Raw genomic sequence first — 56561 nt, 5'->3', positions numbered from 1 at the left:
TATGTGGGCGCTGGAAGTCCGCTTTGGGCTTTAGACCGTTCCCGCTCCCTTTACCCATTCGATGCGGCAGGCTGTCCAAGCGTGTATGCGCGCGGACGGCAGATTGGACAGTTAGGCCGGCAATGGACAGCCGCGATGCAATTTGTAAAAGGTTGAAAACTGCCCTTTCGGACGGCAAGGACGGGAGATTTTCTATTAAGTCTTAGAGTGAATATGCCGTGCAAAACGGGATGGCAAAACGCGGTCGTGTGTTTCCCCCGTGCTTCCCGAAAAAACGGGAAGTGGAGAAGTTGTTTATAAGTTATTGAAATCATTGGAGCGGGTGAAGGGAATCGAACCCTCGTCTTAAGCTTGGGAAGCTTCTGCTCTACCATTGAGCTACACCCGCTTGAGCCCATCTTTAGTGCGCTCAGTCCGGCGAACTGTCAAGCGGTGGAATTGTGTTATCCCGCCCGCTGCCATCTTGCCAAGACCGGCCCGAACCTCCATGTTCCGCGCGGCGCAGCGCCTTTGGAATATTTCAGGCTCCGGAACAGACTATGCGGGAAAAAATCAAAGCCCTGGTTACCTCACGCACGTGGGAATACTGGATCATCGCGATCATCGTCGTGAATGCGATCACGCTCGGGCTGGAAACCAGCCCGTTCGTCATGGACCGGTTCGGGTCGGTTTTGATTGCAATCGACCAGACGATCCTCGGCATATTCGTGATCGAAATCGCGCTGCGTCTGTTTGCGCATGGCTTGCGCTTTTTCAAGGATCCCTGGAGCCTCTTTGATTTTTTCATCGTAGCAATCGCATTGTTGCCGTCCAGCGGCACGCTCTCAGTCTTACGCTCGCTCCGCATCCTGCGTGTTCTGCGCCTGATTTCCGTTGTTCCATCTCTGCGGCGGGTTATTGGCGGGTTGATTGCCGCCTTGCCGGGCATGGGGTCCATCGTCGTTCTGATGGCGCTGGTGTTCTATGTGTTCGGAGTGATGGCGACCAAACTCTTTGGGGCATCGTTTCCCGAATGGTTCGGTGATCTTGGGGCATCGCTCTATACGCTTTTCCAGATCATGACGCTGGAAAGCTGGTCCATGGGGATCGTCCGGCCGGTCATGGAAGTCTATCCGCTCTCTTGGATCTTCTTCGTGCCGTTCATCCTGTGCACGGCTTTCACGGTTTTGAACCTCTTCATCGGTATCATCGTCTCCGCCATGCAGGAGGAGCATGAAGCGGAAGCCGACGCCAACCGCCAAGCGATTCATGATGAAACGGGCCTCATTTTGGAAGAAGTGAAAGCCTTGCGGGCCGAACTCAAGGAGCTGCGGGAGCAGACGGCAAAATCGTAGTTGCTGCGGCGTAGGAGGGTGGTGTGTTCTTCGGTCCAGTGCCCAGTCTTGCAGACTGCGGTTCTGGCCAAACGCCCACCCGAAACCGGCTGAGGCGGTGTTTTAAGGCGGCAACCCGCGCGGCAGCCTGGTCAACCTGTGCTTCACTGATCCGGCCATCCACAACGGCGGCCACAATAGCGGCGTTGACCCGGTCACCGAGCTGAGGATCGGTCCGGTCAAAACTGGAAAAGAGCACAATATCATTCCCGGCGGCGATCGCTTGCACCGCTGCGTCTTCGATCGAAAACCGATCAGAGACTGCATCCATTTCCAGATCGTCAGTGATGATGACAGCATCTTTGCCGGCCAGGGTTCTGGCCTCCGCAATCCCCTTTTTCGAAAGAGAGGCTGGAGTTTCTGGCGTGTCGGAAAAGCGCGGGTGAACAAGATGGCCCATCATCACCATGTCCACCCGGTCCTGCTGCCTGAGCGCGCGATAAGGCTCCAGTTCATGCTCGCGCCAGGACTGGCTGATCACCGGCAAACTGGAGTGGCTGTCCGCCGTTGAAGATCCGTGTCCTGGAAAGTGCTTGAGTGCTGTTGCTATTCCAGCGGCCTGATGGGCGGCAATAAAACCCGCAGCACAATTGGTAACTGTGGCCGGGTCAGCGGAAAAACTCCGCTTCTTCTTGCCGATAATCGGATTGTCCGGGTTGATGTCCACATCAACGACGGGGCCGTAGTTGACGTTGATGTTGTAGGCGCCGAGTTGGGCGGCCCGGCGGGCATAATAAGCGCGGACCTTGCGAGGTGCACAATTGTCTGTGGCGGTTGGAAGGTTCTTCGCCGCGCTCCAGGTCATGGGATCGCCAAGAGGGGCGAGACGCTGCACCTGGCCGCCTTCCTGATCAACTGCGATAAAGATAGAAGACACGGAACCTTGATCGGCAAGGTGGCGAGTCAAGGTGGTCAGCTGGTCGGGTGTTTGAATGTTGCGGCCAAGCAGCATAACGCCACCGATGCGGCCACTTTCAAGTTGGCCGCTGACAGCCATGACACCCGGATCCAATGGGCTGGTGCCGTTAAACCCAACCATGATCAGTTGACCGACTTTCCGCTCCAAAGGGCTGGCTTCTGGCCCACCGGAAATGAGCCGATTAGGTCCGGCTTGAAAGAGGGTAATCCACAGTGCAGCAAGGAGAAAAGGGACGAACAGCAGCATGGCGGTCAAGGCCAGAGATCGTTTCGTCGCTGAAAACAAGCCTTTTACTCCACTCCAGAAAACGGATGCTGATCCTCTGTTCTTGTCAAGGTAGCGCCGCGGGCGTGAGAAAGCGATCTTATCGATCGTCTGGCGATAATGATCGTGGCAGCGGACTGCGGCTTGGGCTTCGAGTTCTAACCGTCCGCGGTGCCGTCAAGGGCATCCAGGAGATCCTCCGGCCCTTCAACGATCAGGACCACTCCGGTTTCCGTGTAGTCGCGCGAGACCACGTCCAGTCCGAGGCCAGTGATTTTCCGTTCCAGCTCGGAGCTCGATGCAAAGTCTGCGCTGACCCTCTTGCGGGAGAGCTTCTGGAAGGGCACCAATTCGGCATTCGCGATCGCGTCTTGCGCAGCGCCTGAATAGGCGCGGGCAAGGCCCCCGCCGCCCAGCTTCGTACCACCGAAGTACCGGACGATTAAAACAGCGCAATTGATCAGGTCTGCGCCCTGCAGAACGCGCAAGGTCGGCATTCCGGACGTGCCGGCAGGTTCGCCATCGTCCTTGCCGCTTTCCTCGATCCGGTCATCATCGAGAAGCCGCCGGTGCGCGGTTACAATATGATTGGCTTTGCGGTGTTCCTTGCGCAGTTCTTCCAGACGGGTGTCGAACTGCTCAATCGGCACCAAGAAGGCCAGGAACCGGGACTTCCGGTCTTCCAGGAAGCCTTCGTATTCGCGGGTGATGGTTTTCAAGGACATTCAGTGTTCAGGTTGATGCCTTGAAATGCTTGGAGAGCTTCAAGGCTTGGCCCTGATAGTTGGAGCCGATGCCCTCGCCATAAAGTGTCGCGGGCCGTTCGGCCATGTGTTCATAGACAAGGCGGCCGATGGTCTGCCCGTGTTCCACGATAAAGGGCACGTCATGGGAGCGGACTTCCAGAACCGCGCGTGAGCCTACACCGCCAGCGCCCGCATGGCCGAAGCCGGGATCGAAGAAACCGGCATAATGCACCCGGAACTCCCCGACCAGTGGATCGAAGGGCACCATCTCGGCGGCATAGTCCGGTGGGACGTGCACGGCTTCCTGGCTGACGAGTATATAGAAAGCGTCCGGATCAAGGATCAGTTCAGCATTCTGCCGGCGGTAGATCGGTTCCCAGAAATCAAGCGGGTCTTGAGCGCCGACCAGATCAACATCAATCAGCCCGGAATGATGTTTGGCGCGGTAACCGATCAGGCTGCCCGGGCCTTCGCCTTCGAGATCAATGGAAAGCTGGACACCGCCGCCGATCCGCTCATTGCCGCCGCTCATCAGGGTTTCTGATTTGTGGATGCCTTCAAGATCAGCATCCGGGATCAGCGATTGTCCCCGCCGGAAGCGTATCTGACTGAGGCGGGAGCCGGAACGCACCAGGATCGGGAAAGTAAGCGGCGAAATTTCTGCATAAAGCGGTCCGGCATAGCCGGCTGGAATGGTGTCGAATGCCTGGCCATTGTCCGTAATTACGCGGGTGAACACATCAAGACGCCCGGTGGAGCTTTTTGGATTGGCCGTTGCCGAAATGTCGGGCCGCAGCGCCAGGCTTTCCTGCAACGGAACGATGTAGACGCACCCCGTCTCTAGAACGGCCCCGTCCTGAAGATCAATGGTATGAAGCTTCAACTGCTCTAAGCGGTCCGCCACCTTGATGTCCGGACCGGGCAGAAAACTTGCGCGTACCCGGTAGGCAACGGTTCCAAGCCGTAGATCGAGGCTCGCAGGCTGAATTTGACCTTTGACAGGGGGTTGCGCTGCGCAAATCTCCTGCGCTGCGAACATCGCCTGAATGACTCGCTCGGGCAAAATTCCGCTCGCGGCGATCAATGCGCTGCCTGTGGTGCTTTGGTCCGCTGATACGTTCATCAATTCATCCTGCAATCGTCGTCTAACGTCCTTAACGGATGCGGCTGGCCCCGCCAACTCTCTTTCTGGCCAATCTCAGGAAAAGGGGGAGGTAGATTGACCGAAAGCCCATTTTCGCTTAAGTGAAAGCCACCTCGTGGTGATTTGGGCCGGCCGGCTTGCAGCCACGTTAAACAAGTCGCTAAAAAGGCCGGAGGTGCAAACCCCGGTCTTGAGGCTGGGGTTTTTTCGTTTGGAGCGAACATCGACATGACTGACACCAAGAACACCGCCGGAACCAACTGGCGCCCTGCAACCGCACTCGTTCATGGCGGCACGACCCGCTCACCTTTCGGCGAGACGTCCGAGGCGATGTTCCTGACACAGGGTTTTGTGTACGACAGTGCGGAAGCGGCCGAAGCACGGTTCAATGGTGAAGATCCGGGGTTTGTCTATTCGCGGTATGCCAACCCAACCGTCGCGATGTTCGAAGACCGCATCAAGATGCTGGAAGGCGCGGAAGCTGCGCGGGCAACCGCCAGCGGCATGGCCGCGGTCAATCTTGCCCTGATGGCGTCGGTCAAGGCGGGGGATCATGTGGTTGCGGCGAAGGCCCTTTTCGGCTCGTGCCGCTACATCTGCGAGACCCTGCTGCCGCGTTTTGGTGTTGAGAGCACGCTGGTCGATGGGACGGACATCGAGCAGTGGAAAGCGGCCGTCAAGCCGAACACCAAGGCCCTGTTCCTGGAAAGCCCGACCAACCCGACCCTGGAAGTCATTGACATCGCTGCGGTTGCGGAAATTGCAAAGTCGGTTGGTGCGCGCCTGATCGTTGACAACGTGTTCGCGACGCCGATGTACCAGTCTCCTCTGAGCCTCGGCGCGGATGTGGTCATCTATTCCGCCACCAAACACATTGACGGGCAGGGGCGGTGTCTTGGTGGTGTGGTTCTGTCGGATGAAGAGTGGATCACCGAAGAGGTGATGCCTTTTGTCAAACACACTGGCCCGCACATGAGCCCGTTCAGTGCCTGGGTGCTTTTGAAGGGGCTCGAAACATTGCCGCTGCGCGTGGCACAGCAGACGAACAGTGCCGGCCAGATTGCGGACTTTCTGGCGGGTCAGTCCAAGGTGACACGCCTGATTTACCCGGGGCGGGACGATCACCCGCAAGCCGAGATCGCCAAGCGTCAGATGCGCGGTGGTTCGACGATGGTGGCGCTTGAAATCGAGGGCGGCAAGGAGGTTGCATTCCGGTTTGTGAATGCGCTGGACCTGATCCGGATCTCTAACAACCTCGGTGATGCCAAAAGCCTGATCACCCACCCGGCAACGACCACCCACCAGTCGATCGGTGAGGAAGCCCGCGCCGAGCTTGGCATCACCGACGGCATCCTGCGCCTTTCTGTTGGTCTGGAAGACCCGCAGGATCTTCTTGAGGACGTCGAAAAGGCACTGGCGGCGATATAGTCTGCCATTTCAACGATTGATCAGGCTCCCGGATAAGGACTGGCCATTTTGAGCCAGGTGACTTGCATCTCTCCGTCAACAAGCTCCTGATGGCCTGCAAGGAATTGTTGAATGTACGGCATCTGGAGGTGTTCCTTTAGGTCTGCCAGAGACGCCCAGGCTTCGTAGAAGACAAAGAGATCCGGGTCGGCCCGGTCGCGATGCACGTGATATTGAAGCGCGCCTGTCTCTTCCCGTGTCGGGGGGACGAGCGCAACAAGTGCCTGTTCCAGTTTTTCAGCAGAACCGGGCCGTGCGCGGGCTTGACCGACCAGCGCATAAGGACCGGTTTCATCGGCGTCGGGTTCCGGGAGCGCGAAGTCAGGATTGGACATGAAGATCTCCTTAGGTATGATGTGTGTCGTACCTAGGCGAATAAAAGGTAAGATGCAAGTCTTACCTATCGAGTGGCGCAAGAGGGATGAGATGGGAGAGAAGGACGACAATCTGGAGCCGGTCGATCTGGACCTGGGAAAGGTCCTCACCGCCTTGGCAGATCCTCATCGGCGCCGCGTGATCCGGGAATTGGTCCGGGCGGACACGGGTACGGAGCGAACCTGTGCCTCCTTCCAGCTTCCGGTCAGCAAGGCCACAGTGACGCACCATTTCCGGGTGTTGCGGGAAGCGGGCTTGATCCGGCAAGTCGATCGGGGCAATTCCAGAGCCGCAGCATTGCGCAGGGAGGAGATCGATACTCGTTTTCCCGGATTGCTGCCGCTGATTGCTGAAGAGATCAGCCCCTGACATCCTGATCTAACGCGTCGATGCCAGAAGTCCGGCCGCCGTCAGCAAGGTGCCGCCCGCCGTCCGGTTCAGAAGTCTTGGATGTTGTCTCAGGAAACCGAGGCACTGTTTGGCACCGGCCGCATAAAGCATCACAAACGCAAAATCGAGTGCGGCCATGGTTGGGCACATGATCGATAACTGGGGCAGGACCGGCGCCGTCGGATCTATGAATTGCGGAAAGAAGGCGGTGAAAAAGACCAGTGCCTTCGGGTTGCCAAACGCAACCGCAAAGCCGCTCGCGTAAAGCCGCGCCGGGTGGGACGACCGATCTGGTGTTGCTGCGTCAGGTAGAGTTGGTGCTGACCGCCACATTTTGACGGCCATAAAGATCAGCACACCGACACCTGCCCATTTTATGGCCTGAAACGCGACTGCCGAGTTGGCGATGATGATGCCCAGGCCTGCTGCGACCAGCAGCATCTGGATCATATTGGCGGAGATGTCTCCGAGGGCAGTATAGAGCGTGCGTTTCGTCCCGAACTGCAAGGCATGAACCATACCCAATAGGATACTGGGACCAGGTGTCATGGTCAGGATGAGAGAGGCGGCGACGAAGGCGAGCCAGGTTTCTAGGGGCATGATGTTGTCCAGACGGCAATTGTGCTGGAAGGTCGAATAGAGATATATCTCGGTATAAGAAAATAACTTGAGGTTATATTTTTGCCGTCAGATTCTCAAGATCTTCCTCTCGCAATGGTCCGTGCTCTTTGGATCATCGAGGAAACGGGAAGTGTTTCCGAAGCCGCTCGGGCCCTTGGCATATCTCAACCGGCTGTCAGCAAGGGCATTGCACAGCTGGAAAAGCGGTTTGGACTGGATTTGCTCATTCGCGGGGCCCGGCCACTCGGGTTGACCGAAGAAGGGCAAGCCTTGGCGGCATTTGCCCGTCAGGCCGATCTTCTGCAAGACAAAGCGCTCCGTCATTTGCAGGATGTCCGGCGGGACAGGATCGGGACCGTCCGCCTCGGGTCCTTTGGATCGTCCGCCTCCTTTCATATTCTCCCAAGGCTACTTGGCGAGTTTGGCCGGAAATTTCCCGGTATTGACGTTGAGATCCTGGAATTCCCGGACGCAGACCTTGAAACGGTTTTGCGCAACGGCGGCGTTGATGCGGCGATCTTGGCGGATCCGCATAAAGAGGACCTGGACGTTCTCCCGCTCGTGTCGGACGAGCTGGTCGCCCTGGTTCGGGACGATCATCCGTTGGCGGTACGGTCAACGGTGCGGGCGGAGGACCTTTGCCAAGATCCCTTTATCCTGACCAAAGGCGGGAGCGCGCCGTTGGTTGAGAAATGGCTCGCAGCTGCCGGACAGACGCCGAATGTGGCGCACACCATATTGCAGGTGAATTCGATCCTGGCACTGGTCAAGGCTGGCCTTGGGGTGTCGATCATTGCAAAACTCGCTCTTCCGTCTGAGCCGGTTGGCGTGAAAGTCTTGCCGCTCACCCCAACTGCACCAAGGTCGATTATCTTGGCCCGGATCGACAAGGCTCCGCGGTCTCGTGCCGCGCGCACTTTTTGGCAATTCTGCGAGAGCACTTGGACCTGAATGGCCGGATCTGAATGGCCGGATCTAATTGGTACGACAGGCGATCAACGATCCTTCAAGGCGCTGAGACCGATCAGGACGCGGGCACCAGCGGACACAAGGCAAACGGCGGCAAAAGCCCAGGCAAGGACAGGGAACCAAGCTGGAACAAGTGCCATCAGCAAAAAGAGACCGATGGTTTCGGTGCCCTCCGCCAAGCCGCCAATGTAAAAAAGCGACTTTGCCCCCTGGTGGCTGGTCGTAAGGTTGCGTTTTTCCGCCATGATGGCAAAGGCGAGAAAAGCGGAGCCGTTGGCATAAAAACTTGCAAGCAGAGCCGCTGCCGGCAGGGCATTGGTCTCTGGAGCCTGAATTGCAAAGGCGAGTGGAATTACACCGTAGAAAAAGAAGTCGAGCGTGATGTCCAGATAGCCGCCAAGATCCGTTTTCTGGCTGGCGCGCGCAACCGCACCATCCAATCCGTCAAACAGCCGGTTGAGGGCGATAAGAACAAACCCTGCCAGAAAATATCCAAAAGCAATTGAGACGGCAGCCAATAGCCCCAAGCAAAAACCGGACACTGTCACCATATTGGCGCTGATGCCGGCATTCGCCAGCCGCACCCCAATTGCATTCAGGGGAGGATCGATCATTGGTCGAAGGCGGGCATCAAACATGTAGAAGCGGCTTTACGAAGGATTGTTTGGGCGTTAATGCGAAATCCGGTCCGATTTCACAAGCCACACTCTTTCACGGTTGCGTCAATCGCCCTATAAGCCACATGCAACTCGGCCACTCGGCCGGAATGATAAAAGGAACAATCGTGTCTGGCAGTTACCGCGCCATAACCGACAATATCGAAGTCTCCGTAGAGCCTTATTATCTGGACGATGAGTCGAAGCCAGAAGACCAGGAGTTTATCTGGGCCTATCTCGTTGAGATCCACAACGGTGGTGACAAGCCTGTACAGCTCAAGAGCCGGTATTGGATGATCACGGACGCTCTCGGCCGGCTGGAAGAAGTGCGCGGTGAAGGTGTGGTTGGTGAGCAGCCTGTGATCGAGCCGGGGGAGACCTACGAGTATTCCTCTTATTGCCCGCTTGCGACCGATTCCGGGATCATGGCCGGATCATACGAAATGGAGCGCCCAGACGGCACGACCTTCCAGGTTGAAGTGCCCGCCTTCTCGCTGGACCTTCCAGATACGATCCGCAGCCTCAACTAGGTTGGGCTCCGGCGCTTTCAGACACTGTAGAGGCCGCCCGCAAAACCGATCAGGACCCACAAGATCCATTTCCGTCGGTTGAACGCGGTGAGCAGGGCAACGGCCAGGATCGCCATGACAGCATAGATCGCATGTCCGGCAAAACCGGTGCCAAGGACGAGCGCAAAAAGATCCGGGTCGCGGTTTTTGGCCAGCGGATAATGATACTCGGCGAACATCACCAGCGATACGGCGGTGACGCCAACGATCCAGCCAACAAAGGCGATCAGCATCCGCACACCCCAGTGGGCCTTCTTCTGGGCTTTGTTGCGAGAAACCTGCCGATTGGGGCGATGGGCCTGAGCGGGGTGCCTAAGGGCGACTTGCTGCTGATGGCGCCTTAACGGATAGCGCACAGTCGCCTGATAGCCTTGTGAAGGCTTGTTCATCCCCATCTCCGCATGATGCCCCTTGGCCTTTTCGGCTCTGATCGGGTCTTAGCGGCCTCCCGGTTAGGGGCGGGTAAAGCTATTAATTCAATTTGGAACGATTTGGGCCGCCAGGCGGAGTTTGTTTAATACACCCTGAACCTTGACCCAAACTAGCGCACCGTCACACTGGCAGAATGCGACTGGTCATGGACCCAGTTGGCGATAAGGTCGAGTGTTCCCGGCGCAAAGGCCTCACGCCCCAAAGCCAAAAAGGCCCATTCCACCCAAAAAGGCATTTGGTCGGGGCGCTGATAATTGAACAAATCAGAGCGCAACAAGCCATGACTGGCCCTGTCGATGATCTCAAACCGGTTGGCTGGGTGCTGGTTTTCCAGAATTTGCCGGTAGGTCTGAGAATTGTAGTTAGGGTCAACGTTCAGGTCGTCGCTGCCATGAATGATGAACATCGGTTTTTCGGCAGTCTTCAGCGTTTCTGTTGAATTTGAACGCCAGTTCCTTTTGACGAAGTGAAACCGATCCTCCGGCATCGGGCTGGATGTGTCTTGAGCGGTAAGATAATCGGCGTAAGCCGCCTCTGGGCCCAGATACTGCTCGTTCCGACCGGCTTGGCGATCCAGTTCGCTTTTGATTGCCTCTGCTGAAGCGCCGTCAGCAGCCAGTCTTTGCCGTGTGTAATATTGCCCTTGGCGTTGCCAATCGACGGCACCTCCAATGAGCACAAGAAAGTCGGTTGGTTCGCTTTCTTGGGCAAGGTGAGGCAGCACCCATCCGGCCTGAGAAAACCCCAGAAAGCCGAATGAAGACAGTGACAGGCCGGGAAGTGTTTTCAACCGGAGGAGGGCCGCCTTCGCAAGGTCGGCCCTGTCACTCATGGAATGGTCCAGCCAATTGCCTGAACTGCCGCCAACGCCTGGCTTGTCCCAGGAGTAAACGGCAATGCCACTCTCAAGAAAGACCTTTATGAGCGGCAGGTATCCGCCGCCGGAATAGCGGTCCTGCGGTCCGTCGCCATGGATGAGCACCAAGACAGGGGGATTCTGTCCGCCGGGCAGGTGCAGGGTCCCGGAGATTTGTGTGTCCTGATGACTAAACGAGACGAAGCGCGTCTCGTAAGCCGAAAGGTCAAAATCATCGAGACCCGATAATACCTGCAGGCCGAGAACCAGCATCACAGCGCCAAAAACCGATCCGGTCAGCCAGTACACCCAGCGCCGCTGCATGAAACGCAATGATCAGATACCTTCGATCAAGCGGTGCGGTGGCGGGCAATGGCTGCGCGTTCGATGGCAGCGATTGTCAACTTGTCCAGGCTGAAACGATCGCGCAACAACTGCAAGATCCGCAGTTCTTCTTTTTCGACATGCAGGTCGGCCGCGGCCACCTCAACAGCCAGGGCATAGGCAGTGTCATAGAGCTTGGCCGGGAGAATGTCGCCAACCAGTTCTAGAACCAGCGACAGGCCATTTTCTTCCTGCAGGATATCACCGCAGCGCTGGGCTGCCGGGATGACATTGTTCGGGTTGTAATCCTTGAAGACGGGCAGTGTCTTGATCATGTCGCCGATCGTTGCCAGTTCATTGTCGGTCATGGAATTGTCCGAGGCGGCGACAATCACCATCACGTAGATGAGAGCTTCCTCGATGCTGATCGGGTCTTGTCCTGACACTTTTCAATTCTCCTTGGCCACCAATGGGCATTTCTGTTGCCCCGATGTAGCTGCTCAAACCCGCTGCTTCAAGCATGTTCCCTTTGACAATTGATTGACGGCGGCCCCGCCGTTTTCTAGTGTCGCGCCGCATCAAGCTGACCAACCCCGGGGAATGACCCGTTTCGCCAGCTTTTCCCTCAAGAACAACTGAAACGACCTTAAGAACATGACCGATCAATCCCTGCCTCCGCTTGACCTTTCGCAAGAGTTTGTCGAGGCGGCCACCAAGTCCAAAGCGTGGCCGTTCGAAGAAGCGCGAAAACTGGTCAAACGGATCGAGAAGCGGGATCCGCAAAAACCGGTTCTGTTCGAAACAGGTTACGGCCCGTCCGGGCTGCCGCATATCGGTACTTTCGGTGAAGTTGCCCGCACGACGATGGTGCGCACCGCGTTCCGTCTGTTGACCGAAGACAAGATCCCGACACGGTTGATCTGCTTCTCCGATGATATGGACGGCATGCGGAAAATCCCTGAAAACGTGCCGGACCGAGCCGCGCTTGAGCCGTATTTGCAGATGCCGCTCACCGTCGTGCCGAACCCGTTCGGCGGCGACTATGAGAGCTTTGGACATCATAACAATGCCATGCTGCGGCGGTTCCTAGACACCTTCGGCTTTGATTATGAGTTCGCGAGTGCGACCGACTACTACAAGTCGGGCAAGTTCGACGACATTCTTCTGCGGGCTGCAGAACGCTATCAAAAGCTGATGGATGTAATGTTGCCAACGCTTGGAGAGGAGCGCCGGGCGACCTACTCGCCGTTCCTTCCGATCTCGCCGACCTCTGGCCGGGTCCTTTATGTCCCGATGAAAGAGGTCAATGCCAACGACGGCACCATCACTTTTGAGGATGAAGACGGCCAGGACGTGACCGTGCCGGTCACTGGCGGCAACGTGAAGCTTCAGTGGAAGCCGGACTTTGGCGCGCGCTGGGCAGCGCTTGACGTCGACTTTGAAATGTTCGGCAAGGACCACGGTCCGAACATGGCGGTCTACGACAAGATCTGTAAGGTCCTCGGCGGAACGCCGCCGGAGCATTACGTCTATGAGCTGTTTTTGGACGACAAGGGCGAGAAGATCTCCAAGTCGAAAGGCAATGGTTTGTCCATCGATGAATGGCTCACCTACGCGCCTACGGAAAGCCTGGCGCTTTACATGTTCCAGAAACCGCGTACGGCGAAGCGGATGTATTTCGATGTGATCCCGAAGGCGGTCGACGAATACTATACGTTCGCGCAGAAATACGAGCAGATGCCGGTTGAGCAGAAACTGCAAAACCCGGCATGGCACATTCACTCCGGCGACATCCCGAAGATCGACATGCCGGTGTCGTTTGCCATGTTGCTCAACCTGGTATCCGCATCCAATGCAGACAGCAAGGATGTGCTTTGGGCCTTCATCTCCCGTTATGCGCCGGGCGTAACGGCTGAGACACATCCGGAGCTTGACGCACTGGTCAGCTACGCAATCCGTTACTTCGACGATTTTGTGAAACCGACCAAGTCCTTCAAGACACCAGATGAAACTGAGCGTCAGGCACTTGAGCAACTGGATGCGAAACTTGCAGCTTTGCCGGCCGATGCCGACGGCGCGACCATCCAGGACGCGGTTCTGGATGTGGCAAGGGCGATCGAGCGCTACCAGGATCACAACAAAAAGGGACCTGATGGTGGACCGGGCGTGTCCGTTGCCTGGTTCTCAGCGCTTTATCAGCTGCTGTTGGGACAGGAAAAAGGCCCGCGTTTTGGATCTTTTGTCGCGCTCTACGGGATTTCCGAAACCCGCGACATGATCTCAAGAGCGCTCGCCGGAACGATCGCGGACTAAAGCGCCAGACCTATGAAGAAAAAACCGATGACTGTGTGCCGGTCATCGGTTTTTTTGTTTTCAGGAGACGCAAGCGTTCATTTTGACGCTCGCCATTGCATTCGGTCCGAAAACAGCCTCTGACCGTTGGCCGTCCCGCAGCGCAACGACCTTTGCGCCGGTGATTTCGGCATCTGACACCGTGATCTCGCGGCTTTGCACGGTGTCGTCGACGTCGATCGTGAAGGAAATTTTCTCGGATTTTCCAAGGCTGGTGACAGTCAGCTGGATGCTGTTGTCGCCGTCTTTCACGGATGGGATGGCAGTCAGATGCTCTCGGCCATCCGTGATTTCGAACGGCTGAAATACTTGAACGCCGGCGCCGCTTGATGTCGTGTCAAAGATGAGACCGAACGGGGAGGGCTGAAGGTCGATCGTCACGGTCATCGGGCCAAGGTCGCAGCCGCCAGCCGCAGAAATTGTGAACCGGTCTTTTGGCGCCCCCTCATCGAACCGGACATCGAGGTCCGCTAGAGCCGGGCTCGACAGCGCCAACGCCATCCCACATATCGCAATCATCCGCATGCTGGTCTCCTTCATCTGGTGACCAGCTTACGTTGCCGTCGTTCGGTTGGTTTATTTGGACTCAGTCCGCATCGTCGAAGAATTGAATGCCGGTCGTCCCGGCGTCAGTCCAGACAACATGTCCAAGGCGTTCCTGATCATCGATCATTACGCTTACGGTCTTTCCTTTTTCGGCGCCGACCAGCCCCTTCAGTGCCGCGCCTGTGCGGGAGATATTTTCGATTTCGATAGTCTGTGTTTTGCCATCGACATGGGCTTGGGTAACCGCGGCCGTATCCTTGCGTGGGGATCGTCTGGCTTCGGCATCCTGGAGTTCATTGTCCATCGCTTTGGCCAGCAGAACCAACTTGTCCAAAACGGCGTTGCTGGATGTGTCCAGATCTTTGAGCGCGTCGAACGCATCCTGCCTGCGGCCTTCCTCCGCGGCCAGAAGCGCCCTGTGCCCTGCGTCGTGAACGTCCTTGTGCGGGGCCACGAGGGCCTTGAAAGCCGGGTGGTTCCGGACGCGGTCGTTCTTGATGCCGTCATACCATTTGCCAAGTCGGCAATGATGGTGATCAGGCATCACAGAAGATCCCCAATCGTCATGTCCGGTCACAGTATCGACGACCCGCTTTTTGAACAGAACATGGTCAATCCGGGCCATTTCAACCAATGACCGGTCACTGTCTGCGTCGAAGAAACGTTTGGCATTGTCACTGAAGTGAGTGTTGCAATGCTGAAGCGTGGTTTGCATTTCGCCGAGCTGCATGTCGGTGTTGCGATTGGATTCCGCGACAGACGATACGTTTCTTGCGATCTCGTGACTGGCTTCTTTTTGCTGACGCAAAATATCTGTGATCTGGATAGCCCGCTCAGAAACATTTCCAACCATCGTGTCAATCGACTGCATGATTTCATTGGCAGATGCGATCGCGCTTTCACCGTTTAGAACCGCTCCCTCTGATCCCTGAATTGCAGTTTGGATTGTTGCCATTCCTGCAGTCAGTGCATCGATGCGCTGTGCAATGTCTTCCGTTGCCTTGCCTGTTTGCGAAGCGAGTGTCTTCACCTCGGCGGCCACAACCGCGAAGCCCTTGCCAGACTCCCCTGCACGGGCGGCCTCAATTGTTGCATTGAGTGCTAACAAGTTCGTCTGATCGGCGATCGATTGGATGACCGACAGGAATTCGCTGATCTGGTTTGCCGCTGTGTTGAGGTCTGACAGGCTTTGAGATGTTTCTCGCGAGGTTCGGGAAATGTCACCGATCGCCTGGGACACCGCAGACATCTTGTTGAGGCCATCTTTGGCCGCTTCATTGGTTTGGGAAGCTTCCTGTGCTGCGCCTTCACTGTTTTCCGAGATCTGTTCGATGGAGGCAACCAGCTGATCAGCCGCTGCCGAAATGGATTCCCCGTTCACATTCGCTTCTTGTGTGTTTCGGGACAAGAGCGCCATCGCCATGACGATTTCATTCAGTTCGACGATATTGTCAGCCGTGATTTGAAGGTTGCGCAGACCTGTAGTTTCCCGCTCGTGAATTCCGTCCAACCGCTGTTTTTCGGTTTCGAAGGCACGTTGCGCGAGGATCATGTCCAGAAAAAAACGGGTCACAAGCTCCTGGATGGATGAGGTCATGGCGCTCTGCGAGAAGCGATGTTTGCGAATGAGCACCGGGATGGCTTCGTTCAACATGCGGCCAAAGGCTGACATCAGCCATTCCGCCTCCAAGCCGATCCGCACATGAGCCTGACCGATACGCGCTGCCTGACCAATGAATTCAAGATCGGGATCATTGTTGAAAATATAGTCCCAATGCTTGCTCTGGGCGTTTTTTAACGACTTGGGATTGGTAGCGTAGGAGCCCATTTTTGCTCGCAGCTCTTCGTTTGCGAGCATGTCATTGTAGAACCGGTCCAGCATGTCGGGCATGGCAGGTTGGAGATCCTTCCAGACTTTCTTCGACGCATGCGTGCTGCTGCCCTTTGGCGTCATAAAGTCGATGAACTTGCTGAGATTGGTTGTTTCGGAAGGATTTACGGGCTTCGGCATCGACATTTTTGCTAAGTCTTTCACGTTGCTGGATATTCAACGTCGTTAACCTAGCGTGAGCCTCGTAAAAGAAATTCTAATAATCGAATGTGTGAATATTAGTTGAAATACCTATCGTCCAATGTCTAAGAGTTATTTTGGTATATTCTTTCTGCTCACTCAACTTGAGGCTGAGTGTCTGTGTTGCCGGAGTTCGTTGTCGTGCCGTCTGTGAGGGTCCGCAGGCTCCAATCAACAACGTCTGGCGCGAGTTGCTCCAGATCGATTTCGTTGAGGGCGCTGGGTTCAGCCCAATCTGCTTGCGGAAGATCTGTCAGCCACTCGGTCTGCCACTGGCCGATCTCCTTGGCTTTGGCCGCTTCTGCGAGTTCCTTGAATTCATCCGGGGCAGTTTCCAAAGGCGTTGCCCAGCCAAAGCGGACCAACTGCGAACTCAGATCGATTGCGCCTCTGGTACAGACAGCCGAAATTTCCTGCGGGGCAAGGTCTTCTTGTTTGACACAGCTGACTTTTAAGCGCCGGATGAGACCTCGCAGAAAGGTTCTGGCCCGCATGCCGCAAGGCCACGAGGCACCCAGTTCTGTCTTGCACTTGGCTTCCAGATCCAGCGATTCAATATGGGCGAGGCGCACTGTCAGGCGCCCGGACTTCAAATGTCCTGCATCCGGAACTTCAACGCGGACGAGTTCCAGCGGACCATCCGGGACTGGTTCAACCGGCGGGTTCAGGAGTTCTAACAGCCGTTCCGACGGCCCGACACGGGTAAGTTTACCGGTGACCTGAGGTGCCGACACACCGTCCGGTGATACGTCCCGAAGGGCATCTGGAGGGGACGCGGCAGTTTGTTCTTCCTGCGAAGGCACGCTCGGAGCAAGCGGAGCTGCATCATTTTCAGGTTTGGCCGCCACAACCGGTTCGGTTTGAGAAGAGACGGTCTCCGGCTCAGGTATAGCTGGCGGTTCTGCGATAATGAGCCACGCCACCGCGCCGGCGAAAGCACCGACGACTGCAAGTGGGACGACCAGTGAGCGGATTTTCATATCCGGATCTCAACCCTGTTATTGGCTCGCCCAGATGATACGGGCTGTCCACTCAATTGCCGAGTGGAGAAGCGCCGCCTTCTCCGGATTGTCCCCGATTGTCTGGACCTGCAAGGTTTTCGGCGTCCGTTTCAAAAGCGTGTAGACGGCAAGACCGCCTTCTGAGGGTTTTAACACGATCCGGTCACCGCGCCGGACCGCAGCGGACGGCGCAACAACAATCAGGTCACCTTCACGATAAAGCGGCAGCAAGGCGTCGCCAGACACTTCAAGGGCAAAAATGTTCTGGGTGTGGTCAGTCGGAAAAACAATTGTTTCCCAGTGTTCTCCCGTCGGGCGGCCCGTGGTGTCGAACGCGTTTTCCTCATGCACGTTGGAAAAGCCAGCAACCGGCAGCGCAGAAAGGGTTGTGGACGGCCTTTGTTCTGGGGCTTCCACCCGACCGGCAAAGCTTTTCAGGCTTTCGCCTGTGGCCTCAAGGATCTTTGCAAGAGATTCGGTCGATGGCCATCGTGGACGCCCATCACCGGCAAAGCGTTTCGAGCGGTTAAAGGTAGTCGGATCCAGTCCGGCTCTCTTCGCCAGGCCTGACGGCGTCATCTCGTTGTAAGAGGCCAATGCATCAATGGCAGCCCATACTTTTTCGTGCGACAGCATCGGGGCCCGTCTCCCACCACCAATCAAACAGGAATAAATACCTTTTTTCCGAGTATGGTGAGTGCAGTTTTTTCTGTCAAAAAGCAAGAATGGCAGCACAGACAAGGGTGCACTGCTTGTCTGTCCCGACGAGCATGAGTAGTGTCCGCCGAAATTATCCTGGACAACGGACTTGTCTTACTCCGATGGACCCAACCCCGCATGGAGCGAAACCAGCGCATGACAGCGATCTTCAAAATTGTGCCCAAAACCATGTGGCAGGCAGCCGAACAGTCTGGCGTGTTTAAAGGAGCTCCTGTGGATCTGGCTGACGGTTTCATTCATTTCTCCAGCGCTGAGCAGGTCCGGGAAACTGCTGCAAAGCATTTCGCCGGCCAGAACGATTTGCTCATCGTCGCGTTCGACGACACAAGCTTTGGCGGCACCCTGAAATGGGAGCCGTCGCGAGGCGGGGCCTTGTTTCCGCACCTCTACTCCGACCTCGATCCAGCTTCGGCGGTTTGGGTAAGGGATCTTCCCCTCGGCGATGATGGGGCGCACGTGTTTCCGGAGCTGGCGGTATGAGCGGGAACGTGTTTGAAACGGCAATCCAAAAGGGCCTTCAGTTGCTGGACGCGGAAGCAGCCCACCGCGTGACAATTTTGGGCCTGAAATCTGGTTTGGTGCCTTCGAGGACAAGCCCGGTGGATGCCCGGCTCGCCGTCAACCTTTGGGATCTGACTTTCCCGAACCCTCTTGGCATGGCAGCCGGCTTTGACAAGAACGGCGAAGTGCCGGATGCACTGCTGAAGCTCGGGTTTGGGTACACGGAAGCAGGTTCTGTTACGCCGCGCGCTCAACCCGGCAACCCAAAACCACGCGTGTTCCGTTTGCCGACCGATCATGGGGTCATCAACCGGTATGGTTTCAACAACGACGGGCACGCTGCTCTGCGGGACCGTCTAAAAGCTCGGAACGGAGCTTCTGGCGTGGTCGGCATCAATGTCGGCGCAAACAAGGATTCTGAAGACCGGAACGCGGATTACGTTGCCGGTATCCACGAATTCGCGGAATTTGCCTCATACTTCACGGTGAACATTTCTTCGCCGAATACGCCGGGTTTGCGGGATTTGCAGGCACGATCGGCGCTTGCAGACTTGCTGACCCGCGTCATGGCTGCGCGCGATGACGCAACTGCGAAAATCGGCCGTCAGGTGCCGGTTCTTTTGAAGATTGCGCCGGATGTTGTCGTGGGCGACCTTAAGGACATCGTCGAAGAAGTGTTGGACAAAAAGGTAGATGGCCTGATTGTTTCCAACACCACGATTTCGCGCGAAGGCTTGAGCGGCGAGGGGCCTTTCCAGGAGACCGGGGGCCTTTCCGGCCGCCCGTTATTCCAAAGATCAACCATTATGCTGGCAAAGGCACGCACGATGGCGGGACCGGATCTCCCGATTATTGGTGTTGGCGGTATCGACAGCGCAGAAACTGCCTGGGAGAAGATCCGCGCCGGAGCCGATCTGCTCCAGCTCTATTCCGCTCTTGTTTTCAAGGGGCCGTCGCTGATCGACGAAATCCTCAAAGGCCTCGCTGCCAAACTTGACGAAAAGGGATTGCCGTCGTTGCGGGCCGCCCGCGATGCCAGCGTTGATGACTGGGCATCCAAAGAGCCGTAAACGCAATAACCGCTAGCCGAAGGTTTCAGCAGCGCGGCGCTGGCAAACCGCCAGTAGTGTCAGGCCGCGCAGTCCGAGAAACATCGAGATCGCCAGCCAGAGACCATGGTTTCCCATCAGCGGAAACAGCGCATAATAGGCGGCGATATAGACGGCGAGCGACACCAGCATCATGTTGCGCATGGTTCCGGACCAGGTTGCGCCGATGTAAACGCCGTCCATCTGATAAGCGAGAACCCCGAGAAGTGGTGCGAGGATCACCCAGATCAGGTAAATCCGTGACAGCGCCCGGACGTCCGCATTTGTTGTCAGAAGGTCAATGATCATGTGGCCGAACAGGGCAAAAAACACGGACAGAAGCGCTGCCATGGCAAAGCTCCACAATGCCGTCAGTTTCAGCGCCCGGTCAAAGGCCTTGCGTTTTCGAGCGCCAACGGCCCATCCAGCGAGCTGTTCTGCGGCTGTCGCCAGGCCGTCCAGGAAATAGGCCGCGATCATGGTGAATTTTTGCAGGACGGCATTGGCGGCAAGCACCGCGTCCCCTTGATCGGCAGAACGGGCCATGAAGAAGGCGAATGCATAAAGCAGCGCAAAGGACCGGATCATGATGTCCCGGTTCAGGGCCATCATCCGCAACAAGAGACGTTTGTTGAACACAATCTGCGCGCTCGGCCAAGTGCCTGGTCGCGGGCGCGCCAGGATTATGGTCAGGCCGAAAACAGTGGTCGCAACTTCACTGAGAACCGTTGCGAGCGCGGCGCCTTCGACACTCCAACCCAGCCCCATGACGAACCAGATGCTGAGTACAATGTTGAGGCAGTTCAAAAACAGCTGCACCATCAGCCCGGTGCCAGCGCGTCCAAGGCCGATGAACCAGCCCAGGATCGCATAGTTGGCAAGAAGGAACGGCGCGCTGTAAATGCGAATGTCGAAGTAGCGTGTCGTCGCCGCCTGAACGTCCTCGCTGCCGCCAAGAAACCATTGCCCCGCCATCAGCAGCGGTATCTGGCATATGATCACCAGTGCACCGCCGATCCCGGCAATCACCAAAGCCCGCAGGAGAGTCGCCCGGATTTCGGCCTCATCGCGTGCGCCAAGCGCTTGGGCCGTCAGGCCAGTGGTACCAGAGCGCAGAAAGTTGAAGGTGGTGAAAACCAGATCGAAGATGATGCCGCCGAGCGCGATGCCGCCAATCAGGGCAGCGTCTCCGAGCCGGCCGATTACAGCCATATCGACAACACCAAGAAGCGGCGTCGACAGATAGGCAAGCGTCATCGGCACCGCGATGGCCAGGACACCGCGATGGGTCACGGTCAGGTCAGCCGCTGGGGCGGCGTTTTCGGTGGAAGTTGGGGAGGACATGCAAACACTTTCGATTCAAGCTGCAGTCATCGCCTTGGAGCGGGGGCGCGTCAAGGGCACGCACCCGCATGGCGGTCATGTGGCTTTTCGGACAAGCGGTTTTGTCTATATTTGAGCAAATGACACTTCAGATCGTGCATCACCCTGGCTATTGTGCCGACCTTCCTGCAAACCATCGGTTCCCGATGGACAAGTTCCGCGCTGTCGCCGAACTCGTCCGGGCGGAAGGTTTGCTTGGAAGTGGCGACTTCTACCGCCCTCGGCCCGCGCCGTTCGAGTGGGTCGCTCTTGCACATGATCCGGTTTATGTCGACCAGGTCTTCAATGCGGAAGTACCGGAAAAGATCGCCCGTGAAATCGGCTTTCCCATGCGCGCTGACATCGCGCTGCGGGCCCGGTGTGCAACCGGAGGCTCGGTTCTAACCGGCTATCTGGCTCTGGAGCACGGTCTTGCCTGCAACACGGCGGGCGGCAGCCACCATGCCCGGCGCGCGCACGGTGCCGGCTTTTGTGTCTTCAATGACGTCGCAGTTGCCTTGAAAGTTCTGCAGGCTGATGGTGCAATCCGAAAGGCATTGGTGATCGATCTCGATGTGCATCAGGGCGACGGAACCGCCGATATCTTTTCAGGTGATCCGGATATCTTCACGTTTTCAATGCATTCGGCCAAAAACTATCCGGTTCGAAAGGTGCCGTCGCATCTTGACCTTGCCCTGCCGGATGCAATGGAAGATGCCGCCTACCTGACGGCTCTCCAAGAAGTTCTGCCTGATTTGCTGCGCCAAGAGGCTTGGGATCTTGTCTTCTATAATGCGGGTGTTGATCCATATTTTGAAGATAGGCTGGGCCGCCTTGCCCTGTCCCGAGATGGCCTGAAAGCGCGCGACCGCTATGTCATTGAAACTGTTCGCAGCCTTGGTATTCCACTGGCTGGTGTTCTTGGCGGTGGATACTCTACCGACATTGAGGAACTGGCCGATCGTCATGTGATCTTGCACAGAACGGCGCTGTCGGTTTGGGAAGCCGAAAGGCAGTCCGAAAGAACAAGCGTTTTGGGGTGATGTCAGACCACAATATCTGTTTGGACCACGGGCGTTGTGACGCCGATACTTGACCCGGTGACAGCTGTTTCTTGAAACTGACTTGCGCGCGTTCCAAATTCAGTGGCCTTGGGTCTCAACGTTTCTAATTGCTCAGGATCATTCAGGTCATCCCGGCCAGTTTTCAATTCATCCCGGATGTCGTCGAGGTCGTCTTCGGTTTCGTCATCTTTTTCAGCAAGCGCTTCCAGCCATTTGGCCAGCATTTCGATATCATCGCCCACCTTACGCAACCGATCTTGTTCATCGCGCATTCCGGCGATGCGGCTATCCTTGTGAGCAGTTTCCGATTTGGCCTGCTGTTCAGCATAGGCGAAGACGCCGGCTTTCAACGATTCGGTCTGTTCTTCCCGGGTTTTGGATCCGCGCCCAGTGGCGGTCCCGTCCTTTTTCCCAGTGTACTCAGATGGCGTGCCAGTATCCGGATTGGAGACGGCGGGTTCTGAGAGGAGCTTTGCGGTTGCAACCTGGGCAGCGCTCGAACCGACGGCAACCTGATTAGACGCAGTGGGAGGCTGTGATGCGCTGCCGAGTGTACTGGAAATCACGGAGCTGACAGCGTTGGCCGTCGCGCTCAGAGAGCTGCTTGAGCCACCTCCCAATTCTCCGGCGGCCTTTTTGAGCCCGTTGGCAGCACTGCTGAATTCCTTCGAAATCTGCTTGAGCTCTTTGAGCAGGCGTTTGGCCTGTTCCGGTGTTGCAAATCGAAGCAGCTCTTTCAGTTGCTCAATCCGCGCTTCGATGCGGGCCAGACGTTCTTCTCGGAGCGCATCCTTGTTGTCTTGCAGGGCGCGGGACATGCTGACGCTGCTCTCAACAGCGTCCTTGAAATCCTGAAGGAGACCCTGCGCTGCCTTTTGTTCTTCTTTAGTCAGTGGCGGGGCCGTGTTGCCGATTTGGTTCAAAAGCGTTTCGGCTGACCGGACAGACTTCTGCAGGCCTGAGCCATTGGTCTGAGGCCGCAACGAAAACTGCTGCTGGCTGGCGTTCGAAGCGATCGAGAAAAGAGACATAAACCAATCCAGAATGAAACACGTGAGAGTGTCTCTTCAGGATGGTTAATGATTGGTTAAATTTCCCGCATAAAGTGTGTCGCCGGGCCTATTTGTTTTTCCCGACAGCAAGCAGCCGTAACAGGAGCCAAATCGGAATGACGACAACGGCGCCCGCCGCCAGGTAGCCGCCAAGACGTCCAAGCGCATGAAAGCCCATGCTCCACAGGCGCTCGACAAACTCGATGGCCATATGAACGAGATCGATTGGGTTCAGATTAAGCGCAGCGAGAATAATCCCGACAACAAACGACAGGAAAACCAGACGCAACAGAACTTGCCCAGGGGAGCCTCCCATGAAACGGTTCAAGTTATTGTCGGACATCAGGTTCTCCAAAAATGCAGTTTTGCTCGCAATAGACGTAAGCACCAAAATCAGGTCTTTCAATGTAAACATTTGCGCTGGAATGAAACATGCGATCGAAAAACTCGAAACTGCAAACGAAAACAGATCGCTGTTAACTATATGCGGTGTCGTAAATCGCAAAAATGTGTACGTAACAAGCTAATGACAAAAGACGTGTTTTGCTCTAACAATGACCTTGGAAGACTTACTTGGGCGTGTACAACCCACCCACACTCGTACGCGGTCAGCTTCCACGCCGGTTTGTGAAAGACAATAATCGCAGCTGTGTTTTAACAGGACTGCGGAGCCCAACAGGCAATCAGGCGTAGCTGGGGATTGACGATGCACTCCGGTCGGAGACGATTGGCGTCGGTCCGCACCAGTGCCGGGAGCTCCATTAGGCGTTTCCAGGTAAGGGAAAGTTTTGGCGCGGTAAGCAGGAGCCCGATCTGCTGCCGCGCTTTATTCTCCAAAATGACGAAGTCTTTCCTGAGGCACCGCGCAACGACTGACCTGTGGGCTACTCAAGGATCCGATCACCCATTTTAACTGGCATCAATGTGGTGTAGGTGCTCCATGGCGCCAATATGGCAGGCGCATAACCAATGGATTGCGCAAGAAGTACCGATCTGCGCCCGATGCGCGCGCATTACTCAGGTCAATCAGTTCGGTTTCACAAGCGGATCCGGAGGACCAACGGATGAAAGCGCTGTCTCCAGTTCGTCGTCTTCCTCCGCACTTCGTGTCCGGCAGGCAGCGAGTTTTTCCCGAACCTTTCTTGGGGACTCGCCAAACCATAATTTAACGGCTCGCGAAAAAGTACTGAGTTCAGAAAAGCCCAAGAGAAAAGCGATCTCCTTCATTGGAAGGTCAGTGGAGCGTAAATACCGCTCTGCTGCGGATTTTCGGATCTCTTCGTTCAGTTGTCTGTATGTCGTGCCTTCCTTTGCAAGAAGGCGCTGGATTGCCCGTTGCGACATACCGATTTTTGCCGCGATCTTTGGCAACGCAGCGCCACCTTCAGACAGGCTGGCAGCGATTTCGTTTGCCAGGCGTGAGATCGGAGAGACCATCTGCCCGAATTCATCCAGTTCCTGAAGCGCCGATTTTAAAATGATCTGGTAGAGATGCGGATCCTGACGCCGCAAAGGCCTGTTGAGCAACGCCTTTGGTAAACTGATCCGGTTCGTCGGCGCATGAAACTGGATGCGGCCCTGATACTTCTTTTGAAAGGCAGATGTCTTTTCTGGCGGGTAGGTCGCGATTTCAATGAGAATGGGCGGGACGTTCATGTCGAGCGCATGTTCCAGCTGCCGAGTTGCCCAGCCTATCCGGGCAAACATGTTTTGCCGCCACTCTCCGCGTCCCTCCAGGCTGGGCCATTCGATAAAGGCGCCGGTCTCTGTCTCTTCGAACTTGATCCGGTAGGCATTCGTGCGGATCTGAATGAACCGGACCCAGGCCTGACACGCATCACGCAAAGACGGCGCGCAGGCAAAAACGTAGTCGAATATGGAAAAACTGCCGACATCCAGCTTGTTGAACATGTCGAACATGATCGCGTCGTCGTCCAGAGACTTCGCGACATATTCAAAGGTGCCATGCCAAGCCGTTATGGGAACGATACCCTGCGGATCATCCAGAGCCTGAAGGTCAAAGTTATACACCTTGGCGATATGAGCCCAGTCCAACCTGTCGTTTGGACAGACGTCCCGCAAGACACGCAGCACATCCGCGCGCGCCCACTCTCCGTCAAGCGGCATTTCCCCTCCAAGCAAACCTTAAGGTCTTTTTCTTACCTCCACTTTGCATGAGGCGGCATGTGGGATCAAGTCGCGTCGTATTTTGCAAACACGAATGTGATCGGAAAAGAAAACGCCGCTTTCCAGAGAAAGCGGCGTTGAAAGGTGCATGAGTGCTGCTTTTTATCAGGCAGCGTCTTTGACGGCGACGTCGCCTTTGGGCGGGAACCGGCCATAGAAGGTTTCGTTGTTTTTGGCCATTTCACGCAGCAGCTTGTTTGGCTTGAAGCGTGGTCCCCACTTGCGCGTGAACTTCTTGCAAAGTTCGACAAATGCGGTAGTGCCCATCATGTCGATGTAACTGAGTGTGCCGCCAGTGTAAGGGGCAAACCCAAAGCCGAGGATCGAGCCTACATCGGCCTCGCGCACGTCGGTGAGGCAGTTTTCCTCAAAGATCCGGGCCGTTTCCAGGGCCTGCATGACAAGCAGACGCTGCTTGAGTTCTTCGATGTTGAAGCTGTCGGCCGATTTCGGTTGGCCAACGACGTCCGGAATACCCGGCCACAGGCTCTTATCCTTGCCGTTGTAGTCATAGAACCCCTTGCCGTTCTTGCGGCCAAAGCGTTCCCGTTTGACGACCATCTCTTCCAGGATGTTGTCGAGCGGGCCTTCAACGTATTTGACGCCGAGATCCTTGCGGGTTGCCGAGACGATCTTCCAAGCAAGGTCCAGTGCCACTTCGTCGCCGAGAGACAGCGGACCGACCGGCATGCCTGCCATCTTGCCCGCGTTTTCGATCATTGGCGCCGGAATGCCATCCGCCAGCATCATCAGGCCTTCGCGGATATAGGTCATGACAACGCGCGACGTGTAGAAACCGCGGCTGTCGTTGACGACGATCGGGGTCTTCTTGATGGCCTTGATATAGTCGAGCGCCATGGCAAGAGCCCGGTCGGACGTCCGTTTGCCCATGATCACCTCGACAAGCATCATCTTGTCGACAGGCGAGAAGAAGTGGATACCGATGAAGTTTTTAGGACGCTTGGAGGCTTGCGCCAAAGAGGTGATCGGCAGTGTCGAGGTGTTGGACGCATAGATCGCCCGTGACTTCATCACCGCTTCGGCTTTTTCGGTCACTGTCTTCTTGATTTCGCGATCTTCAAAGACGGCCTCAATCACGAGATCACAATCGGCGAGTTCCTCGTAGTCCGCGGTCGCTTGAATGCGGGATAGAACCTTGGCCTTTTTGTCTTCGGTGGACCGGCCGCGCTTGACCGCCTTGGTCAGCAGGTCTTCGGTGTGGGCTTTGCCTTTGTCGGCAGCTTCCTGGTCGCGGTCAATCAGAACCACATTGATACCGGCCTGCGCAGTGACATAGGCAATGCCCGCTCCCATAAAGCCCGCGCCGAGGATGCCAACTTTTTTGATGTTATTGGGGCGTTGGTCGATGGGGCGGCGTGCGCCTTTGTTCAGCTCCTGCATAGAGACGAACAGGGAGCGGATCATGTTTGCGGCTTCAGGGGTCTGAAGGACCTTCGCGAAGTAGCGGCTTTCAACCTGAAGGGCGAGATCCATCGGCAGCTGAAGGCCTTCGACGACCGCATGCAGCAGATAACGGGCGCCCGGGTAGTTGTCGAAGGTTTCGCGGCGGTAGATCGCGTTTGCAGCCGGCCAGAACTGGAAACCCGCAGGAGAATAGATGTTGCCGTTCGGCAGCTTGAAGCCCTTCTTGTCCCACGGCTTGACCGGATCGACCCCGGCTTTAAGCATTTTCTTGGCTGCCGCAACCAGCTTCTTGGACGGGGTGACCTCGTCGACCAGCTTCAGCTGCTTGGCTTGAGGGGCGCGCAGTGTTTTGCCCTGCAAAAGGAACTGCATGCCCTGTTGACCATCGGCCATGCGCATGACGCGCTGAGTGCCACCAGCACCTGGGAACAGGCCAACTTTCACTTCCGGCAGACCCATTTTCAGGTCTTCGTCGACAACCCGCGCATGACAAGCGAGCGCCAACTCTGTGCCACCGCCCATGGAAGTGCTGTTCACAGCTGCCACAAACGGCTTGCCGCAGGTTTCCAGCTTCCGGTAAACGAGAGTCAGTTTGCGGGAGCCTTCGAACAGCGCTTTTGCGGCAGCTTCTGGATCTTTCGCGCGCTGCACGTGGAAGTCTTTCAAGAGACCTTCCAGCATGGTCAGATCTGCACCGCCGGAAAAGGCGTTCTTACCGGATATGATGACCGCGCCCTTGATGGCCTCATCGCCAACAACCCGATCAACGACTGCATCGAGTTCTTCCATGACGCTGAGATCAATGACGTTCATCGATTTCTCCGGCATGTCCCACGTGATCAGGGCAATACCGTCTTCGTCGGTTTCGATCGTGAAGTTCTTATAATCCATCTGTCTCTCCCTAATCAGTGGAAGGTTGTTTCGTTTTTGTGCGCTCTTTCCCAATGAGAAGAGCGAATGTTCAAGCTTTTGTACCCAGGGTAAGGATTTGGAAGTCCACGCCCGTTAGTGTTCGATCCAGACATTTGCGGTACGGCCGGGAAGGGGACGCCATGTCTTGCGACGGATGCAGGGGCGGGAACGAAATCGACTTTGACTTCACGATGGCCTTTCAACCGATCGTGGACATCAATGCCCAAAAAATCTGGGGCTATGAAGCTTTGGTCCGTGGGATGTCCGGCGAACCGGCTCCCACTGTTCTTTCCCGGGTCACTGACCAGACAAAGTACAGTTTCGATCAGCGATGCCGGGTTAAAGCCATCGAGTTGGCCGCACGCCTTATGCCCCCTGACTGCATCTTGTCGATCAACTTCATGCCGAACGCGGTGTATGAGCCGCGCGCCTGCATCAGAACAACCCTTGTGGCCGCCGCCCAAACCGGTTTCGACTTGCGCCGGATAAATTTCGAATTCACCGAAAGTGAACGCGTCACTGACCCGGCTCACTTGCAGGGCATCATCGCCGAATATCAGCGGCAGGGTTTCTTGACCGCGATCGACGATTTCGGCGCTGGCTATGCCGGCCTGAACCTTTTGGCGTCTTTCACTCCTGACATTGTCAAGATTGATATGGGTCTGGTCCGAGACATCGACAGCGATTTTACCAAGCGCGCCATTGTACGGGGCGTTGCTTCCATCTGCCATGATCTGGGAATTGCCATGCTCGCGGAAGGCATTGAAACCGAGGGCGAATTGCATGTCTTGAAAGACTTCGGCATCAACCTTCTGCAAGGTTACCTTTTCGCCCGGCCTGAGCTTGAGACGATGCCCAAGGTGACGTTTAGCGAAACGCTGGTCGCGGCCCAATAAGTCAAAACGGTCATGTCGCCCAGATCCATTGCGGCATCCACCGCCGAATAGACGGCGGGATGAACTGCCACGCACTGGATGGAGCCGGGCGACCATTTTATCAGACCCGCTCGATGATGGTTGCGGTGCCCATACCGGCACCGATGCAAAGCGTGACCAGCGCGGTGTTCAGGTCGCGGCGCTCCAGTTCGTCAAGAACTGTTCCGAGGATCATCGCGCCGGTCGCGCCGAGCGGGTGCCCGAGAGCAATCGCGCCGCCGTTGACGTTGACCGTTTCCGGATCAAGATCGAACGCCTGCTGATAGCGCAGAACGACGGACGCAAAGGCTTCGTTGATCTCGATGAGATCAATGTCCTTCATCTCCATCTTGGCGTTCTTCAAAAGCTTCTCGGTCACGTCCACCGGCCCGGTCAGCATCAGCGCTGGTTCGGAGCCGATATTTGCGAAGGCTTTGATGCGCGCGCGCGGCTTCATACCGATGGAGCGGCCGGCTGTCGAAGAGCCGATAAGCACTGCCGCAGCGCCGTCAACGATCCCGGAGGAGTTGCCTGCATGGTGAACGTGTTTGACGTTTTCCACTTCCGGATGGGCCTGAATGCCAACCGCGTTGAAACCGCCCATTGCACCCATCATTTCAAACGACGGATTGAGCGAGGCGAGGGACTGCATGTCCGTTTCCGGACGCATGTGCTCGTCCTTGGCCAGGATTGTGATGCCGTTGATGTCCTTGACTGGAACGACTGACTTGTCGAACTTGCCGTCTTCCCAGGACTTGCCCGCACGCTTCTGGCTTTCCACGGCATAGGCATCGCAATCGTCACGGCTAAAGCCGTATTTGGTTGCGATCAGGTCAGCGGAAACGCCCTGCGGCATGAAGTAGGAGGGAATGGCAACCTGCGGCTCGATCGGCCAAGCGCCACCAGACGCGCCAAGTCCGACGCGGCTCATGCTTTCAACACCACCGGCGATGACAAGCTTGTGCTGGCCGGACATGACCTGAGCGGAGGCCATGTTGACGGCATCAAGGCCTGATGCACAGAACCGGTTGATCTGCATGCCCGGAACCGATGTGTCATAATCCGCTGCGAACACGGCTGCACGGGCGATGTCACCGCCGGCTTCACCGACCGGATCAACGCAGCCGAGAACCACGTCATCAACCTTTTTCGTGTCGATACCGTTGCGGTCGCGGATCGCTTCCAGTGCGGTGGCCGCCAGGCGGACGGCTGGCACTTCGTGCAGCGCACCGTCCTTTTTGCCACGGCCGCGCGGGGTGCGCACGTGGTCGTAAATATAGGCTTCAGGCATCAAATCCTCCTCTAGATCAGGCGGGCCTCACGCGGCGCTTGGCAAAGGGTGGCCAGGCATGAGGTCGTAAGGATGTTTCCAGCCGGGTTGGGACTTTATGCGGTCCAGCCAGGCGGTCACGTTTTGGTATTCGTTGAGGTCAATGCCGAGTTCGCCCTCGTAAAACAGATAGCTGCAGAGGGAAAAATCGGCTGTCGTCAGTTTGGAGCCGATAGCGAAATCGTTTTTCGCCAAGTGCTTGTCTAGAATTGCCAGCGCGCTTTTCGCCCGCCCATCCAGAAACTTCACAACATCGGTTTCACCGGTCTTGATCAGCGTGCGCATGAACCGCAGCGGGCCGATCATGCCGGACACTTTCTGATTGTCGAAAATGGTCCAGCGCAGGATTTCGCGGCGTTCTTCGTCAGTCTCCCAGCCGAATTTGCCGAACTTCTCAACGAGATAGTCCATGATGACTGCAGACTGGGTCAGTGTCTCATCGCCATGAACAAGTACCGGGACTTCGCCCATTTCATTCAGTGACGAGCGGAACTCTTCGCTGCGCGTTTCGCCGTTGAAGAAATCGACCCAGGACGCTTCCCAGTCGGCGCCACACAGCTCCAGCATGAGCGCGACTTTGTAGGAATGCCCTGACTGGGCCATGCAATAAAGAACGAATTCAGCCATATCGATGCTATCTCCCTGACAAATCTGCTTATGGCGGGACTATACCGCCCCAAACAGATTTTGCGCGGGTGAATGATCGGCCCGGCGATCACCGGGCCGTTCGGCTTAAAATGCCTCGGCGCTGACCGACATCATGGTGTCAGAACCTGTTGAAATCCGGGCAAGGTGCGCCGCGGTCTCAGGCATGGTCCGTTCCATGTAGAAGGTGCCGAAGGCCAACTTGTCGGAGAGCCACTGCTCCTTGCCGTTGGCACCGTTCTTCAACGTTTCTTTTGCCGTCTTGGCGATCTTGGCCCACATGTAGCCGAGTGCAACGAGGCCGAAGAGGTGCATGTAGTCAGTTGAGCCAGCCCCGGCATTGTCCGGGTTCTTCATGGCGTTGTTCATGAACCACATGGTTGCTGCTTGCAGATCATCAACGCCTTTCTTCAGCGGGCCGGTAAATGCGGCCAGGTCTTCGTTGTCCTTGTTTTCCTTCAAGAACGTGTTGACTTCATTGAAGAAGCTCATGACCGCGCGGCCGCCATTCGCCGGAAGCTTGCGGCCCACGAGATCCAGCGCCTGGATGCCGTTTGCGCCCTCATAAATCATGGCGATACGAGCGTCGCGGACGAACTGCTCCATACCCCACTCGCCGATATAGCCGTGGCCACCATACATCTGCTGGGCATTGACCGCGTTTTCGAAGCCGACGTCGGTCAGAACACCTTTGAGAACCGGTGTCATGAGGCCCATCATGTCGTCGGAGAACTGCTTGTCCTTGTCGTCTTCAGAGCGGTGGGACACATCGCCGTGCAGCGCGGTCCAGATGACCAACGCGCGGGCCGCTTCGTTGAAAGCCCGGATGGACATCAAAGTGCGGCGGACGTCCGGATGAACAATGATCGGGTCGGCGGCCTTGTCCGGGCTTTTCGGTCCGGTGAGTGCGCGGCCCTGAATGCGGTCTTTCGCGTATGTCACGGCGTTCTGGTAGGCAACTTCCGACTGCGACAGACCTTGAACGGCCACACCGAGGCGGGCTTCGTTCATCATGACGAACATGGCGCGCAGGCCTTTGTTTTCTTCGCCAACGAGCCAGCCGGTCGCATCGTCATAGTTCATGACGCAGGTCGCGTTGCCGTGGATTCCCATCTTGTGTTCGATGGAGCCGCAAGACACGCCGTTGCGCGCACCGCTTGAGCCATCCTCGGCAATTTCGTTCCGCGGAACGACAAACAGCGAAATGCCTTTGTTGCCTTCCGGGGCACCTTCGATGCGGGCCAGAACCAGGTGAATGATGTTGTCCGACATTTCGTGTTCACCGGCCGAGATGAAGATCTTGGTGCCGGAAATCTTGTAGGAGCCGTCGGCTTGCGGGACGGCTTTGGTGCGGATGAGGCCGAGATCCGTGCCGCAATGAGGCTCGGTAAGGTTCATCGTGCCGGTCCATTTGCCGGCGATCATGTTCGGCAGATAAGTCTGCTTCTGCTCATCCGTTCCATGGATGGTCAGCGCCGCTATCGCACCTGCAGTCAGGCCCGGATACATGGAAAAGGCCATGTTGGCGGAGGAGGCGAACTCGTTAAAGATCGTTGCCAGCGTGTGCGGCAAACCTTGTCCGCCGTAATCCGCATCAGCGGAGAGGGTGCCCCAACCGCCTTCGCAAAAAGCGTCATAAGCTTCCTTGAAGCCTTTCGGAACAGAGACCGTGCCGTCGTCGTTCCGGGTGCAACCTTCCTGATCGCCAGACTGGTTGATTGGCTGGAGGACTTCCTCAGTAAACTTGGCGCCTTCCTTCAGGATGGCTTCCACGAGGTCCAATGGAGCGTCGGAAAAACCCGGCAGGTTGGAATAGCGCTCGTATCCGAACACGTCTTTCAAAAGGAAAAGGGTATCATCAACCGGTGCGGAGTATGTCGGCATGGAAATCCTCCCAGATTTGCCGTCAGATGTTTTTGCATGACGTTTCCGTAAACGTCACCTTGGGCATCTATATACGCGCGAAATTCTAGGGCGACAAGGGGTATCGTAACGGAAGTATAGCCCAAAAAACGAGCTGAAACGCATCAAAAGTGAGATTTTTGTCGTGGTGTACGCACTGAACCGGTGCGTGACGCTACGTTTTTCAGCCTGTTAGATACTGGTCAAAAATGCACTTAATGCGATTAAAGATAGTGTTGACGTACATAAATTGCATGAAAAAAGCAACGGTGTTGGTAGTCAAGCGGAGACCATCATCGTTTCTTTTAGCCTTGCATTGAGAATGATGATCATTTTTCGCATGACGGCGACGAGGGCGACCTTTGACGGTTTTCCATTTGTTTTGAGGCGTTTGTAGAAGGCCTTCATGACCGGATCAAAGCGGATGGCTGGCAGAGCTGCGACGTAGAGAGCATCTCGGATTTGCCGCCGTCCACCGGAGATCATGCGTTTGCCCCGCATGAGGCCGCTATCCTTGTTGAGCGGGGCCACGCCGACGAGCTTGGCGACCTGTCCTTTGGACAAGCTCCCCAGCTCCGGCAAGTCGGCCAGCAGGAAGCAAGCTGTTCTTAGACCGATGCCTTTGAGGGACATGAGAACATTGGCCCTTTGGGCAAGTGCCGGGTCCGACCTGATGCAAAGCTCCATGTCGTCGATAACAGCCTGGCGCTGATTGGTCAAAAAGCGCAGACTTTCTTCGATCCAGGCTATCGTCCTGCCGGTCTGCTTTTCCCTGCGGTTCTTTTCTTGAACGATCATATGGCTCAGTTGCCGGTATCTTTGAACCAGCTCCTTGAGCAGGGTCTGGGCCGCGGAGCTGGGAGTGAGGAGGCGTGTCTCCAGGCGTTGGCCATAGTCGGCCAGAATGAAGGCATCAATCTTGTCGGTCTTGGAGAGCTGGCCACAGGCCCGGGCAAATTGCCGGACTTGCTTGGCGTTCACCTTGGCAACTGGCCGGCCAACCGCCAGAAGGGCAGCCTCAACGGCACGCTCATAGCCGCCGGTCGGCTCCAGGATCAGCCGTTCTATCGAGTTGAACCGCATGAGAAAGGTCAGGAATGCATCGATCCCTTCCTCCGTGTTGGTGAAACTCGCACGCTGCTCATCGGGCAGAACGCAAACGTCAAACGTGGATTTTGATATGTCGATGCCGACAAAACGGCTAGCATAAGGCATGGCTTGGTCTCCCTTATACGCGAGCGCGAAGCTCTCTCAACGGTTCGACGAAGCCTCAAGTGTGTGAAGGGTTCTGCTTTTTTGCGAACGCAAGGTTCATGCCCGCAAGGGCTCAACCACTTCACACACCGTCATAAAGGTAAGGCCATACCTCAATGACAAAGAGGCCGGAGCATCAAACCATGCTCCGGCCTCATAATGTATAAGCCCGGCATTCCGCTTGAGAATGCCGGGCTTGATCTGCCTTTAAGGAAGACGGTTGGCCAAATCAGGCTTCTTCAGCTTCCTTTTGCTTCAGCATGCCAGAAACGATCTCGACGGTGCGTGAGAGCTCTTCAATGGCTGTTTCGATGTCCTTGCGCTGGTTCTCAAGAACCGCGATCTGCTCGTTGAAGCGGGAAAGCGCGACCCGCAGTTGCGTGACCTGTCCATCGCGCAGGTCATAGAGGTCCAGCATGTCCCGAATTTCAGAGAGTGAAAAGCCAACCTGCTTGCCCATAAGAACCAGTTTCAGGCGTGCCCGGTCGCGGCGGTTATAAACCCGGTTCATGCCATCGCGCTTCGGATTGATCAGGCCTTTGTCTTCATAAAAGCGCAGTGTCCGCAGCGTGCAGCCAAATTCCTTCGCCAGATCGCCGATCGTGAATTGCGTCTTCTTGCTGCCGTCGTCTGAGGCTGCAACCACATCGACCAGCTCATCGTTGTTGTTCAAAATCGAAAGCGCTTCGCTCATTTTGCTTGTTCTCTTGATTTGCGCCGCTGCCAGCGGGCTGCCGTTTCAACTTGAAAAGACCCAGTGCAGACCGCGAGTTCACTCGCTGAACGGACTGTCATGCGCGTATTCCGGCGCGGGTTCTTCTTGAATTCTTGTGCACTGTTTAGCTTACGTTTGCGTCACCGTCTAGTCCGGGCCACCACGTGCTGTCAGATTTGCTGACGGCAAAGCGCTCGATTCGGCATTGTTTGTGCATATCCTGAATGATCGGCCGCCGTTCAGAGCGCGGAATCGCATTTGGCAATGCGAGTTAACTGCCTGTTTACCCTAAGTCGACAAAGTCTTGGAAAATGCTGGCCCGCTTTCCGGCCTTCGTCGGACACTGTTCTGAAGCCAGCTCCTTTAAGTGGTCTCAAGACCAACAGCCCAGGGTCAGGATATGCCGGCTAGAAACAAACACCAGGCAGGACGCCGCGGCCGAGATGTGTATGACAGTCTAGATCGGAACGATTTGCCTCACCGCGAACCCGCGCGCGCCCGAATTGAAAGACTCACCCGAACAGCAACTGCTCTCGGCGGATATGACCGCATGTATTCTGGTGAACGCGGGCCGGAAGGAGATCTGGACGCCGTTGCCGATGAGCTGGACCGTCTTCTGTCCGAACAAGCCGAGCGGGAAGTACCACAACGCGGGCGCGGGCGTTCGTCCCGTTCAGCTCCACGCCGGGGCCGAGAGCGCGCACAAGACGCTGGTATTGATGATGTTATGGGGGCGCTGGACCGTCTCGACCGGCAGGTCCAAGGGCTCGCCGGTGACGAAGACTATGCAGACGACTATGAGCGCGCACCGTCCCGCAGCCACCGCCCTGGACGGTATGCCATCGATGCTTTGAACGAGCCTGATCCTTACGGGGACGATGACGGTTTTTATGATGATGATCCATATGCGGATTATGGCGACGAAGATGATGCTTATTATCAGCGGGCACCGCGCCGCAGTTCGATCGCCAACCGGAATGCGTCCATGCACGCCTACAAGGATCTGGGACGCCGCATTGATGCGCTGAGAAAACCGCAGGAACAAGCTCTGGCGCATGTTCGCGAAGAGCTTGGGTCTTTGCGCGACGCGCTCGGCGGAATTGCACGCGGAACCAATGAGACCGTCAGCCGTCAGAATGCCGAGTTGCGCCGTTTGGCCGACATGGTGGACCGGCTGCGCAATGACAAAAAGAATGATCAGCTTGCAAAAGAGATCCGCAAGGAAGTTGCCGAGCTGAAGTCTCTGGTCGGCCGGACCAACGTGGAAGGCGCTCTTCAGACGCTCGAACACGGCTACGCGCACATTTTGCAGCGGCTTGACGAATTGTCCCGAGCTTCTGTCGACCCGCGCGTCCTGCGCAGCGTTACCGTTCGGTTGAATGAGATAGAAGACGCCTTTGCAGCCCTGCCGCGTTCTGAGCACATGATGGTCCTGGAGGACCGGGTCGTCTCGATTGCCGAACGTATGGAAGAACTGCTTCAGCGCAAGGATCATGCTGAGATCGAACCCTTGCGCGCCGAGCTGCGCGAGGTGCGCGGGTTTGTGCAACAGATCGATGTGAAGGGTCTGGTTGAAAGCATCGACGACCGGATGAAGTTCGTCTCCAACCGGCTGGATGATCTGGAAACGCTGGCAAAAGAACAGCGCGGCCTCGACAACCGGCTGTCCGCAATGGAACAGCGGATGCCGGAGCCTGAAACGATCACGAGGCTTCAGGGTCGGCTTGAAGACATCGTCGGCATGATGGCCGATGACCGGTCGGCGCCTGCAGATCAGGAGCATCTCGCGCAACTGGATCACCGCCTCAACGACATCGTTGACCGTCTTGAGCGGATGGAGCAGGCCAAACCAATCCAGTCGGGCGATCCAGGTGCATTCGACGCCTTGGGAAAACGGCTTGAAGCGATTTCAACAAAGATCGATGCGATTGAAAAACGGGCGGCCCGCCCGGTCATTGCACCTGTGGCAGCGGCACAAAGCGCTTCCGGTGCGGACACCGAGTTTTTTGCGCAGATCCAGGATCGCTTGAACGATCTGACTACCCGGCTCGATCAACCGAAAGATACAGTTACGACGTCGGATCTAGATAAGCTGCGTTCGGAGATCACGGCGATGCGCGAACGGGTCGCGCAGCCAGCGTCGACCGATGCGCTCGAGCAACGGATCTCCGATCTCGCACAGCTTGTGACCACAAGTGGCGGCAAGGTCGACGACAAGGGGCTCGAAGTTCTGGGCGCCAAGGTCGCAGCTCTGGCCGAGCAGATTGAGACATCATCGTCGAACGCTCAGAATTCGGATCAGATATCTTCTGTTCTTGAACGGATTGAGGCAGGGCTCGCCGAAACACGCTCTGATGTGGCCGGCATTGCGCGCAGGGCGGCCCAGGAAGCTGTCGCCAATGCACCAAAAGCCAAAAACAGTGAGTATGACGCGGCTATCTCGTCGCTGCAGAACGACCTCAAGCGTCTTTTGGATGCTGCCGAAGGCAGCGAAGAGCGGACCCGCAACACCTTTGACGGCGTAAAATCCGTCCTTGGGTCCATCACCGAGCGCTTGGATACACTGGAGCGTGTTGAGCCTGCACCTAAGCAAAAGTCCGATCCAGCACCAGAAGCGGCGGGCGGTTTGTTCTCGCCGATTAAGGTTGCCGAGCGTCCGCCACTCTTTGCGAAGGCCCAGCCGGACATGACTCAGAGCAAGGCTCAGGCTGAGCCGGCTCCGCTGCCCGTTGAAGACACGCCGGAACCCCCGAGGGACCGCAAAGCCGACTTTATTGCTGCTGCCCGCCGGGCCGCACAGGCTGCATCTGCTGAAGCGGCTCAGCTTGAGAAGAAGAAACCGGCCAAGGATGAGGCAGAAAGCGCAGACGAAGAACGTGGCAAGGCGCGAGTCGGCTGGCTTCGCAATGTGTTGAAGCGGTCTCCGGCCGAGAAAGAAGAAACCGTTGACGAAGCGCTTGAGCTGAAAACGGCTGATATCAATCCGGCCGAAGTCGAACAGAGCGAAGAACAGACGACTGTACTGGCAGGTGACAGGGTTGCCCCCGAACCTGCCCAGGCTTCCGGTGGCCGCCGCCGGGCGATCCTTTACACTGCAGCAGCTGTCGTGTTGTTGATGGCCGGTTTCTACGTCACACGCGGCGCACTGTCGCCGTCTGATACGTCGCCGCAAGTGGCTGCAGTTCCTCAAGACGAGGCCGTTGTCGGCGAGGCTGCACCGGCAAATCCCGCTGAGGAAACAGCTTCGAGTGTTGCTGCTTCTGAGCCTGAAACGGTTTCCGAAGGCCAAGGGGCGTCGGACAGTCCACCGCCGATCGCCGCAAGCGATCCAATGCCCGCGATCGAAGGCTCTGTTGCGCTGGCACCGCCTGCAACAACCCAGCCGCCCGAGGCAGCTGCAGACCCGGTGCCGACACCTGCGGCCGCGTCCCAGTCACTGGATGCCGAGCCTGGTGTGGCGTTTGCACCGCCAAGCGGCGTTGAAAACAGCTTCGGTGCAGCACCTGCCGGCGTTGCGGCCGGGTTCACAGCGGCCGGAGAAGCGGAACCGGCTGCTGGCGAAGCGGGCGCAGCATTGCTGGCCAGCCTGCCGCCGGAAGGCGTTGGACCCATGGCACTGCGAAGCGCTGCTGCCAGTGGGGACGCGGCTGCAGAATTCCTGATTGGTGTCAAATACACTGAAGGCGATGGTGTTGCTGCCGATCTGGCAAAGGCGGCGGCCTGGTATCAAAAGGCTGCCGACAAAGGACTTGCCCCGGCGCAATACCGGCTCGCCAGCCTCTACGAAAAAGGCCGCGGCGTCCAAAAGGATCTGCCGAAGGCAAAGGCCTGGTACACACAGTCAGCAGAAGCGGGCAATGCCAAGGCGATGCACAACCTTGCAGTCCTTTTTGCTGAAGGCGGCGGCGGACAGCCCGATTATGCATCGGCGGCCAAGTGGTTTGAAGACGCTGCCAACTATGGCGTCAAAGACAGCCTGTTTAATCTCGGTATCCTTTATGCCGGTGGCATCGGCGTCGATAAGGATCTGATCGCCAGCTACAAGTGGTTTGCGATTGCTGCTGACCAAGGTGATCCGGAGGCTGCAAAGCGGCGCGACGATGTTGCCAATATGATGGATCAGGAAACCTTGGCGAGTGCCCGCCTGGCTGTTGAAGGCTTTAAACTGAAAACACCGGACCCGGCCGCAAACAAGGTCACGCTCCAGCCAAGCTGGACCGAAGGGTCTGCCCTTCCGGCGAGCAATGCGTCCGTGACCGCCGTCGATAACTCGGCGATGATCCGCGAGGCGCAGGACAAACTCAACTATCTGGGTTTTGACACCGGTACTCCGGACGGTCAGATGGGCCCGCGAACACGCAGCGCGATCCGGGCTTTCCAGCGCAGCCTTGGCCTGCCGGAGACGGGTCAAGTGGACAGCCGGTTGATGGATGAGCTGAAAAGCCAGGCCATCTGACCAACCGCCTTGGACAGAACTCAATCAAGTTCGCAATGAGCCGGAGACGCAAAGCGTTTCCGGCTTTTGTGTTTCGCGGCTTGCGGATAACTGGCGCTAATCGTTCAGGGTAAGTGATAAGTCCAGTTGTGCGGAATTAAATTGCTGAGTTGACAGAGTAGCTGCCACAGGTTTTTAACCATTATACATGTAAGTTTAGGCAGTCTTGTCTGCAGTTTTCCGGCGAAGCCCTGTGCAATTATACCTTCCGATAGCCGAGATACCGGTCAATATCTTCGTGATATTTGGCATGGGCGGGGCTGTGGGGTTCTTGTCCGGTTTGTTCGGCATCGGTGGCGGTTTCCTTCTGACCCCGCTTCTGATTTTTTCCGGGATCCCGCCAGCGGTCTCTGTCGCGACGGTCACAACACAGGTGGTGGCGTCTTCCGCCTCTGCAGTTGTCACCTATTGGCGGCGCAAGGCAATTGATCTGAAGCTGGCCAGCGTGCTGCTTGCCGGCGGTATTTCCGGGTCACTGCTGGGCGTCATCCTGTTCGATGTTTTGCAGGCGATCGGCCAACTCGATGTGGTGATCTCCCTGTCTTATGTGACGTTTTTGGGGACAATCGGCGGGCTGATGCTGGTGGAATCGGTGCGGGCCATGCGCCGCCGCCGGTCGGGGGAACCGCCTCGGGCGCGAAAACCCGGTCAGCACAATTGGGTGCATGGGCTGCCGCTAAAGGTCCGGTTCCGGAGATCCAAGCTGTACGTCAGCGTGATACCCGTCGTCGGACTGGGAGCCGCGATTGGCTTCCTCGGCACTGTTCTTGGCATTGGCGGCGGCTTCATGATGGTGCCGGCGCTGATTTATCTGTTGCGCGTTCCAACGAGCATCGTGATCGGGACATCTCTGTTCCAGATCCTTTTCACCATGGCGGCAGCGACGATCTTCCATGCCATGGGAACAAAGACTGTCGACATTGTTTTGGCGATGACCCTCATGGTCGGTGGTGTGATCGGCGCGCAGTTCGGTGCCCGTATGGGCCAAAACCTGCGCGGCGACCAGTTGCGCTTGTTGTTGGCCTTGTTGGTTTTGGGGGTTGGTCTGCGCTTTGCCGTCGATCTCTTGCTGGTCCCCGAAGACCTCTACTCCATCGCGATCCAGAAGGGGGCCGGGCTATGATCCGCGCGGCCGCCATCGCAGCGATAACACTGTTCTTCGGCACGCTCGAAGGCTTTGCGAAAAGCGATGAGAGCCTGGTGACGGAGTTGTCGTCACAAACGGTTTCGATCCAGTCCAACTTCACCGGCACCGAGATCGTCATTTTCGGACAGGCCCAAGAGATCCAGTACCGCCCCGATACAGATCTCGATTACGATCTGGTCATTGTCGTCGAAGGGCCTCCGCAAGACATCACGACCCGCCGCAAGGGGCGTTTGCTTGGTGTCTGGGTCAACCGGGAAGCAGAAACCTTCAGCAACGTTCCGTCGTTTTATGCAGTGGCAAGCACAGCGGACATTTCTGAAATTGCAGGCAGAGCTCTGCTGGACGAACACGCCATTGGCCTGAACCATATCAATTTGGCCGTGTCGGGCGAGTCAAATGTATCTCTCTCCGACCGAGATGATTTCCGCAGGGCCTTCGTTCGCCTGCGTCAGGATATGGGGCTTTATTCTGAGCGGGAGACATCCATAACGTTTTTGACCGAAACGATGTTCCGGACCAACATTCCGCTGCCCGCCAACATTCCGGTCGGGGACTACGTCGTCAAAAGCTTCCTCTTTCAGGAAGGCGACCTGATCGCGAACACGAACGATCACCTTCGTGTCGCAAAGACCGGCTTTGAGCAGATCACCTTCGAGTTGGCGCGGGAACATTCGTTCGTGTACGGCGTGCTTGCGGTCATTCTCGCGATCTTTACCGGTTGGCTCGCTGGCGTGATCTTCCGCAAGGATTGATCGGAGCAATACCGCTTTCTCTTAGATCCTCAAACGCCCGATCACTTCGATTTCGCCGTCATTAATCTCAACGACAATGCCTTCGCCAGACTGCGGAAAGATATCAGTCAGCGCGGTGATATTGACCTGATGTGTGATGACAACCAGGGCACCATCACCTGACCATTGCTCGAGTATGCGCTGACCTGCTCGGGTCTGCTCAGGCCCGGCGGAGCGGTTCTGAAAAAATGAGTTGAAGACCGGCTCTTCCTCGACTTGCCCCGGAAATGCGAGCTCTGCTGTTTCGACGCACCGGCACCACTGTGACGTCAACACGCGTCCGACCTTGATGCCCTTGTCTTGAAACGCCTGCCCAATCGCACGGGAGTCTGCGCGGCCCTGGTCATTCAGGTTCCGCTGCGTAGAGCAGTCGCCAAGCGTGAAGTTGGCCGGATCTCCGGTTCCGGGAGCCAATGCGTGGCGGAAGAGAACAATGCCGCCGTTTTCCAGCGCCTGCCACGAAGCGTCATCTGCGCGTGCATGCGGCATTGTCAGGAGCATTGCCCAAGCAAAAACCAATGCCAGGGCAATACGTTGAAGCGAAAAACGGGGTCCAATTGGTCTGAATGTCATGTAGGCTGCCGTTGCGAGAGTTCGTATGAGATTCGCCACTTACTACGGCAGGGGCAGCATGACCGATCAGTCTCAATCAGAACCATCCGGTTCTTCTCAATCCAAGCCGGAACCAACCGTTGATGCCCGGGTGATAGACATCGCCATCCGGCTGGGTGTTCTCGGCGTGTTTGCTTATTTTTCCCTACAGCTTGTGGCGCCGTTTTTTGCGTTTCTGCTTTGGGCCATCGTGCTGACAGTTGCGCTTTATCCCGCCTATGCCTGGCTAACGGCCAAGCTCGGCGGGCGGAAGGTGCTGTCGGCAACCTTACTGACGCTCATCGGCTTAGGCATTGTCATCGGACCGGTGGCGGTGCTGGTGGTCAGTCTCGTTGAAACACTTCAAAGGCTGTACGAGGGTGTGACGTCAGGTGCCATGGCGGTCCCGCCTTTGCCGCCCAAACTGGCAGAGCTGCCAATGGTTGGTGAAAAGATTGCCGAATTCTGGCAGCTCGCGAGCCGGAGCCTGGAGCAGTTTCTCACAAAGATCGGCCCGATGGTGGCACCGGCCGGCACTAAGATACTCTCAGTTCTGGCATCCTTGAGCGGCAGCGTTCTCTTTTTCATTGTGTCGATCATCCTGTCCGGGTGCCTATTCGTGCCGGGGCCGGCGCTGGCCTCCGGAGCAAAACGGTTCGCCGACCGGATCATCGCGCCGCGAGGTGGCGAATTCGTTGATCTGGCAGGGGCCACCATTCGGAACGTCTCGCGCGGTGTGATTGGCGTCGCGGTAATACAGGGGCTGCTGACGGGCGTCATCCTGATCGCATTTGCGGTGCCTTTGGCCGGACTACTCACCTTTGCGGCGCTTATCCTTTGTATCATCCAAATCGGGCCTGCGCTGGTGATCCTGCCGACGATCATCTGGGCCTGGAGTTCATGGGAGTTGTTGCCAGCGCTTCTTTTCACCCTCTTGATCGTACCAGTAATGCTGGTCGACAATGTGCTGCGTCCGATCCTAATGTCCCGCGGCCTTGATGTGCCGATGTTGGTGATCTTGATCGGCGTTCTCGGCGGCACGCTGGCTTACGGCCTCATCGGCCTGTTCCTTGGGCCGGTGATCCTGTCGGTTTTCTATGAGCTGGTCATTGCCTGGATAAAAGCCGGGGAGGAGGCTTAATCTCCGACGAGCCGTGTGGCCGTGAAGGGAAACAGGCGGTCGTTGCCGAGCATGAACACGGAGTATTTCCGGCGCTGGAAGATCATGCTGAACGCCTCGTGGGTGACGTTGAGCCCACCTGTGAGAGCCCCAAAGGCCGGCAAAACCAGACGGCTGCCATCGGTTACAAAACACGCGCGGCGGATGGAACGGCCGAACCGGCGGACGCGGGCAGCCGGATGAAGGTGCCCGCAAACTTCGCCGAGCGCCGCCGTGGCGCCGATCTTTTCAACCGGCTCATGGCGGAACGAGAGCGGGCCGATTTGAATTTCATCGACGGTCTCGCCGCACAAGCGCACAGGCGCCACGGGGTCGTGGTTGCCGGTCACCCAGATCCATTCCCGGTTCAGCTGCAAGGTTGTGAGCATTGCCCGGTAGGGCGCGGGCAGGCGGTCAGAACCGTCCGCATCGTGAAAACTGTCGCCGAGGCAAATGACCCGCGCAGGGTCGAAGGCATCCATGACGGCAGCCAACTTCTCCAGCGTGGTAGCCGTATCATAGGGCGGCAGCATGATGCCACGGCGGGCAAAACTGGAGCCTTTTTCAAGGTGAAGATCGGCAACGATAAGCGTTGCTTCGTCCGGCCACCACAGAACACCGCTGTCATGAAGGCCGACAAGCTGACCATTGATCTGAATGTCATGACACACGGGCGCGGCAGTATATTTGCGCAGGTGTGACGTGAGTGCACTCATTCCATGGCCTCCAGCAGCAGTTCCGACGCGGCCTCCTCCAAAAGGGAATCCATTGCCTCGCCATAGACAGGTTCCTTACCGATTTCAAGAAGGACCGGCACGGCGAGTGGAGACACGTGCTCCAAAGCAGTATGCGTGATTCGTCCGCGAATTCTGGCGAGAAGATCGCCCAATCTTGAGATATCCAAAAGTCCTTCTGCGGCATCGTTCCAGGTTGCCTGCAGAAGGATGTGATCCGGTTCGTGGCTCCGAAGAACATCGTAGATGAGATCCGTTGAAACGGTTACTTGCCGGCCGGACTTCTCCTGACCCGGATGGCGGCGTTCAATCAAACCGGCAATCACGGCGCAATTGCGGAATGTCCGCTTCATCAGGCTGGACTCGGCAAGCCAGGCATCAAGGTCATCCCCGAGGATGTCTTGATCAAAAAGCTCCTGTAGCGGGATCTTTCCGGAGGAAAACAGAAGTGACAGATCGCCAAGCCCCCAGATGGCCAGGGCGTAGTCGTTGGCGACAAATCCCATTGGCCGGGCGCCCATCCGCTCCAGGCGTTTGGTGAGCAGCATGCCGAGGGTTTGATGCGCGAGCCGTCCCTCGAACGGATAACAGATCAGGTAATGCTTGTTGGACCTTGGGAAGGTTTCCACCAGAAGACCGTCGCGGCTTGGCAAGACGGACTTGTCCTGTTGGATTTCAAGCCAGTCACGGACTTGACCGGGCAAGGCTTTCCAGGTGTCCGGAGCAGCAAGCATCGCACGCACGCTCTCCGCCAGATAGGTGGAGAGCGGGAACTTTCCGCCCATGTAGGATGGGATCATCGGATTGTCGGTCTGCGCGCGGGAGACATAAGCCTCATTCTCACGAAGGCCTTCGAACCTTAGGACTTCCCCGCCGAAGATGAAGGTATCGCCCGGAGCCATTTGCTCGATGAAATACTCTTCGATCTCGCCAAGCACCCGTCCGCCACGGCCAATTGGTGTCCGGCGCCCGGCCGCCTTTGATTTGACGAGCCGCACTTTCAGCATTGGTGCTTCGACGATCGTGCCGACATTCAGCCGGTATTGCTGCGCGATCTTCGGGTGGGCGATCCGCCAAAGACCATCCGTGCCTTTCCGAAGCTTGGCATATTGCTCGTAAGACTTCAGCGCATAGCCGCCGGTCGCAACGAAATCGAGGACCTTTTCAAAGGTTTCCCACTCCAGCCACCGGTAGGTCTCTGACGAGCGGATTTCGTCAAAGGCCTGTTCCGGATCAAGGGGATCGGCGCACGCCAAGCCAAGCAGGTGCTGGGCCAGCACATCCAGTGCGCCTTTTCGGAGCGGCGGTGTGTCCTGATCGCCTTTTTTAGACGCTGCGAGTGCGGCCTGGCACTCCAGAACTTCGAACCTGTTGGCCGGGATCAGGACTGCCTTGGACGGCTCGTCCATGCGGTGATTGGCCCGGCCGATCCGTTGGGCAAGGCGGCTGGCGCCCTTGGGCGCGCCGATGTTGATCACGAGATCGATGTCGCCCCAGTCAATCCCCATGTCGAGAGAGGAGGTGGCCACCACCGCTCTGAGCTGGCCGGAGGCCATGGCCGCCTCGACCTTGCGCCGCTGGCCGACATCCAGGGATCCATGATGAAGGGCTATCGGCAGCGTGTCTTCGTTGATCCGCCAAAGCTCCTGAAAGACGGCTTCCGCCTGGCTGCGGGTGTTGACGAAGAGCAACGAGACGCTGTGCTGTTTGATCAACTGATAGATGTCGCCCATGGCATAGCGACACGAGTGACCCGACCAGGGCAAGCGTTCTTCAGATTCCAAGATGGAGATATCCGGCTCAGCCCCGCCCTTGACCTCCACCAAGGAGGACAGGGCCCGGGTGCCGTTCAGCGGCTGTCCGACCAGATAAGCACGCAGGTCATCGGGTTCTGCGACGGTCGCCGAAAGGCCAATCGTCCGCATCTCAGGCGCCAGTTGCCGCAGGCGTGCCAGGCCAAGCGCCAAGAGATCGCCGCGCTTGGACGTCACGAGTGCGTGCAGTTCGTCGAGGATGACCGTCCTCAGCGACGAGAACAGCTTTTCGGAAGTTGGATCTGACAAGAGCAGTGCGATCTGCTCCGGCGTGGTTAGCAGGATATCCGGCGGGTTTGTTTTTTGCCGCTGCCGCTTGTGGGACGGGGTGTCGCCGGTCCGGGTCTCGATGCGAAACGGCAGACCCATTTCGGAAACAGGTGTTTCGAGGTTTCGGGCGATATCAACGGCGAGTGCCTTCAGCGGAGAGATGTAGAGCGTATGGATACCGCCTGCCTGACCGGGTTTGCGCTTGCCGCGGTCTTCCAGTTCCACAAGACTTGGCAGGAAACCGGCGAGCGTCTTGCCTGCACCTGTCGGGGCAATCAGCAATGTGCTTTGTCCACGGCGCAGATGTTCTACCAGTTGCAACTGGTGTGTCCGCGGGCTCCAACCGCGGGATGAAAACCAGGTCTGAAATCTGTTAGGAAGAAGCGCTGCGTCCATACCGACCGTTTTAGGGAGTGTCGCGTGAAATTGCGAGGGCGCTGGTCTTTCAAAATACGCGGCCTATAGTCCCGTTCATGAGCGAGCTCCTGACCCTCACGTCCGAAGGCCTTTATTGCCCGGAGGCGAAAGCCCATATCGATCCGGTTCGTCCGGTCGAAAAGGCGATTATCACGCATGGGCATGCCGATCATGCACGGGCCGGACATGGCGCTGTGCTCGCAACCGGGCAAACCCTTGACATTATGGCGATCCGCTACGGCAGTGATTTTTGCGGTCAGGCGCAGGCCATCGGATATGGCGAGCAGCTTACAGTTGGCGGCGTCAACGTTTCACTGCACCCGGCAGGCCACGTGCTCGGGTCAGCGCAGGTGCTGTTGTCTGCGCAGGGGGAACGCACGGTGGTGTCCGGTGATTACAAGCGGCAGGCGGATCTGACATGCGCGCCGTTCGAGCTGGTGCCATGCGATACATTTGTAACTGAAGCCACATTTGGCCTGCCGGTTTTCCGCCATCCACCGGCGCAGCAGGAAGTCGCCAAGCTTCTGACGTCTCTCGAGCTGTTTTCGGGTCAGACCCATCTGGTTGGGGCTTACGCGCTTGGTAAGGCGCAACGGGTGATCGCTGAACTCCGGGCAGCTGGATATTCAAGGACCATCTATCTGCACGGCGCGCTGGAAAAGCTTTGCGCCTACTACCAGACCCAGGGCGTGGATCTTGGGCCCTTGGAACTTGTTGGACGCCGCGGCAAGGAGCTGCAGGGCGAAATTGTCATGTGTCCACCTGGGCAGCTGAGTGATCGCTGGTCCCGGCGGTTTGGCGATCCGGTTGCCGCGATGGCATCAGGTTGGATGCGGGTGCGTGCAAGAGCGCGCCAGCGAGGGGCGGAACTTCCACTGATCCTGTCGGACCATGCGGATTGGGACGATCTTTGCCGGACCATCCTGGAAACAGGCGCCGAGCGGATCTGGGTGACACACGGAGCGGAAGAAGCTCTTGTGCATTGGTGCGAATTGAATGGACGAAAGGCCCGTCCCCTCAATATGATAGGTTATGATGACGGCGAGGGGGCAGACGATACCCAACTGGATGCAGTTGCGGATGCCTCCTGATCGGTCTGGAGCCGGAGTGCAGGAGGCAGGCATGGCAGACAATAGCGACTTCCATCAGACCGGCGACGAAGACGGCACCAACCAAAACGGCAATGGTGAAGCCGAAGAAGCCATTGCACAGCTGTTCGATGACTATCAGGCCGGGTTCAACGATTATGACATGGAGCGGATCTGCGACTGTTTCGCGCTGCCGGCCATCATCTGGCAGCATGAAAAGGGCCATGTCTTCAACGATGACGAAGAGCTGATCGAGAACATCGAAGCGCTCTTGAAAGCTCTTGAAAAGGAAGGCGTCAGCCATTCCGATTTCCAGGTGGTGTCCAGCCATGTCAGCGGACCGACGGCGCTTGTGACCCTCGACTGGTCGCAGGAGAGCGCTGACGGTGAGGCCGTTTTTGAGTTCACGTGCCACTACCAGCTGATCCAGGATGGTCAGGACTGGATGATTGCCGGGATCGTCAACGAATAACCCCGCGCACCACTTTGCATTCGATGGATACAGGTTCGTCGTCCCGGCCTTGAGCCGGGACCAAACAGTCTCCATTACCTGATTGATTGACCAAGAGGCCCCGGCGCGAAGGCCGGAGGCTTTGGGCGATCTGATATACGCTGAAATGAAAGACTAATATGGCAAAGATGATCCACTCGATGATCCGGGTGAGCGATGAAACCCGGTCGGTCGATTTCTATGAAAGAGCCTTTGGACTGAAGGTCGCCGGGCGCTATCCGTTCGACGGGTTCACCCTGATTTACCTTGCAAATGCGGAAACAGGGTTTGAGCTTGAACTCACCACCAATGCATCCCGCACAGAGCCTTATGATCATGGTGACGCTTACGGGCATCTGGCCTTTTCGGTCGAGGATATTGATGCCGAACACCAGCGTCTTGCCGGACTTGGATTGACGGTCGGGGACGTCAAGGATTTCGCTTTTGAGGGCAAACCCTTCGCGCGGTTCTTCTTCCTGGAAGATCCGGACGGCTACAAGATCGAAGTCCTGCAGCGCTTCGGCCGGTTTCAGTAGGGCCTCGGGATCGGAGCCTGCGGTGGTTTTGCTGCGTATTAAGGCCCGTCGAATACAACCTTGAAAACCTATCATAGGTAGTGATTTAGTGTTGGGGCAGGCTCGATATTCGGAGAGAATAGCGAAAAATAGCGAATGTAAGCGCTTGCATAATGCATCTCTAGGTATATGCTGGGTCAAAAGAACAGGAGCCGGCATTCCGGGGAGGACATGCTCTTTCGCAAACAGGCAATCGAAGCCAAGCGAACAAGACTGTATGGCGATGTGCTGATCGTCACGCCAGTCGCGTTCAAGGTCATTGCCGTCTTCCTGTTCGCAATCCTGGTCGTCGTTGGCCTATTCCTTGGCTTTGGGAATTTCGCCCGATTGGAGACCGTGCGCGGCGCAGTTATTCCGTCCAACGGTATGATCCATGTGAGGCCCGCCAGCTCGGGCTACATCACCGACTTTGCTGCCCAAGAGGGCGAATATGTCCGCGAAGGGCAAGAGCTGGGCCGGCTGGTGGTCGCGGACGCTGCCACAGATGATGGCTCCGAAACGGCCGCCCGGCTTGCAGCTCATGAGCGCCAGATCTCCAATCTTGATGATGAGATCATAAAGATGAACCAGCTGAATCAGGTAAAACTTGAAGACCTGAGGGTTCGAACAAGCGATGCACAAATCGCGTTGGAAAACATCAAAAATCAAATCGCCATTCAAGAGACCCTGGTTGTTGAGCTCAAGGGCTCCTACCAGCGCGCTTCCGATCTTTCGGCGCGCGGGCATGTCAGCGGTGAGACGCGGGATGTTCGTAACATCCGCTTATTGTCCGGAAAACAGGACTTGCAGCGCCTGTTGAGTGATCAAAATGATCTGGAAGCGGAACTGCGGAAATTTGGACGGGCGCGTTCGGAGTTAATCGCGCAAAATGCCCTCGATATTGCACGGCTAGAGGCGCAGAAGGAAAAACTGTTCGCCGAAAAGGACATCTTCAAATCCAAAAAGGTTTTCAAGATTGTCGCGCCGATCAGCGGATATGTGACGACGGTTTTAGCCTCCAGAGGCGCTGCGGTCCGCAGTGAGCATCCGCTATTTTCTATTCTCCCGGAAAACAGCGTCTTGCAGGTGGAACTGTACGTGCCGAGCCGAGCAATTGGGTTTGTCGAAGAAGGGCAGGCAGTCCGGATCCAGTTCGACTCATTCCCTTTTGAACGCTTCGGTGCGCAGGCAGGAACGGTCCGGTTGGTCACACAATCGGTTCTCTCAAAGAATGATCCGAGTGTCCTCGTTCAAACGGGCGAGCCTGTCTATCGGGTGAATGTCGATCTCGCCTCAAGTGAAGTGTCCGCTTACGGCCGGTCCTATGCCATCCAACCGGGAATGCTTCTGAGCGCCAATATCATTCTTGAAGACCGTTCGATCCTCTCATGGCTTCTTGAACCCATGATAGCCGTTGCGAGGAGAAGCTGATGGCAAGCGAGGCCCTATCAAATCTCCAGTTTATTGGCGGGCGCTCCTTGCCGCTGATCCGGCAAAACGAGGCGGCAGAATGCGGCAATGCCTGCCTTGCAATGGTTGCGAGCTATTACGGCTTCAAGACAGATATTGCATCCCTTCGTCGCCGTTTTCCGACGACAGCGCAAGGCATGACGCTCCGGACGCTGGCCGACATGTCAAACAAAATCGGCTTGGCAACACGGGCACTGAAAGCGGAAGTTCAGGACCTTAAACGTGTGCATTTGCCGGCGATTTTGCATTGGGATTTGAACCACTTTGTAGTCCTGAAAAAACTTACAAAGAACCGGGCGGTCATTCATGACCCGGCACGCGGCGACCTGACGCTCGGCCTTGAAGAGTTCGGCAATCATTTCACCGGGATCGTCTTGGAGCTGATGCCTGCAACCGGGTTTCAGCGTGCAGATGAGAGAAACAAACTCGCATTTACATCTCTGTGGAGCAGTATGCAGGGGTTGGGCGGTGCCCTGACGCAGGTTTTGCTTCTGTCTCTTGTTCTACTCGCCTACACGATTGCCGCCCCGCAATACATGCAAATTACAATCGACACTGTGCTCCCCAGTCTCGACAAGGACTTGTTGATCACTCTGGCCTTGGGGTTCGGGCTGTTCCTTGTGATCAACGTTGTAGCAAGCGTGCTGCGTGATCTGGTCATCCTCTATGCGGGCAGCAAGCTGGCGTACCAGATTTCAATCAATCTGTTTCAACACTTGATACGTCTTCCCTTGCCCTTTTTTGAGCGCAGGCACATCGGAGATATTGTCTCCCGGTTTTCTTCGATCGAACCAATTCGGCAGTTTTTGACAAACGGTGTCGTCGGGGGCGTGGTGGATGGACTTATGGCGCTTGTCACCCTTGGCCTGATGTTCGCCTACAGCCCTAAGCTGGCGGTCATCTCTTTGGTTTCCCTTGCGCTCTACGTGGCCTTGCGTCTCGCGATGTTTCGGCCATTCCGGACCGCGTCGGAGCGTGAGATCGTTTCGAGAGCTGCAGAGCATACGAATTTCATTGAAACCGTCCGCGGCATTCTCAGCATAAAGGCTTTTTCTCAGGAAGATCAGCGACAGCAACGCTGGCATAATCTGCTCGCAGATGCGGTCAATCAGAGTGTGCGCGTTCAATTCCTGACGATAGCTTTCAATTCATCGGCAGTTTTGATTCGCGGCCTGGAGCAGGTCATAATCATCTACCTTGCAGCGATGATGGCGATTGATGCGGCCATCACCGTCGGGATGATTTTTGCTTTCATGGCCTATCGCGGCCAGTTTGCGGACAATACGGCAAGGCTTGTCGAGCTCATCATCGATTTTCGTATGCTTGATCTCCACCTTGAGCGCCTTGCGGATATCGCTCTTGAGGAAAGAGGAGATGGCGGGCATGGCACGTTCAAAATAAAACACGGAAAATGCGAAGCGTCGAATTTGTCGTTTGCTTACGACAACAGCGCGCCTCTGTTGTTTCAGGATGCTTCATTTGTCATCGAGCCGGGCGAGAGTGTTGCCGTGGTCGGGCCATCCGGTTGCGGTAAGACAACGCTTTTGAAAATTCTCATGGGCCTGTTTCAACCGGTGTCCGGTGACTTCAAAGTTGATGGAAAAACAATTCAGCAGATCGGAAATTCCAACTACCGGAGCCAGATCGCTGCGGTGATGCAAGACGATCAGCTGTTTTCGGGCACTGTGGCCGAAAACATTGCCTTTTTTAGCAGCGATATTGACATGGAGCGTGTGTTGAGTTGCGCGGCAAAGGCTTGCGTCCATGAAGACATAACCCGGCTGCCCATGGGCTATGAAACCTTTATCGGAGACATGGGGGCCGTGTTTTCAGCGGGTCAGCTTCAAAGATTGATGCTCGCCAGGGCCCTCTATCAGGAGCCCAAAATTCTGTTCATGGACGAGGGGACAGCCCATCTGGATGTGGAAACAGAAAGAGCAGTCAACAACTCCATAAGAGATTTAGGCATGACGAGGATCATTGTCGCACATCGTCCCGAAACAATCGAAATGGCGGATCGTGTATTAATGATTGCAAGTGAAACAATTATTGAAGTTGTAACTGAAAAACAGAAATAAAATTCCAATTAATATGAATGAATTCAGCTAAAAGTGGCGTATCCGATATTGACAATCAGATAAGGAATTGCAAAATGTAAGCGCTTGCATGCGCGCCAATATTTCACCTGGAGTGAACAAATGACCGAAGTATCTACAATGAGAGAACTTACCCTAGAAGAGTGCGATCAGGTTTCTGGCGGTGTCGTTCTGCTTGGTGTGTCCATCGGGATAAGCAGTCTTGTGGCCCTGAAAATCGGGATCAATGTGGGATCGTCCATGGCGGGCATCATCGCGATATTGGACAATAACGGGCTCTACAACAGAGACTCTCTTGAGCAGATTGCAGGCAGCACGCAACATGCGCACAGCAACGGTGGCGGCTTCGGCTCCGACCGCCGGATTAAGACAGACGTCCAACTGATCGGTCATCTCGACCATCTCGAGTTAGATGTCTATTCCTGGGAATACACGAACGAACCAGCCGCCCGTTATGTCGGCGTGATGGCACAGGATCTTCTGGCGCGCGAAGATCTCAGCCATGCGGTGTTCGTGTTCGAAGAAGGCCCGCACAAGGGCTTTTACGGCGTTGATTACTCAGCACTCGGATTGACCTGTGTTCGGGAAAGCGAATTCGGCGGCAACGTCGATACCCTGTTGGTGACAGCGATCGCAGCCTAACGCGCAGCAAGCAGCGATTACAGTCGCCGACGGCCCCGCCGAGCAGCCCGAAAAGGACTTGGCGGGGTTTGCGGTGTTGATCAAGCTTCTCGAGGTGTCAACACGTGGGGTGTGGGCCCATCAGGGCGTAAGCAGCCCATGATGCTGCCGGTCAGATGGGTCTTCACAAGGTCCGGATCCTGAACGACCTGACCATCTATGATTGCGGCGTGCAGCACAGCTGGAATGAGGTTGCGGATGACAAATCCGGCGGTCTTCAGATCTGGCGTGCTGATTTCGTTTTTTCGGATTTCCAGGAAATTGGTCGCAGCCAGGTCAATCTTTTGATGAAAGCCGTCGGGATCTTCTGAAAGTGTTTGGGCCGGGGTTTGTTCTTCAAAAGCCGCGTTGAGCCGGGGTGCGTTGAAGTGCACCTGGAAATTTGCGTCAACGATCTTCCGGATGGCGTCTGGCAGGGACAGGTGTTCCGATGTTGCCATGGCCGTTTCAACGGTTTTGAGGACGTGCGCACGATGCGCAAATCTCAGCTCTAGGATGAGCGCCCCCTTGTTGGGAAAATATTGGTACAGCGACCCGATGCTGATCCCGGCGCGCTCGGCGATCATGTTTGTGGTCGCGCCGTTATAGCCCTCTTCATCGAAGACTTGCGATGCAGCCTCCAGGATAAAGTCGACCATAAGCCGCGAGCGTTGCTGCTTTGGGCGCCGTCTGCGCGTTGGGGCCAAGTCCATAAAAATGCTCCAATGAAAAACAGCTGCCAATAAGATCTGCGGTTGGGTCAAAAGTGTGACCAAAACGCGAGCTGGTCTGATGCATAGTCTGCCGACAGGTTAGGCGGGGCCGAGAAAAGATATAAAAGTCAGATGGTTAATCAGAATAGCCTTCCGGGATCTGGCCAATTGCAAATCCGAAAACGCGAGTTTTTCAACAAGCTCCAACGCGTCACCTTCCATGGGCCAGCCAATCCAGAACGGCGGCTCAATGGAGGTTGTGATAGTGCGAGTTTGCTTTGGACGCTCCCCGCGAGCGATTGTGATTGTGACGATGGTCAGTTGTGCGCCGGCAGTTGTTTACGCAGATGACACAGCGCGTGCACGCTCAGATGAAGGGGGAGCGAAAGCTCAAAGTGGCATTCATGGTATTTTGGCGGTTGGGGTGGCCGCAGAACCTGAATTTGAGGGCGCTGCCGAGTATCTTCCGATCCCCCAGGCCTATGCCCACATCACCGCCTTTGGACTGGGTCTTGAAATTGAGGGGCCGGAAGCCCGGCTGAACCTGCGGCCACACGCGGCTTTTCAGTTCGGTCCGGCCGTTGAGTACCGGATGGGCCGGGACGATGTGGCGAATGGCGTGATCGACCGTTTGGAGGCAATCGACGGCGCCTTCGAAGCTGGTGGATTTGTCACCTATCAATTCAAGTCCTTGATGGCGCAATCGGATGTTTTCGAAATCTCGGCCGAGTTGATGGCAGATGTTTCTGGCGTCCATGAAGGCGTAATCGGTAAGGTCCGCGCTGGATATTGGATCGCACCCCGAGAGCGGCTGCGGGTGGGCATTGAAACCGAAGTCGGTTTTGCGACGGATGACTACATGAACACCTATTTCGGTGTGTCAGAAGCGGGTTCGGCCCGCTCTGGACTGGCCGCCTACACCGCTGAAGGCGGGGTCAAGGACATTGGTGTCCAGGCGACCATGACCTACCAACTCACAGAGCGCTGGGGGCTGGTCGGCCGGGCGTCCTATACGCGCCTTCTGGGGGACGCCGCGGACAGTCCCATCGTCAAGGACGAAGGGTCGGCAGACCAGTTCCGAGGTGGCGTCGGCTTGTCGTTCAGGTTTTAGGTTTGGTTTGATCGTAAGAGAAAAAGAAAGGCCCGCTGATACAGCGGGCCTTTGGTCTTACTTTGTCCGGTCCGCTTTGCGCTGGGCGCGGGACGGCTTGTTTTTCTTCGGAGCTTTTTTCTTCGCTCCAGATGGTTTGGCGGACGCTTTTGGCTTGCCCTTGCGCGGCCCATCGCCGTCGGCATCGCGGGGTTTGCGAGCTTTGCGCGGTGCGTCGCCGTCATTGGCGAGGGCTTTCATATCCAGCGGTTCGTAAGCTGGATGATGGGGGGCAGCCTCGTCATCGTCGCGGCGGCGTTTCTTGCCACGCGGAGCGTCGAAGTCGCGTTTTGGTCCGCGCTTTGGCTTCAGCGTGTCTTCACGGCCCATGTCTTCGTAGTCGGGCGCATCGCCGCGGCGCGGGCGCCGGTTTTGATAGCCGCCCCGGTCTCCCCGATCGCCCCGGTCACCTCTGTCACCGCGATCCCTGGGGCCACGATCCCGGTCACCGCGTCCCCGATTGCCGCCACCGCGGAAATTGTCTTCCTTCGGTGGTTGCGGCATCTGGCCGCCGCGCGCGTCCAGTAATTTGATGGTGACGTTTTCCTCACCCGTGCCTTCACGCTTGACGGTGCTGTTGAAGCGTTCGCCGTGCTTGCCGGAGATCTCGAAATAGAGCTCGTTCTGGAAAATCTTGATCGCGCCGACTTCCTTCTTGGTCACGTGACCAGCCCGGCAAATCAGCGGCAGGATCCACCGCGGTTCGGCGCGCTGTCGGTGTCCGAGCGACAGCGAGAACCAGACACCATCTTCGAAGTTGTTTTTGATCTCGGCGCTGCGGCCTCCACGCGACCCGGCATCGCGGCCCTGCAATGCGGTCTCGTTCAACTCCGAAACATCTTCAGGCGCGGGGAGACGCGACTGGCGGAGCTTGACGAAAGCAGCTGCGAGTTGCTCCGGGCTGTGCAGCGCCAGAAGTTCCATCGCGATGGCGCGCTGTTCGTCTTCCAGCTCCGCGGTCAACACAGGATCTGCCAGAAGGCGTTCCTTGTCCTTCGCCCAGATCTCGTCCGCGGTCGGTGCGCCCGTCCAGGTCGCCTTGATGCCGGCAAAGTGCATCGTGCGTTCGGCCTGACGGCGGCGGGGGAAGGGAACCATCAGCACACAGGTGCCTTTGCGCCCGGCGCGGCCGGTCCGGCCCGAACGGTGCAAGAGTGCTGCCTTGCCGGTCGGTAAGTCTGCGTGGATTACGAGATCAAGGTTCGGCAAGTCGATGCCGCGCGCGGCAACGTCGGTTGCAACACACACGCGGGCCGTGCCGTTCTTCATCGCCGTCAAGGCGGCTGTACGCTGCTCCTGGCTCAGTTCGCCGGAAAGCGACACGATCGCAAAACCCCTGTTGGCAAGGCGCGCGGTCAAACGACTGACGCCTTCACGTGTGGCGCAGAAAACGATTGCCTTTTCCGCTTCATGCAGCCGCAGCACATTGATGATTGCGTTTTCGCGCTCATTTGGTGCGACCGGATGGGCAACATAATCGATGTCACCGTGCTGTTCGCGGGCATTGATTGTCGACAGGCGGACGGCATCTTTTTGGAAGCGCTTTGCAAGTTCGGCGATCGGTTTCGGAACCGTTGCCGAGAACATGAGCGTGCGTCGGCTTTCCGGTGCGGCATCCAGAATGAATTCCAGATCCTCGCGGAAGCCCATGTCGAGCATCTCGTCGGCTTCATCGAGCACAACAGCACGGAGTTCGGAGAGGTCCAGCGCGCCCCGTTCAATGTGGTCGCGCAAGCGGCCGGGCGTTCCGACAACAATGTGGGCACCACGCTCCAATGTGCGCCGTTCCATCCGCGGGTCCATGCCCCCCACACAAGACGCGGTCACCGCGCCGGCTTCGCCATAAAGCCAGGTCAGCTCTTCCTTGACCTGCAGCGCCAATTCGCGGGTCGGGGCAATGGCAAGGGCGATCGGGGCGCCAGGTTTTCCAAGCGTTTCTTCTTCGCCCAAAATGGTTGAGGCGAGCGCGAGGCCAAAGGCAACGGTCTTGCCAGAGCCGGTCTGTGCGGACACAAGAAGGTCGGCGTCGGCAGGCGCTTCGGTTAGAACACTTTCTTGAACGGGAGTGAGGCTTTCATAGCCACGTTTCGCCAGCGCGGCTTTCAGCGCCGGGGCGAGCGACATCAATTCGGTCATTGGATTCTTTCGACTGCTCCGGATCACCTGCGTGCCAATCAGCAGTCTACCGGATCGGGCCATCACCATGCAGGCCCTTGTGGGTCGCGGCTTATACAGGCTTATCGCAGTGACGTCCACCAGAAAGAAATGCTCATATTTTGAGCGATATTGTCAGTATTGGCCGTATTGGCAAAATCGCTTCTTTCGCATCCATGTAATTAATACCGATAGTATAAAGATGTAGGGAATAACATCTTTGGGTATATGTAAATTTTTAACCTGCCTCTGCGTTAAATTTGCGTGACAGAATTTCGCTAGGGTTTGGGATGTTCAAATCAATTCGCGCGCAAATTGCGCTTCTCGCCATTGTTCCGTTGGTGGCGTTTATGATTGCCAGTGGGCTGGCCTTGAATGAGGCTATGATCGAAAGCCGGAAGGCATCAGAAATCCTTCCGACCGCACTGATTTCAGAACGCTCAGAAGCGGTTTTGCACGAGTTGCAGAAGGAACGTGGCCGAACCGCGGTGCTTATGGCGTCCGGTTATGCCGCCAAGCCACGCGAACTGCTCGACAATCAACGCAAGGCAACTGACGCCGCAGTGGCGGAAATGCAGGCCGCGGTAGCCGACTTTGATATCAGCAACAAAAAGCTTCTGGA

Annotated in this window: 50 protein-coding genes, 1 tRNA gene and 1 riboswitch (1 of these 52 only partly in view); of the genes, 22 read left to right on the top strand and 29 right to left on the bottom strand. The window is 56.8% G+C overall.

Translation table 11 applies throughout. The features are described from left to right. Nucleotides 1-314: 314 nt before the first annotated feature. Nucleotides 315-388 (bottom strand) — tRNA-Gly (locus AC0J4F_RS23755). Between the two features lie 151 nt (nucleotides 389-539). On the opposite strand from AC0J4F_RS23755, the gene AC0J4F_RS23750 reads away from it, so the two are divergent. Continuing rightward, nucleotides 540-1334: an ion transporter gene (locus AC0J4F_RS23750; RefSeq protein WP_409689698.1), complete on the top strand. Its 795-nt coding sequence runs from the start codon at nucleotides 540-542 to the stop codon at nucleotides 1332-1334. Here AC0J4F_RS23750 and AC0J4F_RS23745 read toward each other — a convergent pair. From AC0J4F_RS23745 to AC0J4F_RS23735, 3 genes are all read right to left on the bottom strand, one after another. Beyond that, the gene (locus AC0J4F_RS23745) at nucleotides 1300-2577 is read right to left on the bottom strand and encodes a glycoside hydrolase family 3 N-terminal domain-containing protein (protein WP_133947951.1); all 1278 of its coding nucleotides are present in this window, start codon (nucleotides 2575-2577) and stop codon (nucleotides 1300-1302) included. The two genes, AC0J4F_RS23750 and AC0J4F_RS23745, sit on opposite strands and share 35 nt — an antisense overlap. A 137-nt stretch (nucleotides 2578-2714) precedes the next feature. Continuing rightward, a complete protein-coding gene (locus tag AC0J4F_RS23740; RefSeq protein WP_133947949.1) occupies nucleotides 2715-3281 on the bottom strand; it encodes a YigZ family protein in 567 nt (188 codons plus the stop codon). 7 nt (nucleotides 3282-3288) lie between these two features. Beyond that, nucleotides 3289-4425, bottom strand: coding sequence for a 2'-deoxycytidine 5'-triphosphate deaminase (locus tag AC0J4F_RS23735; RefSeq protein WP_473024965.1), 1137 nt, complete (start codon nucleotides 4423-4425; stop codon nucleotides 3289-3291). A 126-nt stretch (nucleotides 4426-4551) separates the two neighbouring features. After that, nucleotides 4552-4631: riboswitch (SAM riboswitch) on the top strand. 43 nt (nucleotides 4632-4674) lie between these two features. On the opposite strand from AC0J4F_RS23735, the gene AC0J4F_RS23730 reads away from it, so the two are divergent. Next, nucleotides 4675-5874 (top strand): O-succinylhomoserine sulfhydrylase, encoded by a 1200-nt coding sequence (locus AC0J4F_RS23730; RefSeq protein ID WP_473024964.1) that lies wholly within the window; start codon nucleotides 4675-4677, stop codon nucleotides 5872-5874. Between the two features lie 20 nt (nucleotides 5875-5894). Here the strand turns inward: AC0J4F_RS23730 and AC0J4F_RS23725 are convergent, their stop codons facing one another. Next, nucleotides 5895-6248 (bottom strand): putative quinol monooxygenase, encoded by a 354-nt coding sequence (locus AC0J4F_RS23725; RefSeq protein WP_133947943.1) that lies wholly within the window; start codon nucleotides 6246-6248, stop codon nucleotides 5895-5897. A 91-nt stretch (nucleotides 6249-6339) separates the two neighbouring features. Between AC0J4F_RS23725 and AC0J4F_RS23720 the strand changes: the two genes are divergently transcribed. After that, nucleotides 6340-6657: an ArsR/SmtB family transcription factor gene (locus AC0J4F_RS23720; protein WP_133947941.1), complete on the top strand. Its 318-nt coding sequence runs from the start codon at nucleotides 6340-6342 to the stop codon at nucleotides 6655-6657. A gap of 9 nt (nucleotides 6658-6666) precedes the next feature. On the opposite strand, the gene AC0J4F_RS23715 is transcribed toward AC0J4F_RS23720, so the two are convergent. After that, complete coding sequence (locus AC0J4F_RS23715) at nucleotides 6667-7278, bottom strand: LysE family translocator (RefSeq protein ID WP_473024963.1); 612 nt, start codon at nucleotides 7276-7278, stop codon at nucleotides 6667-6669. A 114-nt stretch (nucleotides 7279-7392) separates the two neighbouring features. On the opposite strand from AC0J4F_RS23715, the gene AC0J4F_RS23710 reads away from it, so the two are divergent. Then, the gene (locus tag AC0J4F_RS23710; RefSeq protein ID WP_473024962.1) at nucleotides 7393-8250 is read left to right on the top strand and encodes a LysR family transcriptional regulator; all 858 of its coding nucleotides are present in this window, start codon (nucleotides 7393-7395) and stop codon (nucleotides 8248-8250) included. A 44-nt stretch (nucleotides 8251-8294) separates the two neighbouring features. Here AC0J4F_RS23710 and AC0J4F_RS23705 read toward each other — a convergent pair whose 3' ends face one another. After that, nucleotides 8295-8906, bottom strand: coding sequence for a CDP-alcohol phosphatidyltransferase family protein (locus tag AC0J4F_RS23705; RefSeq protein ID WP_473024961.1), 612 nt, complete (start codon nucleotides 8904-8906; stop codon nucleotides 8295-8297). 128 nt (nucleotides 8907-9034) lie between these two features. Between AC0J4F_RS23705 and apaG the strand changes: the two genes are divergently transcribed. Further along, nucleotides 9035-9454: a Co2+/Mg2+ efflux protein ApaG gene (gene apaG / locus AC0J4F_RS23700; RefSeq protein ID WP_209172933.1), complete on the top strand. Its 420-nt coding sequence runs from the start codon at nucleotides 9035-9037 to the stop codon at nucleotides 9452-9454. 17 nt (nucleotides 9455-9471) lie between these two features. On the opposite strand, the gene AC0J4F_RS23695 is transcribed toward apaG, so the two are convergent. The 3 genes from AC0J4F_RS23695 to AC0J4F_RS23685 form a co-directional block, all read right to left on the bottom strand. Continuing rightward, on the bottom strand, nucleotides 9472-9882 hold the full coding sequence (locus AC0J4F_RS23695; protein WP_133947933.1) for a hypothetical protein: 411 nt from the start codon (nucleotides 9880-9882) through the stop codon (nucleotides 9472-9474). A gap of 152 nt (nucleotides 9883-10034) precedes the next feature. After that, entirely contained in the window at nucleotides 10035-11105 is a 1071-nt protein-coding gene (locus AC0J4F_RS23690; protein WP_473024960.1) for an alpha/beta hydrolase family protein, read from the bottom strand. Nucleotides 11106-11131: 26 nt separating this feature from the next. Continuing rightward, nucleotides 11132-11503 (bottom strand): tellurite resistance TerB family protein, encoded by a 372-nt coding sequence (locus AC0J4F_RS23685; RefSeq protein ID WP_008194819.1) that lies wholly within the window; start codon nucleotides 11501-11503, stop codon nucleotides 11132-11134. A 256-nt stretch (nucleotides 11504-11759) separates the two neighbouring features. Here AC0J4F_RS23685 and AC0J4F_RS23680 point away from each other — a divergent pair, with 256 nt between their 5' ends. Beyond that, nucleotides 11760-13418 carry a lysine--tRNA ligase gene (locus tag AC0J4F_RS23680; RefSeq protein WP_473024959.1) on the top strand — a complete coding sequence of 553 codons (1659 nt, stop codon included), beginning with the start codon at nucleotides 11760-11762 and terminating at the stop codon, nucleotides 13416-13418. A gap of 60 nt (nucleotides 13419-13478) precedes the next feature. On the opposite strand, the gene AC0J4F_RS23675 is transcribed toward AC0J4F_RS23680, so the two are convergent. From AC0J4F_RS23675 to AC0J4F_RS23660, 4 genes are all read right to left on the bottom strand, one after another. After that, nucleotides 13479-13982 (bottom strand): aggregation factor core, encoded by a 504-nt coding sequence (locus tag AC0J4F_RS23675; protein WP_473024958.1) that lies wholly within the window; start codon nucleotides 13980-13982, stop codon nucleotides 13479-13481. Nucleotides 13983-14043: 61 nt separating this feature from the next. Further along, the gene (locus AC0J4F_RS23670) at nucleotides 14044-16014 is read right to left on the bottom strand and encodes a methyl-accepting chemotaxis protein (protein ID WP_473024957.1); all 1971 of its coding nucleotides are present in this window, start codon (nucleotides 16012-16014) and stop codon (nucleotides 14044-14046) included. Between the two features lie 155 nt (nucleotides 16015-16169). After that, nucleotides 16170-17054 carry a thermonuclease family protein gene (locus tag AC0J4F_RS23665; RefSeq protein ID WP_473024956.1) on the bottom strand — a complete coding sequence of 295 codons (885 nt, stop codon included), beginning with the start codon at nucleotides 17052-17054 and terminating at the stop codon, nucleotides 16170-16172. Between the two features lie 18 nt (nucleotides 17055-17072). Beyond that, the gene (locus AC0J4F_RS23660) at nucleotides 17073-17711 is read right to left on the bottom strand and encodes a S24 family peptidase (RefSeq protein WP_209002279.1); all 639 of its coding nucleotides are present in this window, start codon (nucleotides 17709-17711) and stop codon (nucleotides 17073-17075) included. Nucleotides 17712-17930: 219 nt separating this feature from the next. Here AC0J4F_RS23660 and AC0J4F_RS23655 point away from each other — a divergent pair, with 219 nt between their 5' ends. Then, the gene (locus tag AC0J4F_RS23655) at nucleotides 17931-18275 is read left to right on the top strand and encodes a DUF952 domain-containing protein (RefSeq protein ID WP_209177087.1); all 345 of its coding nucleotides are present in this window, start codon (nucleotides 17931-17933) and stop codon (nucleotides 18273-18275) included. Next, nucleotides 18272-19366 carry a quinone-dependent dihydroorotate dehydrogenase gene (locus AC0J4F_RS23650; RefSeq protein WP_473024955.1) on the top strand — a complete coding sequence of 365 codons (1095 nt, stop codon included), beginning with the start codon at nucleotides 18272-18274 and terminating at the stop codon, nucleotides 19364-19366. Before AC0J4F_RS23655 ends, AC0J4F_RS23650 begins: the two co-directional genes overlap by 4 nt. 12 nt (nucleotides 19367-19378) lie before the next feature. Here AC0J4F_RS23650 and AC0J4F_RS23645 read toward each other — a convergent pair whose 3' ends face one another. Then, on the bottom strand, nucleotides 19379-20728 hold the full coding sequence (locus AC0J4F_RS23645) for an MATE family efflux transporter (protein ID WP_473024954.1): 1350 nt from the start codon (nucleotides 20726-20728) through the stop codon (nucleotides 19379-19381). A 119-nt stretch (nucleotides 20729-20847) separates the two neighbouring features. Between AC0J4F_RS23645 and AC0J4F_RS23640 the strand changes: the two genes are divergently transcribed. Next, entirely contained in the window at nucleotides 20848-21789 is a 942-nt protein-coding gene (locus AC0J4F_RS23640) for a histone deacetylase family protein (RefSeq protein WP_473026463.1), read from the top strand. Between the two features lie 2 nt (nucleotides 21790-21791). On the opposite strand, the gene AC0J4F_RS23635 is transcribed toward AC0J4F_RS23640, so the two are convergent. From AC0J4F_RS23635 to AC0J4F_RS23620, 4 genes are all read right to left on the bottom strand, one after another. Next, on the bottom strand, nucleotides 21792-22841 hold the full coding sequence (locus AC0J4F_RS23635; RefSeq protein WP_473024953.1) for a hypothetical protein: 1050 nt from the start codon (nucleotides 22839-22841) through the stop codon (nucleotides 21792-21794). 88 nt (nucleotides 22842-22929) lie between these two features. After that, nucleotides 22930-23205, bottom strand: a complete 276-nt coding sequence (locus tag AC0J4F_RS23630) for a DUF6460 domain-containing protein (protein WP_133947913.1) — start codon at nucleotides 23203-23205, stop codon at nucleotides 22930-22932. 683 nt (nucleotides 23206-23888) lie between these two features. Further along, the gene (locus AC0J4F_RS23625; protein WP_473024952.1) at nucleotides 23889-24989 is read right to left on the bottom strand and encodes an AraC family transcriptional regulator; all 1101 of its coding nucleotides are present in this window, start codon (nucleotides 24987-24989) and stop codon (nucleotides 23889-23891) included. Between the two features lie 165 nt (nucleotides 24990-25154). After that, a complete protein-coding gene (locus AC0J4F_RS23620) occupies nucleotides 25155-27365 on the bottom strand; it encodes a 3-hydroxyacyl-CoA dehydrogenase NAD-binding domain-containing protein (protein ID WP_473024951.1) in 2211 nt (736 codons plus the stop codon). A gap of 161 nt (nucleotides 27366-27526) precedes the next feature. Here AC0J4F_RS23620 and AC0J4F_RS23615 point away from each other — a divergent pair, with 161 nt between their 5' ends. Beyond that, nucleotides 27527-28282: an EAL domain-containing protein gene (locus AC0J4F_RS23615; protein ID WP_473024950.1), complete on the top strand. Its 756-nt coding sequence runs from the start codon at nucleotides 27527-27529 to the stop codon at nucleotides 28280-28282. A gap of 100 nt (nucleotides 28283-28382) precedes the next feature. Here the strand turns inward: AC0J4F_RS23615 and AC0J4F_RS23610 are convergent, their stop codons facing one another. From AC0J4F_RS23610 to AC0J4F_RS23590, 5 genes are all read right to left on the bottom strand, one after another. Beyond that, nucleotides 28383-29591 (bottom strand): acetyl-CoA C-acetyltransferase, encoded by a 1209-nt coding sequence (locus tag AC0J4F_RS23610; protein ID WP_209172948.1) that lies wholly within the window; start codon nucleotides 29589-29591, stop codon nucleotides 28383-28385. Nucleotides 29592-29618: 27 nt separating this feature from the next. Beyond that, entirely contained in the window at nucleotides 29619-30257 is a 639-nt protein-coding gene (locus AC0J4F_RS23605; RefSeq protein WP_473024949.1) for a glutathione S-transferase family protein, read from the bottom strand. 105 nt (nucleotides 30258-30362) lie between these two features. Further along, nucleotides 30363-32159: an acyl-CoA dehydrogenase C-terminal domain-containing protein gene (locus AC0J4F_RS23600; protein ID WP_473024948.1), complete on the bottom strand. Its 1797-nt coding sequence runs from the start codon at nucleotides 32157-32159 to the stop codon at nucleotides 30363-30365. Nucleotides 32160-32456: 297 nt separating this feature from the next. After that, nucleotides 32457-33392 carry an IS110 family RNA-guided transposase gene (locus tag AC0J4F_RS23595; protein WP_473023611.1) on the bottom strand — a complete coding sequence of 312 codons (936 nt, stop codon included), beginning with the start codon at nucleotides 33390-33392 and terminating at the stop codon, nucleotides 32457-32459. Between the two features lie 268 nt (nucleotides 33393-33660). Beyond that, nucleotides 33661-34125, bottom strand: coding sequence for a MerR family transcriptional regulator (locus tag AC0J4F_RS23590; RefSeq protein ID WP_008192637.1), 465 nt, complete (start codon nucleotides 34123-34125; stop codon nucleotides 33661-33663). 571 nt (nucleotides 34126-34696) lie between these two features. Here AC0J4F_RS23590 and AC0J4F_RS23585 point away from each other — a divergent pair. The 3 genes from AC0J4F_RS23585 (at nucleotide 34697) to AC0J4F_RS23575 (ending at nucleotide 40540) form a co-directional block, all read left to right on the top strand. After that, nucleotides 34697-38602 carry a peptidoglycan-binding protein gene (locus AC0J4F_RS23585; protein ID WP_473024946.1) on the top strand — a complete coding sequence of 1302 codons (3906 nt, stop codon included), beginning with the start codon at nucleotides 34697-34699 and terminating at the stop codon, nucleotides 38600-38602. A 232-nt stretch (nucleotides 38603-38834) separates the two neighbouring features. Further along, entirely contained in the window at nucleotides 38835-39764 is a 930-nt protein-coding gene (locus tag AC0J4F_RS23580) for a sulfite exporter TauE/SafE family protein (RefSeq protein ID WP_133947901.1), read from the top strand. Then, nucleotides 39761-40540, top strand: coding sequence for a TIGR02186 family protein (locus AC0J4F_RS23575; protein WP_133947900.1), 780 nt, complete (start codon nucleotides 39761-39763; stop codon nucleotides 40538-40540). Before AC0J4F_RS23580 ends, AC0J4F_RS23575 begins: the two co-directional genes overlap by 4 nt. 21 nt (nucleotides 40541-40561) lie before the next feature. Here the strand turns inward: AC0J4F_RS23575 and AC0J4F_RS23570 are convergent, their stop codons facing one another. Beyond that, complete coding sequence (locus AC0J4F_RS23570; RefSeq protein WP_473024945.1) at nucleotides 40562-41152, bottom strand: histidine phosphatase family protein; 591 nt, start codon at nucleotides 41150-41152, stop codon at nucleotides 40562-40564. A 25-nt stretch (nucleotides 41153-41177) separates the two neighbouring features. Between AC0J4F_RS23570 and AC0J4F_RS23565 the strand changes: the two genes are divergently transcribed. Next, nucleotides 41178-42311, top strand: coding sequence for an AI-2E family transporter (locus AC0J4F_RS23565; RefSeq protein ID WP_473024944.1), 1134 nt, complete (start codon nucleotides 41178-41180; stop codon nucleotides 42309-42311). On the opposite strand, the gene pdeM is transcribed toward AC0J4F_RS23565, so the two are convergent. Continuing rightward, entirely contained in the window at nucleotides 42308-43045 is a 738-nt protein-coding gene (gene pdeM, locus AC0J4F_RS23560; protein WP_473024943.1) for a ligase-associated DNA damage response endonuclease PdeM, read from the bottom strand. The two genes, AC0J4F_RS23565 and pdeM, sit on opposite strands and share 4 nt — an antisense overlap. Then, on the bottom strand, nucleotides 43042-45543 hold the full coding sequence (locus AC0J4F_RS23555) for a ligase-associated DNA damage response DEXH box helicase (RefSeq protein ID WP_473024942.1): 2502 nt from the start codon (nucleotides 45541-45543) through the stop codon (nucleotides 43042-43044). The genes pdeM and AC0J4F_RS23555 overlap by 4 nt, the downstream gene beginning before the upstream one ends. Nucleotides 45544-45620: 77 nt before the next feature. On the opposite strand from AC0J4F_RS23555, the gene AC0J4F_RS23550 reads away from it, so the two are divergent. The 6 genes from AC0J4F_RS23550 (at nucleotide 45621) to AC0J4F_RS23525 (ending at nucleotide 51904) form a co-directional block, all read left to right on the top strand. Beyond that, a complete protein-coding gene (locus tag AC0J4F_RS23550; protein WP_473024941.1) occupies nucleotides 45621-46655 on the top strand; it encodes a ligase-associated DNA damage response exonuclease in 1035 nt (344 codons plus the stop codon). A gap of 31 nt (nucleotides 46656-46686) precedes the next feature. Next, nucleotides 46687-47124, top strand: coding sequence for a DUF4440 domain-containing protein (locus AC0J4F_RS23545; protein WP_420338492.1), 438 nt, complete (start codon nucleotides 46687-46689; stop codon nucleotides 47122-47124). A 158-nt stretch (nucleotides 47125-47282) separates the two neighbouring features. After that, complete coding sequence (locus AC0J4F_RS23540; protein WP_473024940.1) at nucleotides 47283-47678, top strand: VOC family protein; 396 nt, start codon at nucleotides 47283-47285, stop codon at nucleotides 47676-47678. A 210-nt stretch (nucleotides 47679-47888) separates the two neighbouring features. Next, nucleotides 47889-49127, top strand: a complete 1239-nt coding sequence (locus AC0J4F_RS23535; protein ID WP_473024939.1) for an HlyD family secretion protein — start codon at nucleotides 47889-47891, stop codon at nucleotides 49125-49127. Next, the gene (locus tag AC0J4F_RS23530) at nucleotides 49127-51244 is read left to right on the top strand and encodes a peptidase domain-containing ABC transporter (RefSeq protein ID WP_473024938.1); all 2118 of its coding nucleotides are present in this window, start codon (nucleotides 49127-49129) and stop codon (nucleotides 51242-51244) included. Before AC0J4F_RS23535 ends, AC0J4F_RS23530 begins: the two co-directional genes overlap by 1 nt. 120 nt (nucleotides 51245-51364) lie before the next feature. Then, on the top strand, nucleotides 51365-51904 hold the full coding sequence (locus tag AC0J4F_RS23525; protein ID WP_473024937.1) for a tail fiber domain-containing protein: 540 nt from the start codon (nucleotides 51365-51367) through the stop codon (nucleotides 51902-51904). Between the two features lie 80 nt (nucleotides 51905-51984). Here AC0J4F_RS23525 and AC0J4F_RS23520 read toward each other — a convergent pair whose 3' ends face one another. Further along, a complete protein-coding gene (locus AC0J4F_RS23520) occupies nucleotides 51985-52635 on the bottom strand; it encodes a TetR/AcrR family transcriptional regulator (RefSeq protein ID WP_473024936.1) in 651 nt (216 codons plus the stop codon). A gap of 424 nt (nucleotides 52636-53059) precedes the next feature. Between AC0J4F_RS23520 and AC0J4F_RS23515 the strand changes: the two genes are divergently transcribed. After that, a complete protein-coding gene (locus AC0J4F_RS23515; RefSeq protein ID WP_473024935.1) occupies nucleotides 53060-53746 on the top strand; it encodes a MipA/OmpV family protein in 687 nt (228 codons plus the stop codon). Nucleotides 53747-53803: 57 nt separating this feature from the next. On the opposite strand, the gene AC0J4F_RS23510 is transcribed toward AC0J4F_RS23515, so the two are convergent. Further along, nucleotides 53804-55921 carry a DEAD/DEAH box helicase gene (locus AC0J4F_RS23510; RefSeq protein WP_473024934.1) on the bottom strand — a complete coding sequence of 706 codons (2118 nt, stop codon included), beginning with the start codon at nucleotides 55919-55921 and terminating at the stop codon, nucleotides 53804-53806. A gap of 308 nt (nucleotides 55922-56229) precedes the next feature. On the opposite strand from AC0J4F_RS23510, the gene AC0J4F_RS23505 reads away from it, so the two are divergent. Continuing rightward, nucleotides 56230-56561, top strand: partial view of a nitrate- and nitrite sensing domain-containing protein gene (locus AC0J4F_RS23505; protein WP_473024933.1) — the start only. It continues 1039 nt past the right edge of the window; 332 of the gene's 1371 nt are visible here — the first part of the coding sequence; it begins with the start codon at nucleotides 56230-56232; the stop codon falls past the right edge of the window.

It is taken from the genome of Roseibium sp. R5, assembly GCF_055755305.1.
This window is presented reverse-complemented; position numbering and strand designations above follow the sequence as displayed.

Excerpts from the sequence above, each read along its gene's own strand:
- AC0J4F_RS23535 (WP_473024939.1), top strand. The coding sequence starts at position 47,889 with ATGCTCTTTCGCAAACAGGCAATCGAAGCCAAGCGAACAAGACTGTAT.
- AC0J4F_RS23640 (WP_473026463.1), top strand. The coding sequence starts at position 20,848 with ATGACACTTCAGATCGTGCATCACCCTGGCTATTGTGCCGACCTTCCT.
- AC0J4F_RS23555 (WP_473024942.1), bottom strand. The coding sequence starts at position 45,543 with ATGGACGCAGCGCTTCTTCCTAACAGATTTCAGACCTGGTTTTCATCC.
- AC0J4F_RS23530 (WP_473024938.1), top strand. The coding sequence starts at position 49,127 with ATGGCAAGCGAGGCCCTATCAAATCTCCAGTTTATTGGCGGGCGCTCC.
- AC0J4F_RS23710 (WP_473024962.1), top strand. The coding sequence starts at position 7,393 with ATGGTCCGTGCTCTTTGGATCATCGAGGAAACGGGAAGTGTTTCCGAA.
- AC0J4F_RS23655 (WP_209177087.1), top strand. The coding sequence starts at position 17,931 with ATGACAGCGATCTTCAAAATTGTGCCCAAAACCATGTGGCAGGCAGCC.
- AC0J4F_RS23620 (WP_473024951.1), bottom strand. The coding sequence starts at position 27,365 with ATGGATTATAAGAACTTCACGATCGAAACCGACGAAGACGGTATTGCC.
- AC0J4F_RS23680 (WP_473024959.1), top strand. The coding sequence starts at position 11,760 with ATGACCGATCAATCCCTGCCTCCGCTTGACCTTTCGCAAGAGTTTGTC.
- AC0J4F_RS23685 (WP_008194819.1), bottom strand. The coding sequence starts at position 11,503 with ATGGTGATTGTCGCCGCCTCGGACAATTCCATGACCGACAATGAACTG.
- AC0J4F_RS23625 (WP_473024952.1), bottom strand. The coding sequence starts at position 24,989 with ATGCCGCTTGACGGAGAGTGGGCGCGCGCGGATGTGCTGCGTGTCTTG.
- AC0J4F_RS23525 (WP_473024937.1), top strand. The coding sequence starts at position 51,365 with ATGACCGAAGTATCTACAATGAGAGAACTTACCCTAGAAGAGTGCGAT.
- AC0J4F_RS23510 (WP_473024934.1), bottom strand. The coding sequence starts at position 55,921 with ATGACCGAATTGATGTCGCTCGCCCCGGCGCTGAAAGCCGCGCTGGCG.
- AC0J4F_RS23720 (WP_133947941.1), top strand. The coding sequence starts at position 6,340 with ATGGGAGAGAAGGACGACAATCTGGAGCCGGTCGATCTGGACCTGGGA.
- AC0J4F_RS23545 (WP_420338492.1), top strand. The coding sequence starts at position 46,687 with ATGGCAGACAATAGCGACTTCCATCAGACCGGCGACGAAGACGGCACC.
- AC0J4F_RS23705 (WP_473024961.1), bottom strand. The coding sequence starts at position 8,906 with ATGTTTGATGCCCGCCTTCGACCAATGATCGATCCTCCCCTGAATGCA.
- AC0J4F_RS23585 (WP_473024946.1), top strand. The coding sequence starts at position 34,697 with ATGTATTCTGGTGAACGCGGGCCGGAAGGAGATCTGGACGCCGTTGCC.
- AC0J4F_RS23610 (WP_209172948.1), bottom strand. The coding sequence starts at position 29,591 with ATGCCTGAAGCCTATATTTACGACCACGTGCGCACCCCGCGCGGCCGT.
- AC0J4F_RS23630 (WP_133947913.1), bottom strand. The coding sequence starts at position 23,205 with ATGTCCGACAATAACTTGAACCGTTTCATGGGAGGCTCCCCTGGGCAA.
- AC0J4F_RS23675 (WP_473024958.1), bottom strand. The coding sequence starts at position 13,982 with ATGCGGATGATTGCGATATGTGGGATGGCGTTGGCGCTGTCGAGCCCG.
- AC0J4F_RS23605 (WP_473024949.1), bottom strand. The coding sequence starts at position 30,257 with ATGGCTGAATTCGTTCTTTATTGCATGGCCCAGTCAGGGCATTCCTAC.
- AC0J4F_RS23550 (WP_473024941.1), top strand. The coding sequence starts at position 45,621 with ATGAGCGAGCTCCTGACCCTCACGTCCGAAGGCCTTTATTGCCCGGAG.
- AC0J4F_RS23575 (WP_133947900.1), top strand. The coding sequence starts at position 39,761 with ATGATCCGCGCGGCCGCCATCGCAGCGATAACACTGTTCTTCGGCACG.
- AC0J4F_RS23540 (WP_473024940.1), top strand. The coding sequence starts at position 47,283 with ATGGCAAAGATGATCCACTCGATGATCCGGGTGAGCGATGAAACCCGG.
- AC0J4F_RS23600 (WP_473024948.1), bottom strand. The coding sequence starts at position 32,159 with ATGCCGACATACTCCGCACCGGTTGATGATACCCTTTTCCTTTTGAAA.
- AC0J4F_RS23615 (WP_473024950.1), top strand. The coding sequence starts at position 27,527 with ATGTCTTGCGACGGATGCAGGGGCGGGAACGAAATCGACTTTGACTTC.
- AC0J4F_RS23740 (WP_133947949.1), bottom strand. The coding sequence starts at position 3,281 with ATGTCCTTGAAAACCATCACCCGCGAATACGAAGGCTTCCTGGAAGAC.
- AC0J4F_RS23725 (WP_133947943.1), bottom strand. The coding sequence starts at position 6,248 with ATGTCCAATCCTGACTTCGCGCTCCCGGAACCCGACGCCGATGAAACC.
- AC0J4F_RS23520 (WP_473024936.1), bottom strand. The coding sequence starts at position 52,635 with ATGGACTTGGCCCCAACGCGCAGACGGCGCCCAAAGCAGCAACGCTCG.
- AC0J4F_RS23715 (WP_473024963.1), bottom strand. The coding sequence starts at position 7,278 with ATGCCCCTAGAAACCTGGCTCGCCTTCGTCGCCGCCTCTCTCATCCTG.
- AC0J4F_RS23645 (WP_473024954.1), bottom strand. The coding sequence starts at position 20,728 with ATGTCCTCCCCAACTTCCACCGAAAACGCCGCCCCAGCGGCTGACCTG.
- AC0J4F_RS23660 (WP_209002279.1), bottom strand. The coding sequence starts at position 17,711 with ATGCTGTCGCACGAAAAAGTATGGGCTGCCATTGATGCATTGGCCTCT.
- AC0J4F_RS23650 (WP_473024955.1), top strand. The coding sequence starts at position 18,272 with ATGAGCGGGAACGTGTTTGAAACGGCAATCCAAAAGGGCCTTCAGTTG.
- AC0J4F_RS23570 (WP_473024945.1), bottom strand. The coding sequence starts at position 41,152 with ATGACATTCAGACCAATTGGACCCCGTTTTTCGCTTCAACGTATTGCC.
- AC0J4F_RS23565 (WP_473024944.1), top strand. The coding sequence starts at position 41,178 with ATGAGATTCGCCACTTACTACGGCAGGGGCAGCATGACCGATCAGTCT.
- AC0J4F_RS23750 (WP_409689698.1), top strand. The coding sequence starts at position 540 with ATGCGGGAAAAAATCAAAGCCCTGGTTACCTCACGCACGTGGGAATAC.
- AC0J4F_RS23665 (WP_473024956.1), bottom strand. The coding sequence starts at position 17,054 with ATGAAAATCCGCTCACTGGTCGTCCCACTTGCAGTCGTCGGTGCTTTC.
- AC0J4F_RS23635 (WP_473024953.1), bottom strand. The coding sequence starts at position 22,841 with ATGTCTCTTTTCTCGATCGCTTCGAACGCCAGCCAGCAGCAGTTTTCG.
- pdeM (WP_473024943.1), bottom strand. The coding sequence starts at position 43,045 with ATGAGTGCACTCACGTCACACCTGCGCAAATATACTGCCGCGCCCGTG.
- AC0J4F_RS23695 (WP_133947933.1), bottom strand. The coding sequence starts at position 9,882 with ATGAACAAGCCTTCACAAGGCTATCAGGCGACTGTGCGCTATCCGTTA.
- apaG (WP_209172933.1), top strand. The coding sequence starts at position 9,035 with ATGATAAAAGGAACAATCGTGTCTGGCAGTTACCGCGCCATAACCGAC.
- AC0J4F_RS23590 (WP_008192637.1), bottom strand. The coding sequence starts at position 34,125 with ATGAGCGAAGCGCTTTCGATTTTGAACAACAACGATGAGCTGGTCGAT.
- AC0J4F_RS23670 (WP_473024957.1), bottom strand. The coding sequence starts at position 16,014 with ATGCCGAAGCCCGTAAATCCTTCCGAAACAACCAATCTCAGCAAGTTC.
- AC0J4F_RS23690 (WP_473024960.1), bottom strand. The coding sequence starts at position 11,105 with ATGCAGCGGCGCTGGGTGTACTGGCTGACCGGATCGGTTTTTGGCGCT.
- AC0J4F_RS23735 (WP_473024965.1), bottom strand. The coding sequence starts at position 4,425 with ATGAACGTATCAGCGGACCAAAGCACCACAGGCAGCGCATTGATCGCC.
- AC0J4F_RS23595 (WP_473023611.1), bottom strand. The coding sequence starts at position 33,392 with ATGCCTTATGCTAGCCGTTTTGTCGGCATCGACATATCAAAATCCACG.
- AC0J4F_RS23730 (WP_473024964.1), top strand. The coding sequence starts at position 4,675 with ATGACTGACACCAAGAACACCGCCGGAACCAACTGGCGCCCTGCAACC.